This is a genomic window from Escherichia sp. MOD1-EC6098 (assembly GCF_002965865.1).
Classification (GTDB): domain Bacteria; phylum Pseudomonadota; class Gammaproteobacteria; order Enterobacterales; family Enterobacteriaceae; genus Escherichia; species Escherichia marmotae.
Genome location: NZ_PTSN01000004.1, coordinates 114,320 through 171,521, shown reverse-complemented (window position 1 = coordinate 171,521; position 57,202 = coordinate 114,320). Strand labels below are relative to the sequence as shown.

Genomic DNA, 57,202 nt, shown 5'->3' with positions numbered 1-57,202 from the left:
CGGCGGTAACGTCACCGGATTAACGCCGTAGTTGGTCTGCGTTTCGCGGGTAAATTCCACGCCGGTACTGACATCATGGGCGATTGAACCGGTATAGAACGCCGACGTCAGGTTAGTCTGGTTGGTGAGGATTTTATTACTCACATCTTTAGTATTCGCCGTACGTGACCACGTCCAGCTATCCACATTGCTGGTGGGCTGGGTAATATTCGATGCTCCGCCCATAATCGCCGTCATCAGATAATCCTGCTTCACGCGCGACCAGCGGGTGGTATTACGAATGGTGGTGTTATCGCTGATGTCATGTTCAAAACGCATAGTGGCGGTATCGGTGGTCGAATCGTCGTAATCGGAGTCCGTACCATAAAAGTTATGCGTATCCACTTTACCGGAATGGTTCAGTGCCGCCGTTCCTGCAGAAGGTGCGGAATAACCCGGCAAACCAATGGTCGGAATGCCGCCGTCCGGCGTGTTGTGCTGGGTAACGTGTAAATAGTTGAGATACAAACGCGTCGACGTACCGAGGCCTAATGCCACGGAAGGGGCGACGCCGTAACGTTCATTTTTAACCTTATCGCGCCCGGCATCGTGCGTTTTTTCGCCCATCACATTCAGGCGCACTGCGCTGGTGTCACCAATCACCTGATTGACGTCCAGTGTGCCGCGACGGAACCAGGCGCTACCAATACTGGCAGAGGCGTCAATACCAGAGTCATTACGTGGCTGTTTACTGATCATATTGATCGAACCCGTCGGCGCGCTGCGTCCGTAATCGGTGCCGGATGGGCCTTTAATGACTTCCACCTGTTCGGTATTGAAAGTGTCACGTGAGACACTACCAATATCGCGGATGCCATCAATATAAATGCTGTTAGAGGTATCCGCACCGCGCATATAAATGGCGTCGCCGGTAGTGGAATTACCATTCTCACCGGCAAAAAATGCGCCCACGCCAGGTACGTTTTTTAGCGCGTCAGTAAGGTTGGTTGCGCCCTGATCTTTTATCACCAGTTCAGAAATCACCGTCATTGTGCGGGTGGTATCGATGACCGGGCGGGAGAATTTTGGATCGGCAGATTTAAGTGGCGCATAAAGCGAAGGCGTCGATGCCTCGACAACCAGTGTATCATCAGCGTTTTGTTGCCCTTCTGCGGCGAGAGCCTGTGGCACAGGCGTGATGCCGATACAAAGGCCAGCAAAGAACGTGAGCGAATGAAAGGGTCTGGCAGGGAAATTGCGATTGTTTTCCATTTGGCAGGTGACTTTTTCTTATATGTTTAAATTTTCACTATCACGAGAAAGCATCTCTGCGGATGCGATGCCACTGTTAATCCCGTAATAGTAATCTTGAAGTGATAATAATTTTGATAAGCATTATCACCTGGCGCGATTTTCTATCACCCATTGCGTGAAAAATAAATACATTTATTTACATTGTGTTCATATTTGATGTTTTTTGCTTACAAAACAGGCGAAAACTGCATCCAGAGGCGAATGCAGTTGCGTTGGTGTGGTTATTTGTAGATGGTTGCAGTACCGAACATCTGATCATTTCCGCCTGCGGAATTAATGACATAACCTTTCGCGCCTTGTTCGCGCGCTTTTTCTGCCAGTTTTTCCTCCAGATCGCTTAGGTTAGATGCACCGGTTGCCGAAACGGTTCCGGCTGGCCGTAGTTGACCGCTGTCCTGGTTACTCAGAGGTTGCGCGGCATAAGCCGTGAAGGTGATTCCGCTCAGGACGGTGGCAAGCAGTAGTGCGAGGCACTTTTTCATAATGACATCCTCATAAATACAACGAGTAGTGCCTGATAAGTGTAGGTCTCCTGCGTGATGAGAATGACGCAAAAAATTGACAGAGATGTGCTTGTTTTTTGAACGATATATTTTTACAAAACCAGACAAATCAATGACATGCAGGGTACTGATTTTTATGGTGAATTGCTGAAAAATGCAGTCAGGTTAAGGTTTTGAGTCATGTTAAACGCAGCCAGATATTTACCCTGCCGCGTTATGCGGGTATCTTACGCCGCTGCTTAAAGGAGAATGCTATGTCCGCCCAGAAACCGGGGTTGCACCCGCGCAACCGTCATCACAGCCGCTACGATCTCGCCACGCTCTGTCAGGTGAATCCTGAACTGAAGCAATTTCTCACGCTTACCCCTGCCGGTGAGCAAAGCGTAGACTTCGCCAATCCGCTGGCGGTGAAGGCGCTCAACAAGGCGTTGCTGGCACATTTTTATGCCGTGGCGAACTGGGATATTCCTGACGGTTTTCTGTGTCCGCCAGTACCTGGCCGGGCGGATTATATTCATCATCTTGCCGATTTACTGGCTGAGGCGACCGGAACAATTCCGGCCAGTGCCAGCATTCTGGATATCGGCGTTGGCGCGAACTGTATTTATCCGCTGATTGGCGTACATGAATATGGCTGGCGTTTTACCGGTACTGAAACTAACAATCAGGCGTTAAGCAGCGCGCAGGCGATCATCAGCGCCAATCCGGGGCTTAACCGCGCCATCCGCCTGCGTCGGCAAAAAGAGAATAGTGCTATTTTTAACGGCATTATCCATAAAAATGAGCAATATGACGCAACCTTGTGTAACCCGCCGTTCCACGACTCTGCCGCGGCAGCGCGTGCTGGTAGCGAGCGCAAACGGCGTAATCTCGGATTAAACAGAGACGATGCGTTGAACTTTGGCGGTCAGCAGCAGGAGCTGTGGTGCGAAGGCGGTGAAGTGGCTTTCATCAAAAAGATGATTGAAGAGAGTAAAGGCTTTGCGAAGCAGGTAATGTGGTTCACCTCGCTGGTTTCTCGTGGCGAAAACTTACCGCCGTTGTATCGTGCTCTGACGGATGTTGGCGCGGTAAAAGTGGTCAAAAAAGAGATGGCCCAGGGGCAAAAGCAGAGCCGCTTCATTGCCTGGACCTTTATGAACGACGAACAGCGTCGTCGTTTTGCCAATCGTCAGCGTTGAAGTGTCGGTTCTCCCGGTAGTAATGGTTCTGCCGGGGTAACGCCCGGAGCAGGCAGCACTTGATAAGTCTGTACCGGTGCGCGAACACCCGCTTGGTCGAAATGTTTTTTTACCTGGCTGTCGAGGGCAAAACGTACTGTCCACTGTTTGAGTGGCAGCGTGGTAAACGAAACACGCAGTGTAAACGCGGTATTGCTTAAGCCAACAATTCCGGCAAAGTTAGGTTCACCGATAATCAGCCCGCGAACTTCTTCATTTTCCATCACTTCCGCCACGGCATCTTTTAGCGCCTGATTGGCTTTATCGGCATCTTCATGACGATCAACATCGTAATTCGCCACCACAGAGCCAATGCCGCGGACAAAGTTGGCAAAGGTGGTTATCGAGGACCACGGAATAATGTGATAAGCCCCGGTATCCTGGCGCACGCCCACGGATCGAATCGACATGCGTTCAACCGTGCCGGTCAGCGGCCCGATGGTGACTAAATCTCCGGTATTCATGCCGTTTTCAAACTGAATAAACACCCCGGTAATAATATCTTTCACCAGCGTTTGCGAACCGAAGGAAATCGCCAGCCCTAACGCTCCGGCTCCTGCCAGTAGCGGCGCAATATTGACGCCAATTTCCGACAACACAATCATAATGGTGATGGTACTGATTACCACCGCCAGCGCGTTGCGAAACAGTGTCAGCAGGGTACGCGTGCGGGCGCTGGGCAGCGGGCGACCATGAATATCCGAAGCCAGCCGATTTTCGATCAAACTGGCGAGTACCGTCCAGCCAACTGCCGAGAAGAAAAGGATGAGAGCGATGCGGATCAGGATATCCACCGTTTTCTGCCCCGCGCCGTTTTGCAGCCAGTTCCAGAAATCGAACAGTCCCCAGGCGCTGAATAGTAGCATCACCGCTACGCACACTGTCAGAATACGTGCCGTTTTTAGCGCCGCCGACAGCCAGCCGTTCAGCCGTTTTTGCAGTTCCGGATAGTTACGCTGAGTGTGTGGCGAAAGGGTAATGGTTTTTGCCAGCCAGCGAGAAAACATACCGGAAACAAACGCCGCGATCCCAATAATCGCCAGGCTACGCACCGTCGCGCCCATCATAAATTTCAGGCTGTTTCCTGGGTCAAATAACGAGAAGAAAAACAGCACGATAAAATAGGCGCTTGCCAGCCAGTGCCACACCAGCGCAAAAGCACGAATAAACAGACTGAAAAAGGCCAGTGAGTGTTCCGCGAAGTTGAGCAAATGCTGGGTAATCTCTTTTTTATTACGGAATATCAGATACAACGCCCACACCGTCATACACAGCATGATGATGACGTTCGCAAGTGCCCCGATTTGCACATTCACCTGGTTTGAGATAATCGGTACAGCCACAATCAGTCCATAACCAATCAGGCCGCTTAGCCAGCTAAGGCGGCGGCACCAGTAGCGGGCACTCTCATCCTGAATAGAGAATGGACGCAGTTCAGCAACGTTCGGGCAGAAAATCAGGCGTAAAACAGCTTTGAAAAATTCAATCAGGGCGAAAGCATTGAGAAACAGACTCTGTTGAAAAGCAATGGTGCGGCTGCCCGCATTCAGGTTGTTGCTTAAAACCTGACCGACAAATAATGTCAGTGCCAGTAACAGCAGGTCGATAATAAACGCACCGATAATCATCGCCGGAAGCTGTAACCAGTTACTGCGCTCACGATTTTTCTGCCGCGCCCACAGACCCATTTTGCGATATAACGGCAGTGCGCACAGGCGAACCAGCCAGTAAAAACTAAACACTAAAACGGCCAGCATGGAAAAATGGGTAAGGGCGTTGCTGAAGGTTTGCGGATTAAACGGTTTATGTGGGGAGCCAGTAATATTGCGATAAAGTTGCCCGAAGCGTGCGGAGAGAGCTTCACCATAATGGCGACTGACTTCGGTCACCTTTTGTAGCACGGTTTGCTCTTCAACCAGCGTTGGCGGCACGATCTTCGGTACGGGTTCCGCGGGGGGCGTGGCGGCGACGGTGCGTAACTGATCGACCAGCTCTTTGCGCGAGGTGTCATTATCCAGCACATCCGCCAGTGCACCATAGGCCGCTTTTTTTTGTTCAATATCCGGTTCCGGAGCCGGTTCAGTCGTTGGGGCCGTTGTCGTTGTGGTTGTAACGCCGGGTATGGATACCGCGTGGGCAGGTGCGCCCAGCAGGCAGAAGAGGATGAACAGGATCCACCGCATGACTCCTCCAGTGAGAAAATAGAGCAAAAAGATAAGTATAGATGCTGGGGGAGGGGGAATTTTAAATGAGAGGAATCTGGTGTTCCTCCCTTTCGGGTGAAAGGGAGGAAGGGATATTAAGCAGGTTGCTGATAACGTGCGGGCTTTTTTGCCGAATACGGCGTGAACGCTCCTACAAATTTATGCAATTTCAATAAGTTGCTATATATTCTGTAGGACTGATAAGCGTAGCACATCAGGCAATGTGTCTTATTAAGAGACGTGCTGTAAAAATTCCTGCAAACGCTGGCTTGGCGGATTCTTGATCAACACCTGTGGATTGCCATCTTCCGCAATCCGGCCTTTGTCGATAAAGATAAGACGTGAAGCCACTTTTTCGGCAAAACCGATTTCGTGGGTTACGATCACCATCGTCATACCTTCCTCTGCCAGATCCTGCATGACCTTCAGCACTTCATGGCGCAGTTCCGGATCAAGAGCCGATGTCGGTTCATCGAACAACATCATTTTCGGCTTCACCGCCAGCGCACGGGCAATCGCCACACGCTGTTGCTGACCACCAGAAAGCTCGGAAGGGTAGTGATGCGCGCGTTCCGCGAGGCCAACTTTTGCCAGCAGTTCACGCGCCAGTTTTTCTGCGTCTTCTTTGTTTGCACCACGCACGCGCAGCGGGCCAAACATTACGTTTTCAAGCGCAGTCAGGTGCGGGAAGAGGTAAAACTGCTGGAACACCATGCCTGCTTCCTGGCGAATCAGACGCTCGTCAACTTTCGGATCGTTAACCTTCAGGCCATCGACAATCAGATCGCCGGAGGTGATTTCTTCCAGTTTGTTGATGCAGCGCAGCAGGGTCGATTTACCCGAACCGGATGGTCCGATAATCACCACCACTTCGCCCTGGCTAATGTTCAAATCGATATTGTGCAGCACTTGGGTTGGCCCAAAGTGCTTGGAGACGTTTTTAAATTCAATCACAGGATTTTCATCCTTCTTTCCAGACGACGCAGAACAAAGCTCAGCACCAGGGTAATAATCAGATAGAACACCGCTACGGCGCTCCAGATCTCAAGGGCGCGGAAGTTACCGGCAATAATTTCTTGTCCCTGACGGGTCAGTTCCGCCACGCCGATAACAATAAACAGCGAGGTGTCTTTAATGCTGATGATCCACTGGTTGCCCAGTGGCGGCAGCATACGGCGCAGTGCCAGCGGTAAAATCACGTAGCGAATGGTTTCCCAGCGTGAAAGACCGAGCGCCAGCCCGGCTTCACGAAAACCTTTGTGGATTGACAATACCGCTCCACGGGTAATTTCCGCGATGTACGCGCCGGAGTTGATCATGATGGTGACCACCGCCGCAGTAAACGGATCGATACGTAAGTCGTTAAACGCCATCGGCAGGGCGAAGTAGATAAACATTACCTGGACGACGATAGGTGTCCCGCGGATCACTTCAATAAAGACCAGCGCGACGTGGTTGGCTATCCAACCACCGAAGGTGCGTGCAAAACCAGCCGCCAGGCCGATCACCAGGCCGCCAGCCAGACCGAGGACAGAAATCCACAGAGTCATTTTAGCGCCTTCGATCAGAAGCGGAATGGCCGGCCAGATGGCACTCCAGTCAAACTGCATATGTTGTTCCTGTTACCGTGGTGTAAATACCCTGAGCCAGAAGACTGGCTGGGCGAAACGCAGGCCCGGTATGCAAAAGGCCACCGGGCCATAAATTAAAGGCAATAATTATTTCGGCTCAGTACCGAACCATTTTTTGTAGATTTCGTTGTAAGTTCCGTTCTCGCGCAGGGTTTTCAACGCGCCGTTGACCTTGTCACGCAGTTCGTCGCTACCTTTCGGGAACGCAATACCGTATTGCTGAGCTTCCAGGGAGTCACCTACCGCTTTGAACTGGCCGTTACCGGCGGTTTTGATGAAGTACAGAATGTTTGGTGTATCGTGCAAAACAGCGTCTGCGCGGTTGGTGCCCAGTTCCATATAGGCGTTATCAATATTCGGGAACTGACGTAGATCTTTGGTTTTGATGTTAGTTTTTGCGTAATCAACGGAACCCGTGCCGCTCTTCACTGCAACGACTTTACCGTCGAGATCTTTCACGCTTTTCACATCGTTATTGTTGGCTTTTACCATCACCAACAGGCCGCTTTTGTAGTAGCCGTCAGAGAAATCGATCGCTTTTTTACGCTCGTCGGTAATAGTGATGCCCGCCAGTGCCAGATCGATGTTTTTGGTTTGTAATGCCGGAATAATGCCGCTGAAATCCATCGGTTTCAGTTCGTAATCCAACTTCAGTTCTTTAGCAATTGCCGCCCACAGATCGACATCAAAGCCCACGTATTTGTCGCCCTGTTTAAATTCAAACGGAACGAAAGCGGTATCTGTCGCGACAACTAATTTTTTATCCGCGGCATGAGAAGAAACCGCAAAAGCCAGGGTCAGTGCAGCCAGTGAAACTTTTAATACAGACTTCATAGCATTTCCTTTTTTCTATCCACGGGACGATCCCCTGCGTGACATTCATATATATGAAAAAATCGTGCCAGTTTTGCAACCCGTTGATTTTTCGAGATGCGACGAAATCTTACTGCACGATCTATGGGGCAATGCCCCCAGATTGCACCATTCTGGGGCACCAAAGTGGTGCGCTAAAATTGTGCAGTCAGCACAATGATCATTTAGCGTAAATCCTGATGAAAAAACAATCTTTATGTAACGATTGTGTGATGTTGTGGATACAAAAAATTTACTTATTCAGCCGGGAACGGTAGATGAATGCACTAAAAAAGTGCATTAAGAAGGGCAGCAAAGCAAAACGGCCTCCTGTCAGGAAGCCGTTTCATTGCGTACTAAAGTTTTGAACCATCAGCGATGGATTTATTCGATGTTAGATTCGATAAACCACAGGAATTTATCCAGGTCGCGGGAAGCGGCGGTCAGAATATCCGCAGTGTCATCATCTTTTGCTTCCCCGATTGCTTTACGTACGTCATTGGCGACAATCGCGTAACGGTCTGCCAGTTCTTTCAGGTGATCCTGAACGTTGTGGATGTCCAGCGGGTAGCTTTTCAGCGGTGTTTTGCTATTGATAACTTGAGTGGTGCCAAGGGCAACGCCGCCCAGTTGTACCGCACGTTCCGCCATGGTATCCAGGTGATCAATCAGGGCTGTACGGAAGCCATCCAGCATTTCATGTACGGCAATGAAGTTAGCGCCGCGCATATTCCAGTGCGCTTGTTTAGTAATCAAAGAAAGATCAATAAACTGGATAACCTGACGATTTAGCAACTCTACTGTTGCTTTCTTCTCGCTGTCAGAGACATCGTTGCGGGTATAAAGCAGATTGGTCGCTTTTGATTTAACTAATTTAGCGGTACTCATAATTTCATATCCTCTTGATGTTATGTCCCAGCAATTAACGGGATTAAGTATAGCACCGGCTATGTATTTCGCTATTGTGGCTGTTCCTATCGCACTAATAGCGGTAATAAACGTGAAAAATAAAATCTGATATAAATTCAGTAAGTTATATGTAATGATAAGAACGATTCTTATTTATTTGTTCATCAGAAGCTTTCGGAATAAATATGCTTTTGTATAACCGGATATATAAGGCCGTAGCAGGTGAAAAAAAGCGGAATATTCTGCATGGTTATGCATAACCATGCAGAATTGTAAATTTAAGTAATATCTAATTCTTCTATTTTGTTCTCTTTGCGTGCTGTCAGCGTGGAGCCCATTGAAGCGGCAATGATAGCGCCGAGTGCCAGAAGCTGTATCGGCGTCAGCATCTCACCGAGGAAAATCATCCCGGAAATGGCGGCCAGCGCCGGTTCCATGCTCATCAGAGTGCCAAATGTTCGCGTCGGCAAACGGGTGAGGGCAATCATCTCCAGCGAGTAGGGCAGAGCGGTCGAGAGGATTGCGACAGCCAAACCCAATGGAACCACTGCCCAGAGCCAGAGAGCCTCTCCTGCCTGTAACGCGCCAATTGGCACGAAAATTAACGCCGCAATCAGCGAGCCAACTGCCACCGTTGCAGGGCCGTGTTCAGCACCCGCACGTTGCCCACTTAATATGTAGATAGCCCAACAAGCACCGGCACCGAGAGCCAGCGCACAGCCGGTTAAATCGACATGGGAAACATCTTGCCCCAGCGGCAGCAGGAACCACAGACCGAGCACTGCCAGCAAAACCCAAACGAAATCTACCGGACGACGCGAGGAGAACAGCGCCACCGCCAGTGGTCCGGTGAACTCCAGCGCAACCGCAATTCCCAGTGGTACGGTCTGAATAGAAAGATAAAAAAGATAGTTCATTCCACCCAGCGATACACCGTAAAACAACAGTGGCAACCGTTGTTCTTTGGCAAAACGCAGCCGCCACGGCTTAAAGAAAGCGATAAGAATCAGTGTCCCCAGAGCAAGACGCAGTGCAGTAACCCCGGGCGCGCCAACCAGTGGAAAAAGAGATTTTGCTAATGAGGCTCCACCTTGAATAGATGCCATGGCAACGAGCAATATTAATATCGGTAACCACACCGGCATTTTACGTAATGACCCTGGCATCATTTCTCCCATAAGTTTGTATAGTAAGGTAAAGCGTGGAGTGTACTGGATATACCGCAGGCTGGTTGAGCATTTGTTGAAAAATTTTTCCCCGTTTTGACTAAAATGCGCCAGGATTGATTGACTCATTAGTCTGATGATTAGGAATAATCTGGATGAGTGAGAGTGAAAATATGCGTAATACTTACGCAATTCACTGAAAAAATGATTTAAATTTAGATGGATAGCGGCATGTGGAAACGTTCTGTTACATGAAATGGCCCGTTAGACATCACAAATCGCGAAGAGTTTCCCATTAATTTTTGATATATTTAAAGCTTAGGACTTATTTGAATCACATTTGAGGTGGTTATGAAAAAAATTGCATGTCTTTCAGCACTGGCCGCAGTTCTGGCTTTCACCGCAGGTACTTCCGTAGCTGCTACTTCTACCGTTACTGGTGGTTATGCTCAGAGCGACGCTCAGGGCAAAATGAACAAAATGGGCGGTTTCAACCTGAAATACCGCTATGAAGAAGACAACAGCCCGCTGGGTGTGATCGGTTCTTTCACTTACACTGAAAAAAGTCGTACTAACAGTGCAGGCGATTACAACAAAACCCAGTACTACGGCATCACCGCAGGTCCGGCATACCGTATCAATGACTGGGCGAGCATCTATGGTGTAGTCGGTGTTGGTTACGGTAAATTCCAGGATACTAACTACCCGACCTTCAAACACGACACCAGCGACTACGGCTTCTCCTACGGTGCGGGTCTGCAGTTCAACCCAATCGAAAACGTTGCTCTGGACTTCTCTTACGAGCAGAGCCGTATTCGTAACGTTGACGTAGGCACCTGGATTGCCGGTGTTGGTTACCGCTTCTAATCACTTCGGTGATATAAAAAATCCGCCTCTCGGGGCGGATTTTTTTTGTCTCAAGATTTGGGATCGAATATATCGGTTCCGAGATGGTTGTAATCCACCTTCTGTAACTGGAAGTTTGTGATGTATATCGGCCCGGCTTTCTTTTCAGAAATAAACGGGTATTTGATGTTAATTTCCTTCGCTTTTATCCCCGTCCACTGTGAGAAAAAGCCTAAGAAGTCATTGGCTGAACGGCGTGCTTTAATTACCCGATGCGCTTTATCGTCGCTTGAAATGACCATAAAAGGCACCTGGAAATTTTGCTGATATTTATCGTCGTGAGCCAGATACTGGACTTCTTTACCGCGTTCCTTAAAGGCCAGACCGTGGTCAGAAAAGTAAACCATAGAGAAACTGTTACCGCTGTTGCGTAACTGGTCATAAAGTTTGCGCAGTAAGTCGTCCGTTTGCGTCATGGTGTAGAGATAGCATGACGTTTCTTTCGATTGTACGAAGGTTTCGTATTTGCCTTGTGTCCGGTCGCAGGCCTGCGGATGTGAGCCCATCAGATGTAAAACAATCAGTTGCGGTTGCGAGTGTTCTTCCGCCAACACCTGAGCGGTCATTTGCAGCAACGCTTCGTCTTTGGTGTTCTTATCGGCTTCAAAATTCCCTTCTTTCAGGAAGTACACTTCATCCGCACGTTTGGCGATGCTGGCGATGGCGGTATCGTATTCACCAATTTGTCCCTGATTGGAAAACCACCATGTCTGAAAACCCGCGCGGTTGGCAAGGGTGACAAAGTTATCCTGAAACTGTGGCTTGCCATCGACCACGCGGTTAAGCGTTAAGCCGAGCGATTTTTGCGTGGAACCACTGGCGGCAATGTAATCAGCAAAAATCAGGCCGTTAACGCTGCTGGCAAACGGGGTGTTGTTCCAGTGGCCGCCAAAGGCACCAAGCGCGTCGCGCCGCGCACTTTCACCGATCACCACCACATAAGTGTGGTATTTCGGCTTAACTGCCGTAATCGTCCAGGTGTCTTTCATCCCGGAAAGTTTCGCCATCCGTTCTTGCTCTTCAATTACCTCGTTATTGTTAACGATGACATCCTTAGCAAAACGAAATACCGGATAGCCAGTATCTTTCAGTTTAAATACGCCGCCCCAGGCCAGGTTTTGAACCGGAGCGACAAAAAATGTCGCCACGCTGAATACCAGGCACAGGCTGTCGAATTTATTCCAGCGCGTTTTTTCACTCTCTTTTTTTCGCCGGACAGCAATCACGCCGAGCGCAAAAATAAATAAGCCGACCAGATAGCTGTACCACGGAAAAATCGTCAGGATTTCAGTCGACTCTTCCATATTTGTGGAGTGCAATGCCAGCAATGTATTGAAGTTAGGCGCGCCGTAGGCCTGAGCAAAGGGGAAATAACAAGCTGCCACTAACGAACTGACGCCGATCAGGACTTTTTGCACGCGAGGCAATGTCCGCCATAGCAAAAGCAAAATAGCCGTAAACGCGGCGGTGTAGAGCAAACTGAAGGGATAGCCTAAGCCGAGATTAATTAATAGCGACTGTAAAAAGTAGAACGCAGTCCACGGGCTAAATACCCGGCTACGGGTAACAAGCGATTCTTTGAGGGTTAAATTCATATGCCACTATCGTAACAAACGCCATGTGCTCACCCTGGCGTCAAGGGTCAATACCTGCAAGAGTGCGAGAAGAGAGTGGAGTGGTCTGCATCCGCGAGCCGCAATATACGCAGGGCTGCAAGAAGATAGAACGAGCCGCCGCTCAGGTCAACTACTGACGAAAAAATCTTTTGCGAAGAGGATAGCAAATCCGACAAAAAGTGGGGTTTTTCAAGCCAAAACAATGTTTCTGCTAAAAGCTGGAGTGAAGCGGCGTACCGCGACGCCGCTATTTATTGGAGGGTTTATCTTGCTGCGGTTTGTTGTTGACCATATCGCACAACATCGAGAGCAGCATTAACCGCACTTTAAAGGGGGAGTAACTAAACACGCGTATACACCTCTTGAACTCATTCATAAGACCTCCTGACTTGCTAATCCCGTCGATCCATGAGGGATGATTGCATTACATACAGATATAGCACAGGCTATATTATATAGCTATTGCTAAAACGTTAAATTTTTGTGCCTTCACAACTCTGGTTTACAATGTGCGCACGAAATGAGAGCGCTATATATGTGTCACCATAATGAGGAAGCACAATGAGTCGTCGCGCAGGTACGCCAACAGTAAAAAAAGTGACGCAGTTAGTGAACGTGGAAGAGCACGTTGAAGGGTTTCGCCAGGTCAGAGAGGCACATCGTCGCGAGCTTATCGACGATTACGTTGAGCTGATTTCTGATTTGATTAGAGAAGTGGGAGAAGCACGTCAGGTTGATATGGCCGCCCGTCTGGGCGTCTCTCAACCGACGGTGGCTAAAATGCTCAAGCGGCTGGCAACAATGGGGCTAATTGAAATGATCCCCTGGCGAGGCGTGTTTTTGACTGCGGAAGGGGAAAAGCTGGCGCAGGAAAGCCGTGAGCGGCATCAGATTGTCGAAAATTTCTTGCTGGTGTTGGGCGTCAGCCCGGAAATCGCCCGTCGTGACGCGGAGGGTATGGAACACCATGTCAGTGAAGAGACGCTGGACGCCTTTCGTTTGTTTACCCAGAAACACGGTGCCAAATGAGCCTGCCTTTTTTACGCACACTACAAGGCGATCGCTTTTTTCAGTTATTAATTCTTGTTGGCATCGGATTAAGTTTTTTCGTTCCTTTCGCACCAAAGTCCTGGCCTGGCGCTATCGACTGGCACACCATCATCACCTTAAGTGGCCTGATGCTGCTGACCAAAGGTGTGGAGTTAAGCGGTTATTTTGATGTGCTGGGGCGTAAAATGGTGCGCCGTTTTGCCACTGAACGTCGACTGGCAATGTTTATGGTGCTGGCGGCGGCGCTACTTTCTACGTTTCTGACCAACGATGTTGCGCTGTTCATTGTTGTTCCGCTGACCATTACGCTAAAGAGACTGTGTGAGATCCCGGTTAATCGGTTGATTATATTCGAGGCGCTGGCGGTGAATGCCGGATCGCTGCTGACGCCGATAGGCAACCCGCAAAATATTCTTATCTGGGGACGCTCTGGCCTTTCGTTCGCCGGTTTTATTGCACAAATGGCACCGCTGGCTGGCGTGATGATGCTGACACTATTGCTGCTGTGCTGGTGTTGTTTCCCTGGAAGGGCGTTGCAGTATCATACTGGTACGCAAACGCCGGAGTGGAAGCCGCGACTGGTGTGGAGTTGTCTGGGACTGTATATCGTTTTTCTTACGGCGCTTGAGTTGAAACAAGAGCTATGGGGGCTGGTGATTGTAGCAGCGGGATTTGCGCTGCTGGCACGTCGCGTGGTGTTGAGTGTGGACTGGACGCTGCTGCTGGTGTTTATGGCGATGTTTATCGACGTCCATTTGCTGACCCAACTTCCAGCTTTACAGGGCGTGTTGAGTCACGTGAGTCATTTATCCGAACCCGGATTATGGCTAACGGCAATTGGTTTATCGCAGGTGATCAGTAATGTGCCGGGCACAATTTTGCTGCTGAACTATGTGCCGCCGTCGTTGTTACTGGCCTGGGCGGTAAATGTCGGGGGTTTTGGTTTGTTACCGGGATCGCTGGCAAATTTGATTGCACTGCGTATGGCGAACGATCGTCGTATCTGGTGGCGTTTCCATCTCTATTCGATACCAATGCTGTTGTGGGCGGCGCTGGTAGGGTACGTTTTGTTAGTTATGCTCCCGGTTGGATAAGCGCTGGAAAATAAAAAAGGCGGATTATCAGTCCGCCTTTTGCTTAAGTTTTGAAGATTAATTCAGACGAACTGGCATCCCGGAACGGTTTTGAATAGCCTGGTCCAGAACCGCCTGATCAACATCTGGCTGACCGGTCACGGTCTGTACGCTCTTCGTCAGGGTAATTGGTACAATTTCCTGACCTTCAAACTGAGCTTCGGTCGTAGACAGCGGGTTATGGACTTCAATATAACGGCTGCCGTCTGGCTCGGTGGTCGCTTTCACTGGTTCATCAATAAACTGTACGCGCGTACCAACAGGCACTTTCTCGAACAGGAATTTGATATCTTCGTTACGCAGACGCACACAACCGTGGCTTACACGCAGGCCGATACCAAAGTTGGCGTTGGTGCCGTGGATAGCGTACAGGCGACCGATGTACAGAGCGTACAGCCCCATTGGGTTATCCGGACCAGCCGGAACAACAGCCGGAAGCGGTTCGCCTGCAGCACGGTATTCCGCATGCATTTTGGCGGTCGGTGTCCAGGTCGGGCCGGCTTTCTTACGTTCTACTTTGGTGGTCCAGTTGATAGGCGTGTCTTTACCTAACTGACCAATCCCGATCGGCAGCACGATAACGGTGTTAGTCCCTTTCGGATAGTAATACAGACGCATCTCTGCGCTGTTAATTACAATACCTTCATGAACCGTGTCTGGCAGGATCAGTTGCTGCGGAATGTTCAAGACGGTGCCGCCTTTCGGCAGGAAGGTATCCACACCAGGGTTCGCTTCCATCATATTGGAAAGCCCCATCTGATACTCGGCCGCAAAATACTCCAGCGGCTGGGTATTGCCTTCTGGAATGGTGATCACCTGATTCTGACCAACCAGGCGACTCCCGTCGGTTGGCAGAGGATAAGTTACCGCTGACGCGGTACTGCAAAAGCCGACAACAGCGAAGGCCGCTGCGAATAACGTTTTCAATTTCATATTCATGTTAAGCGAGATTTCGTGCCTGGCAGGCCATTAGGTTGAGAATATTAGAGTATTGGAAGCGCATTATATGTTCATTCCTGCTAACAGTGAAATCAGATGTGTACGAAATCACATTTTTTGCCTTTGGGAAGAGTGTAGACCTTAAGCGGCGAGCGGGATCTTCTTTCAGACTTATGGCATAATACGCGGTTTGTCATATCTCTTTTCAGGATACGCCTGTGTTAGTTTCCAGTAACGTCACCATGCAGTTCGGCAGTAAGCCGTTGTTTGAAAACATTTCCGTCAAATTTGGCGGCGGCAACCGTTACGGCCTGATTGGCGCGAACGGTAGTGGTAAATCCACCTTTATGAAGATCCTCGGCGGCGACTTAGAGCCGACGCTGGGCAACGTTTCCCTCGATCCCAACGAGCGCATTGGTAAACTGCGCCAGGATCAATTTGCCTTTGAAGAGTTCACCGTGCTGGATACGGTGATCATGGGGCATAAAGAGCTGTGGGAAGTGAAACAGGAGCGCGACCGCATCTATGCTTTGCCGGAAATGAGCGAAGAAGATGGCTACAAAGTTGCCGATCTGGAAGTGAAATACGGCGAAATGGACGGTTACTCTGCGGAAGCACGCGCCGGTGAGCTGCTGCTTGGCGTGGGTATTCCAGTGGAGCAACACTACGGTCCAATGAGCGAAGTGGCTCCAGGCTGGAAACTGCGTGTGTTGCTGGCGCAGGCGCTGTTTGCCGATCCTGATATTCTCCTGCTCGACGAACCAACCAACAACCTGGACATCGATACCATTCGTTGGCTGGAGCAGGTGCTGAACGAGCGTGACAGCACCATGATCATCATTTCGCACGACCGTCACTTCCTCAATATGGTCTGTACGCACATGGCGGATTTGGATTACGGTGAGCTGCGCGTTTATCCGGGTAACTACGATGAGTACATGACGGCGGCGACCCAGGCACGCGAACGCCTGCTGGCTGATAACGCCAAGAAGAAAGCGCAGATTGCCGAGTTGCAGTCCTTTGTAAGCCGCTTTAGCGCCAACGCATCGAAATCTCGTCAGGCGACTTCACGTGCGCGTCAGATTGATAAAATCAAACTGGAAGAGGTGAAAGCCTCCAGCCGTCAGAACCCGTTCATTCGTTTTGAGCAGGATAAGAAGCTGTTCCGTAATGCGCTGGAAGTAGAAGGCCTGACTAAAGGGTTTGATAACGGTCCGCTGTTTAAAAATATCAACCTGCTGCTGGAAGTGGGTGAAAAGCTGGCAGTACTCGGCACCAATGGCGTCGGTAAATCGACCCTGCTGAAAACGCTGGTAGGGGATCTGGAACCGGACAATGGTACTGTAAAATGGTCAGAAAATGCGCGTATTGGTTACTACGCACAGGATCATGAATATGAGTTCGATAATGATCTGACCGTGTTTGAATGGATGAGCCAGTGGAAGCAGGAAGGCGATGACGAGCAGGCGGTACGCAGCATTCTCGGTCGTTTGTTGTTCAGCCAGGACGACATCAAAAAGCCTGCTAAAGTACTTTCCGGTGGTGAAAAAGGCCGTATGTTGTTTGGTAAGTTAATGATGCAGAAACCGAATATTCTGATCATGGACGAACCGACCAACCACCTGGATATGGAATCCATCGAGTCACTGAACATGGCACTGGAACTGTATCAGGGCACGCTGATCTTTGTTTCTCACGACCGTGAGTTCGTAAGCTCCCTGGCGACCCGTATTCTGGAAATCACTCCGGAACGCGTGATCGACTTTAGCGGCAACTACGAAGATTATCTGCGTAGCAGAGGGATCGAGTAAGTTATTGCCCGTCACCCCGATACAGTCGGGGTGACGGCGGCTGAGGACAAACGCAAGATTGCCTGATGTGCTACGCTTATCAGGCCTACGCAGTCCCTGCAATATATTGAATCTGCAAGATTTTGTAGGTCGCATCCGGCATTAACAAAGCGCACGTTGTCAGCTCTCTGAGTAACATCGAACCGACTTCCTTAACCTCACTTCCACTAATCTATCAACTTTCACACGTCCATGCCCAGCGCGCGTTTACCGTGAACGTTCAGATCCTCCAGCGTAAAGCGGCCTTCCCAGTTTGCTTCATAATCTTCACGTGGGAAGTCACCCGGCGAGACGCCTTTTTCCAGTGCCTTTCTGACCTTGTGCGCATAAGCCCGGTTTTTCTCGCACATCGGCGCGGCGGGAATATACATCACGTTCCCCCAGCCTTGTTGATTGTCTACCGGCGCGACGGAGTGAATCACATCGCAGTGCCACCAGACGGAATCCCCTGCTGTTATTGCCGGAATTGACGTGAGTGCTTTTATCAACAATGGGTGCCATTTCTCTGAAATTGGCAGAACCTTACCAGGCGCGACACCGCACAGTTCGTCGTCCGGTACGTCATCCAGTAACGGACGCAGTAAAACGTATGCCATCGCTTCCGGGATTGGCACCACATGTAATAATCCCTGGCCAGGCAACATATCGGAGAGCGCCGTCCAGCCCTGAAACGTGCGGAACACCGAACATTTGGTGGTGTTATCTACGGTGTATTCTTCTACATCGGTACGATGCGCAGCATCCCACGGATCATAATCATCAAAATTACCGTTGAAAACATTGGCAAAAACGCGCTGATAAGCGGGTAATAGCCAGCGTTCCAGAGCACCAGAATCGGTGTGTGCGCCCAGACCTTTGGACGTCGTGCCTGGTGGGCGACGGCGAATTCTGTCCGGATAAATCACGCTGACATCGGGATCAAACCATTGTTTGCCGTTGCTTTCAGATTTCCACAGGCGGTTAAGGAAAGATTGAACCGCAGACATATTGTCGCTCTGCCGCGCTTGCATCTGCGCCTGTGACCAGTAAATGGGATAGATTTCGGGGCGAGAAGCCTCCAGCGAACCGAAAAAACTGTCGCCAGGACCTCTATACACATCATCAAAGTGATTGGCATCAAGGTAGTTGAGCATTGCGCGATCCCACGCCAGCGCCTGCTCACGAGGGAAATGGCCTTTTATTACCGCACAACCGCGGCGCTTAATTTCATTGCGAGTGACATTGTTTACTGTACCGGCTGCAATATCCCTATAAGAGATCTCCGGCCAAACCGGCAATCCTTGTGCTTTCAGGGCATCTATTTCTGCTACACGCGCTTCGATTTTTGCTGAGAGTTTATCGAAGACATGTTGCACATCACCGATCTGCTGTCGCAGCTCCGCTTTCATCTTACGGATAGCCGCTTTCGTATCTGTTGGCAGTGTCTCACAGGTAAAAGTCATATCAACCTCGCATCTTTCATTCGAAAGTAAAAATGATTACGATTGATACTTTAAGTTAAAAATAAGTTAACGCAAGATAAAAATCTTGAGTCACTGCACAAAGCGAGAAAAAAGAGAGAGGCCGGAGGGGGCGCTCCGGCCAGGGGAAGATTACTTATTGAAAGGAGCTGTGTTATCCAGCACCGCCTGAATCACATTCAGCGCGCCGTCATGATTATTATCATCGGTAGTGTAACGGGCGATGTGTTTAATGTTTTCCGCTGCATTGCCCATCGCAAAAGAATAACGCGCCATTTTCAGCATCTCTGCGTCGTTACCGCTGTCGCCAATTGCCACCACATTTTGCGGCGACAGATCCCAGCGTTTCAGTAACCGTGAAATGCCGTTCGCTTTATGCAGGCCGGGAATAATCAGGTCGATAAACCCAAAGCCACTGGTAACGGGTTTCATTATGCCGTCGAGCGCAACGTGCAGTTTGTCAACTACCAGCGGGATCTGCTCATCCGGCAGGTTAAGTGAAAACTTGAACAGAACATCATCAATGTCCTGATAATCTTTTACCGGTTTCAGGCGATGGTAGTGTTTTGCCATCAATGCAACGAATGATTCAGGGGCATTTTCACTGATGTATGCACTTTGCAGACCGCAGGCAACAAAATTGAGCTGTTTATCTTTCAGCAGTTCACCAATGACAATTCGAGATTCATGCGGGGTCAGTTCGCCGTGGAACAACTGCTTGCCATGTTCGTAGACCAGCGCGCCATTTTCCGCGACAAAAGAGATCTCATTCTTTAGCTCAGGAAAGAAGGAAATGAGCTGGTAATACTGGTTACCGCTGGCGACAACGAACTCGATGCCGCGCTTTTTCAGCTCCTGATATTGCGCCATAAAACGTGCCCGATTGTACGTTTTGGCATCGTTAAGAAAAGTACCGTCCATGTCTGTGACGATAACTTTTACGCTCATATGTGTGCTCCTGGCTCAAAAATGAAACCGTAACAGTGTAATAACAATGTGACGTGGAGCACAAATTATATTTCGAATGAAAGTAAGGGAGAATTGATTATGTGAATGATTTAGCCCGGTAACGACGGCTACCGGGCGGAGAGGACTACAGCATATGTTCGGTACGGGCGATGATATCGTCCTGAGCGTCAGGAGAGAGCGCGGTGAAGAAGGCGGAATAGCCTGCTACACGTACCACCAGATCGCGATACTGATCAGGATGTTTTTTTGCTTCCAGCAGTGTTTCGCGGGAAACGATGTTGTACTGAATATGCCAGCCTTTATGCACTTCGAAGAAGGTACGCAGCAGAACCATCAGCTTCTGCTTGTCGGACTCGTTCTCCAGTGTCGCCGGATTCAGTTTCTGGTTGAGCAGTACACCACCGAGAATCGACGCCGTAGGCAGTTTACCTACCGAACCAATCACCGCCGTTGGGCCGAGGTGGTCGGTGCCGGAGGCCGGGCTTGCACCTTCCGCCAGAGGCGTATGTGCTTTACGCCCATCCGGTGTCGCCATCGTCTGTGCACCAAACGGTACGTTCGCGGAGATAGACGACGTACCTGCGTAATAGTTACCGCCAACCGGGCCACGACCGTAGCGCGGATTATGGTACTGCTTCAGTTCATCGATATAGGTCTGATAAGCGCGAGCCAGCAGTGTATCGACGGTATCATCGTCGTTGCCGTACTTCGGCGCGCCATTAATCAGACGCTGACGCAGTTGCTCGTGAGTCAGCCCTTCAAAGTCATCCGCCAGCGCGGCAGCAAGCTGTTGCTGACCAATCGCGCCTTGTTCAAACACCAGTTTTTTCACAGCGGCCAGGCTGTTACCCAGGTTGGCAATACCGACCTGTAAGCCAGAAACCCAGTCATATTTCGCGCCGCCTTGCTTAATACTTTTCGCTCGCTCAATGCAGTCATCCACCAGCGCCGAGCAGAGAATATCGTGTACGTTCTCTTCCAGCATGGTGTCGACGACATATTCGATTTCGATCGATTTGCGCGTGTAGTAACGGATTTGTGTATCCCACGCGTCCATGACTTCATCGAAGTTGTTGAAGTTACCCGCTGACAACGCTTTTTCTTGTGGCAGGAACACTTTGCCGCTGGTGGCATCACGACCACCTTCCAGCGCCGCCAGCATTACGCGGGCGAAGTTGATAAAGCTCATGCCGGTGCAGCGATAGCCCCATTTGCCGCCGACGGCTGTTTCGATACAGCCAATTGCCGCGTAATCGTAAGCGTCCTTCGGTTCAATACCGAGTTTAATAAATTCCGGGATCACGATTTCATCGTTGTTAAATGCCGGCATCCCGAAGCCACAGCGGATCACTTGCACGCAGGCATCGAGGAAATCGTTACTCATTCCCGCGTGGTAACGCACGCTGAGGTTAGGCTGAGTTGAACGCAGGCGACCACAGGATTCGAGGATTGCGTAGGAGAGCGGATTCACTGCATCCATCGGCTGACCATCAACCAGGTTTTGCCCACCGATGGTGACGTTCTGATACAGCGGGCTACCGGCAGAGGCTTTGGAGTGCGAACCGGAGCGGATTTTGTTCACTTCCAGCAACTTCAGCCAGCAGCTATGCAGCATCTCAATGGCGTGTTCACGATCCAGCGTCTGGTTGAGTTCAACGTCGCGACGATAGTACGGATAGAGATACTGATCCATACGACCAAACGATACCGAGTGACCGTTGGATTCGATCTGCAAAATCAACTGGATGAAATAGCATAATTGCAGCGCCTGCCAGAAAGTCTGCGGTGGCTGGTGGGCGATGAGATCGCAGTTTTCGGCCATTGCCAGCAGCTCATCGCGACGGCTTTCGCGGGTTTCGGTGGCTGCCATTTCACGCGCCAGGGCGGCGAAACGTTCAATGTGTTCACTGACTGCCACCAGCACGATATCAATGGCTTTCAGGAATTGCTCGCCGTGCAAATCTTCCAGTACCGTCAGGTTAATACGCGAGCGGCGCTCCGCCACTTTTTCGCGCAGACCATCAAGCCCTTTTTCCAGCAGCAGCGGGAAATTGACCGCCAGGTGCGCATCGCCGGAGGTCATATTGCCTTCCGCTTTAATGATGCCGGTTGCCAGCAGGCCTTTTTGCTCATCGGTAAACATGCCATAGCAGCGATCCTGTACGGTTTGACCGCGCCACCACGGGCAGACTTCATGTAGAACACGTTTGTTCTCTTCGCTCACCGCAAAACCAGCGCCGGGACGATCCGCCAGATCATCAATCTCTTTTTCGATCCACGACACGGTATATTCCGGGAAGATCGGCGCGGCGCGGACTTCGCTTGCCTGGTTGCCGATGATCAACTCATCGTGTTTGATCCAGATGGTGCGATTAGCCAGGTGATGCGCCAGCGCCAGCGCGCGACGAACCGGGATTGGCTTATCGAGATGTTGTTGATACATCTCGGTATAGTGCTGTGCGCGCTCGGTACAAACCGGTGGTTTCACAATATGTACCAGCGCATTTTTGTGCGCTTTAATGCGGTCGCTGAGCGTATCCAGTTTCAGTGTTGTCATGATTGTTATCCTCGTAAGGTCGCGGTTAACCCTTTCTGGCAGGCATACTGCTGGGCAAAGTCGAGCAGTTCTGGCGCATCAAGCGGTTTTTCCGGGGCGTCATAGGGCAGATTAAGTAAGTGATATTTGTTGATGCCCAGCGTGTGGTAGGGCAGGAAATGAATTTCACCAACCTGTAGTTCATCGGCGGCAAAATCGGTAATGGCTTTCACTGCGGTTTCATCGGCATTAAAGCCCTGAATCAGCGGTACGCGGATGATGATTTTTTTCCCCGCCGCCGCAAGTTTTTTCAGGTTATCCAACACTCTGGCGGCGTTACCGTCGGTCCATTGTTTAAACGGTGCGTCGGCAACGTGTTTTAAATCGGCAAGAAACAGATCGATATAAGGCAGGGAAGGCGCGATATATTTCCACGGCACATGCAGACAGGTTTCCACTGCGGTATGAATACCGGCTTCGTGGCTGGCTTGCAGTAACGCCGCCGCCATTTCCGGCTGCATAAACGGCTCCCCGCCAGAAAGCGTTAAACCGCCGCCGCTGCGATCGTAAAACGGTTTGTCGCGCAGGACGGTCGCCATGATCTCCTCAACGTTTTTTGTTTCACCGCATACGGTCAGTGCCTGAGTTGGGCAGCAGTCGGTCAGCGCGCTCAGATGCTCAGGCGTTAACTTTTCACGATGGATAAGTAAACCATTCAGCGCTCGCTCAATCACTTCCGGGGCCGCCTTAGCGCACAGCTCGCAGCCTTCCAGGCACAGACGTGCGTCATACAGCAGATCCTGCGTGCGGGCGCGGCTTTCCGGGTTCTGACACCAGCGGCAGCCCAATGAGCAGCCTTTAAGAAAAACTACGGTGCGGATACCGGGACCGTCGTGGGTCGAGTAGCGTTGAATATTGAAGATCATAGATGCCCCTCTGTTTCGTTCAAACATTAAATAGCTTTCGAATGAAAGTTAAATTGATGTGCATCAACTGTTCAGAGGGTTTTTTCGTGATAGTCTGATTTCATACAAAAGTACATTTGAGGATGGCTATGGAACTGTATCTGGATACTTCAGACGTTGCTGCAGTGAAGGCGCTGGCGCGAGTTTTCCCGTTGGCGGGTGTGACCACTAACCCAAGCATTATCGCTGCAGGCAAAAAGCCGCTGGAGGTTGTGCTTCCGGAACTTCACGAAGCGATGGGGGGGCAGGGGCGTTTGTTTGCCCAGGTAATGGCTACCACCGCTGAAGGCATGTTGAACGATGCACGCAAACTGCGTTCTATTATTGCGGATATCGTGGTTAAAGTACCGGTGACCGCCGAGGGGCTGGCAGCCATCAAGATGTTAAAGGCGGAAGGGATCCCAACGTTGGGCACGGCGGTGTATGGTGCGGCGCAAGGTCTGCTGTCAGCGCTGGCGGGTGCGGAATATGTTGCGCCTTACGTGAACCGTATTGATGCCCAGGGCGGAAGTGGTATTCAGACCGTGACCGATTTGCATCAGTTGCTGAAAATGCATGCACCACAGGCGAAAGTGCTGGCGGCGAGTTTCAAAACCCCGCGTCAGGCGCTGGACTGCTTACTGGCAGGATGTGAGTCAATCACGCTGCCGCTGGATGTTGCGCAGCAGATGATTAGCTATCCGGCGGTCGATGCCGCCGTGGCGAAGTTTGAGCAGGACTGGCAGGGGGCGTTTGGCCGGACGTCGATTTAACAGGACGTTCACCATCCTCAAAAATTGATTATGACGTGGCGGAGTGCACCGACGCCTGCCGCGTCTTATCAGGACTACAGGCGACAATTACTGTCCGCACACCTCACATCCAGGATTGCGCATCAGCTTCATTTCGCGAAACTGACAGGTCATCGCATCGTACATCACGATTTTCCCATTGGCAGGTTTGCCATAACCTGCCAGCAGTTTGATCGCTTCCATTGCCTGCAACGAACCAATTACGCCGATCAACGGAGCCATTACGCCTGCTTCCACGCAGGTTAACGCGTTTTCGCCAAACAGACGACTCAGGCAACGGTAGCACGGTTCACCATCCTGCCAGGTAAAGACGGTGATTTGACCTTCCATACGAATCGCCGCGCCAGAAACCAGCGGCACCTTTGCGGCAAAACAGCCCGCGTTAAGTTGATTACGCACCGTGACATTATCTGTACAGTCGAGCACCAGATTGTGTTTTGCAATCAACGCAGCAAGTTCAGCGTCGTCAAGCAGCGCATTCACCGGTGTAATCGCGATGTGAGGATTGATTCGCGCCAGTGCCTCACGGGCGGATTCAACCTTCGGTTGCCCGACCGTGGCATCACTGTGTAGTGTCTGACGTTGCAGATTCGAGAGCGAAACGGTGTCAAAGTCGAGCAACGTCAGGTTGCCGATGCCCGCACTTGCCAGATATTGCGATGCTGCACACCCCAGCCCGCCCAGGCCAACGACCAACACGCGAGAATCTTTCAGCGCTTCCTGACCGTCAAAATCAAAACCACGCAGGATGATTTGCCGGTTATAGCGCAGCATCTCCTGATCGCTGAGTTCCGCCATTACAAGCCCCCGAACAACGCGTTAAATGGCTCGACTTCTACCCATTCGCCCGCTTCTACATTTCCGCGATCGCGTTCCAGCACGATAAAACAGTTACCGAGACTAAAAGAACTAAAAATATGCGAACCCTGATGTCCGGTGGTCGACACTTCCAGTTCGCCGTTGGCGTTGCGTTGTAGCACGCCACGCTGGAAATCAAGACGTCCGGGGGATTTCTTCAGTCGAGATACTGTGCGTACGCGCTGACGCGCTGGCAGGCCGCTGGCGGTGTTGCCGCTTAATTTTGCCAGTAACGGTTGTACCAGTTGATAGAAAGTCAGCGTCGCAGAAACCGGGTTGCCCGGCAGGCCACAGAACCAGCTATTAGAGAGTTTGCCGAACGCAAACGGTTTGCCTGGTTTAATCGCCAGTTTCCAGAATGCGATTTCGCCCAGCTCTTCGAGAATGTTTTTGGTGTAATCCGCTTCACCAACCGAAACGCCGCCGGAACTGATCACCACATCCGCCTGACTGTCAGCTTCAATAAATGCCGCACGTAATGCGTTCGGGTCGTCACGGATAATCCCTAAGTTAATTACCTCGCAACCTAACTGTTCCAGCATCAGGTGCACGGCGAGACGGTTGGTATCGTAGATTTGACCATCACCCAGCGGCTGACCGGGTAACTGTAACTCATCACCCGTGGAAAATAGCGCCACACGCACTTTGCGAATCACCGGAACTTCGGCAATCCCCAACGAAGCAATCACGGGCAGTTCGGCAGTAGTCAGGCGAGTACCTGTCGGGAAAACAACTGCTCCCGCAGAGATATCCTCACCGCGTCGACGAATATTTTGCCCGCGACTTACTTCAGCGGTAAAACGTACGCCATTGTCCGTTTGTTCAGTCTGTTCCTGCATTACCACAGCTTCACAGCCTTCCGGCACCGGCGCGCCGGTCATAATACGAATACAGGTGCCAGCAGGCCACTCGCCATGATACGGCTGACCCGCAAACGACTTACCGGCGACGGGCAGTGGTTGACCGGAAGCGACATCGGCTAAACGAACCGCGTAGCCGTCCATTGCGGAGTTATCAAACCCAGGGACATCCAGCGGCGAAGTGACATCGCTTGCCAGAATGCGACCAAAACACTGTACCAGTGGCAGCGTTTCCTGGGGAGTCAGAGGGGTAACGCGAGAAAGCATCTCATTAAGCGCGGTGTCGAGCGGCATCAAACCGGTGGTAAATTCCATGAAAACACTCCTGCGGAGGCAAAATCGAATTTGCTTATTATGTCAGAAAAACGCCCCGGACTGTATGCCACCTCGGGCGTAGCGTGGGTTCCTGCCTTTACATGCCATATACATCTTTCTATATTCAAAAATTGAATGAGTAATTCATAAAAATTCTGATATTTATAGCAAAAGTGGCGAGCCACCCTTTAATGGACGAAAACTATGGGCAAAGCAGTCATTGCAATTCACGGTGGCGCAGGCGCAATTAGCCGCGCGCAGATGAGTCTGCAACAGGAATTACGCTACATTGAGGCGCTGTCTGCCATTGTTGAAACCGGGCAGAAAATGCTTGAAGCGGGCGAAAGTGCGCTGGATGTGGTAACAGAAGCTGTGCGCTTGCTGGAAGAGTGCCCACTATTTAACGCCGGTATTGGTGCTGTCTTCACCCGTGATGAAACTCATGAGCTGGATGCCTGTGTGATGGATGGTAACACCCTGAAAGCCGGTGCGGTCGCGGGCGTCAGTCATCTGCGCAATCCGATTCTTGCTGCCCGTCTGGTGATGGAGCAAAGCCCGCATGTGATGATGATTGGCGAAGGAGCGGAAAATTTTGCTTTTGCTCATGACATGGAACGCGTCTCGCCGGAGATCTTTTCCACGCCTTTGCGTTATGAACAACTGATGGCGGCGCGTGAGGAAGGGGAAATGATCCTCGACCATAGCGACGCACCGCTGGATGAAAAACAGAAAATGGGCACTGTGGGCGCTGTGGCGTTGGATCAATACGGCAACCTGGCGGCAGCCACGTCCACGGGGGGAATGACTAACAAATTACCCGGTCGGGTCGGTGACAGCCCGCTTGTCGGTGCCGGGTGCTACGCCAATAACGCCAGCGTGGCGGTTTCTTGTACCGGTACGGGCGAAGTCTTCATTCGTACGCTGGCGGCATATGACATCGCTGCGTTAATGGATTACGGCGGTTTAAGTCTCGCGGAAGCCTGCGAGCGGGTAGTGATGGAAAAACTCCCTGCGCTTGATGGCAGTGGTGGTTTAATCGCTATCGATCATGAAGGTAACGTCGCGTTACCGTTTAACACCGAAGGAATGTATCGCGCCTGGGGCTATGCAGGCGATACGCCAACCACCGGTATCTACCGTGAAAAAGGGGACACCGTTGCCACACAGTGATGAGCTTGATGCCGGTGATGTGCTGGCGGTTGAGAACCTCAATATTGCCTTTATACAAGACCTGCAGAAAATGGCTGCGGTTCGCGGCCTCTCTTTTAGTCTGCAACGCGGCGAGACGCTGGCGATTGTTGGCGAATCCGGTTCCGGCAAGTCAGTTACAGCACTGGCGTTGATGCGTCTGCTGGAACAGGCGGGCGGTTTGGTACAGTGCGATAAAATGCTGTTGCGGCGGCGCAGCCATGAGGTGATTGAGCTTAGTACGCAGAGCTCCGGGCAAATGCAGCATATACGCGGCGCAGATATAGCGATGATTTTCCAGGAGCCGATGACGTCGCTAAACCCGGTATTTACTGTGGGTGAGCAGATTGCTGAGTCTATCCGTTTGCATCAAAATGCCAGTCGTGAAGAAGCGATGGTGGAGGCGAAGCGGATGCTGGATCAGGTTCGCATTCCGGAAGCTCAAACCATTCTTTCACGTTATCCCCATCAACTCTCCGGAGGGATGCGCCAGCGGGTCATGATCGCAATGGCACTGTCATGTCGCCCGGCGGTGCTGATTGCCGATGAGCCGACCACCGCGCTGGATGTCACCATCCAGGCGCAGATCCTGCAATTAATCAAAGTATTGCAAAAAGAGATGTCGATGGGCGTCATCTTTATCACTCACGATATGGGCGTGGTGGCAGAGATTGCCGATCGGGTGCTGGTGATGTATCAGGGCGAGGCGGTTGAAACGGGCAGCGTCGAACAGATATTTCATGCGCCGCAGCACCCCTATACCCGTGCACTGCTGGCTGCTGTTCCGCAGCTCGGCGCGATGAAAGGGCAAGATTATCCCCGTCGTTTTCCGCTGATATCACTTGAACATCCGGCTAAACAGGAAAGTCCTGTCGAACAGAAAACGGTGGTGGATGGCGAACCTGTTTTACAGGTGCGTAATCTGGTTACCCGTTTCCCTTTGCGTAGCGGGTTGTTGAATCGCGTAACGCGAGAAGTGCACGCCGTTGAGAAAGTCAGTTTTGATCTCAGGCCTGGTGAAACGCTGTCGCTGGTGGGCGAGTCTGGCAGCGGTAAATCCACTACCGGACGGGCGCTGTTGCGTCTGGTCGAATCGCAGAGCGGCGAAATTATCTTTAACGGTCAGCGAATCGATACTCTCTCGCCCGGTAAACTTCAGTCGTTGCGCCGCAATATCCAGTTTATTTTTCAGGATCCTTACGCCTCGCTGGATCCTCGCCAGACCATCGGTGATTCGATTATCGAACCGCTGCGCGTACACGGTTTATTGCAGGGTAAAGAAGCTGCTGCACGCGTTGCGTGGTTGCTGGAGCGCGTTGGCCTGTTACCTGAACACGCATGGCGTTACCCGCATGAGTTTTCTGGTGGTCAGCGTCAGCGCATCTGCATTGCCCGTGCGTTGGCGCTGAATCCGAAAGTGATTATTGCCGATGAAGCCGTGTCGGCGCTGGATGTTTCTATTCGCGGGCAAATTATCAACCTGTTGCTTGATCTTCAGCGTGATTTCGGTATCGCGTATCTATTTATCTCCCACGATATGGCAGTCGTGGAGCGGATCAGTCATCGCGTGGCGGTGATGTATCTCGGGCAAATCGTTGAGATTGGCCCACGGCGCGCGATATTTGAAAATCCGCAGCACCCTTATACGCGTAAATTACTGGCGGCAGTTCCGGTGGCGGAACCGTCCCGACTGCGACCACGGCGCGTACTGTTGTCGGACGATCTTCCCAGCAATATTCATCTGCGTGGCGAAGAGGTTGCCACCGTCTCGTTACAATGCGTCGGACCGGGGCATTACGTCGCACAACCACAATCAGAATACGCATTCATGCGTAGATAACGTTCAGGCGGAGAATAAAATGGCAAGAGCTGTACACCGTAGTGGGTTAGTGGCGCTGGGCATTGCCACAGCGTTGATGGCATCTTGTGCATTCGCTGCCAAAGATGTGGTTGTGGCGGTGGGGTCGAACTTCACCACGCTCGATCCGTATGACGCGAATGACACGTTATCGCAGGCTGTGGCGAAATCGTTTTATCAGGGGCTGTTCGGTCTGGATAAAGAGATGAAGCTGAAAAATGTGCTGGCAGAGAGTTATACCGTCTCTGATGACGGCCTCACTTACACCGTGAAATTGCGCGAAGGGATTAAGTTCCAGGACGGCACTGACTTCAACGCTGCGGCGGTAAAAGCGAATCTGGATCGAGCCAGCGATCCGGCGAATCATCTTAAACGCTATAACTTGTACAAAAATATTGCCAAAACTGAAGCGGTCGATCCGACAACGGTGAAGATTACGCTCAAACAGCCGTTTTCCGCGTTTATTAATATTCTCGCTCATCCGGCGACAGCAATGATTTCACCTGCGGCACTGGAAAAATATGGTAAAGAGATCGGCTTTCATCCGGTCGGAACCGGGCCGTATGCGTTGGATACCTGGAATCAGACCGATTTTGTGAAAGTGAAGAAATTTGCGGGTTACTGGCAGCCCGGTCTGCCCAAACTGGACAGCATTACCTGGCGTCCGGTGGCGGACAACAATACCCGGGCGGCAATGTTGCAAACCGGTGAAGCGCAGTTTGCTTTCCCTATTCCTTATGAACAAGCCGCGTTACTGGAGAAGAACAAAAATATCGAGCTGATGGCCAGTCCGTCGATTATGCAGCGTTATATCAGCATGAACGTGACGCAAAAGCCGTTCGATAATCCGAAAGTGCGTGAGGCGCTGAATTACGCCATCAACCGTCAGGCGCTGGTTAAGGTGGCATTTGCAGGATATGCAACGCCAGCTACCGGTGTTGTACCTCCGAGTATTGCCTACGCGCAAAGTTATCAACCGTGGCCTTACAATCCGGCTAAAGCACGTGAGTTACTGAAAGAGGCGGGGTATCCCAACGGTTTCAGTACCACGCTGTGGTCATCACATAACCACAGCACCGCGCAGAAAGTGCTGCAATTTACCCAGCAGCAGTTAGCGCAGGTAGGGATTAAAGCCCAGGTGACGGCGATGGATGCCGGACAACGGGCGGCGGAAGTGGAAGGAAAAGGGCAGAAAGAGAGCAATGTGCGGATGTTCTACACGGGGTGGTCGGCATCGACCGGCGAAGCTGACTGGGCGCTTTCGCCGCTGTTTGCTTCGCAGAACTGGCCACCGACGCTGTTTAATACCGCGTTTTACAGCAATAAGCAGGTGGATGAAGACCTTGCTCAGGCACTGAAAACCAACGATCCGGCGGAAAAGGCACGCTTGTATAAGGCGGCGCAGGATATCATCTGGCAAGAATCGCCGTGGATCCCGCTGGTGGTAGAAAAACTGGTGTCGGCACACAGTAAAAACCTGACCGGTTTTTGGATCATGCCAGATACAGGCTTTAGCTTTGAAGACGCGGATTTGCAATAAGCAACGCAGGGAGTGGAATGCTTAATTACGTTATCAAACGCTTACTGGGATTGATCCCAACGCTGTTTATCGTCTCGGTGCTGGTGTTTTTATTTGTCCATATGCTGCCCGGCGATCCGGCGCGATTGATTGCCGGCCCCGAAGCAGATGCTCAGGTTATCGAACTGGTGCGCCAGCAACTGGGGCTGGATCAGCCGCTGTATTACCAGTTCTGGCACTACATCAGCAACGCCGTACAGGGGGATTTTGGTCTGTCGATGGTGTCGCGTCGTCCGGTTGCCGATGAGATTGCCAGCCGCTTCATGCCTACATTGTGGCTGACTATTACCAGTATGGTTTGGGCGGTGATATTTGGTATGGCGGCGGGGATTGTGGCCGCCGTCTGGCGTAACCGTTGGCCGGATCGATTGAGCATGACCATCGCGGTATCGGGGATTTCCTTCCCGGCATTTGCTCTGGGGATGCTTTTGATTCAGGTGTTCTCCGTTGAGTTGGGGTGGCTGCCGACTGTTGGTGCAGACAGTTGGCAGCACTACATTTTACCCTCCCTGACACTTGGCGCAGCGGTGGCGGCGGTGATGGCGCGTTTTACCCGTGCTTCATTTGTCGATGTCTTAAGTGAAGATTATATGCGTACCGCGAGGGCGAAAGGGGTGAGCGAAACCTGGGTCATCCTCAAACATGGGTTACGTAATGCGATGATCCCGGTGGTTACCATGATGGGCTTACAGTTTGGCTTCTTGCTCGGCGGCTCCATTGTCGTGGAGAAAGTCTTTAACTGGCCCGGACTTGGACGTTTACTGGTCGATTCGGTAGAAATGCGTGATTACCCGGTGATTCAGGCAGAAATTATGCTTTTCTCGCTGGAATTTATTCTTATCAACTTAGTGGTGGATGTGCTTTACGCTGCCATTAACCCGGCTATCAGGTACAAGTAAGGATGCGATTATTTAACTGGCGACGTCAGGCGGTGTTAAACGCTATGCCACTGGTAAAACCTGACCTGGTACGTACACCGTGGCATGAGTTCTGGCGGCGTTTTCGTCGTCAGCATATGGCGATGAGCGCCGCATTGTTCGTTATCTTATTGATTATAGTGGCTGTTTTGGCGCGCTGGATCGCTCCTTATGACGCCGAAAATTATTTTGACTATGACAACCTGAATAACGGCCCCTCTTTGCAGCACTGGTTTGGCGTCGATTCACTGGGGCGCGACATTTTCAGCCGTGTCCTGGTGGGGGCGCAAATCTCGCTGGCGGCTGGCGTATTTGCGGTGTTTATTGGTGCGGCGATTGGGACGTTGCTGGGCTTGCTGGCAGGATATTATGAAGGCTGGTGGGACCGACTGATCATGCGCATTTGCGATGTGCTGTTTGCGTTTCCCGGTATTTTGCTGGCTATCGCTGTTGTCGCGGTGTTGGGAAGTGGCATTGCTAACGTGATTATCGCCGTCGCTATCTTTTCCATTCCGGCGTTTGCCCGATTGGTGCGCGGCAACACACTAGTGTTGAAACAGCAAACCTTTATTGAATCAGCACGCAGTATTGGTGCCAGCGATGTGACTATTTTGTTGCGTCATATCTTACCGGGGACAGTCTCTTCCATCGTCGTGTTCTTCACCATGCGTATTGGCACCTCGATTATTTCCGCCGCCAGCCTGTCGTTTCTCGGCCTTGGCGCGCAGCCGCCGACGCCAGAGTGGGGGGCGATGCTCAATGAAGCGAGAGCGGATATGGTTATCGCGCCGCATGTGGCGGTTTTTCCGGCACTGGCCATTTTTCTGACCGTGCTGGCTTTCAACTTGCTGGGCGATGGTTTACGCGATGCGCTGGACCCCAAAATTAAAGGATAATCACGGTTGAATATTGCTTGAAAGGGTTATCACCTCGCAGGAAATTATTGCCTGAAGCAAGTGTTGTAACTTTTTGCTGATTTTGTAGAATCTGGTCATTTAGTTAAAAAGTCGCTGTGGGGAACTATTTATGCAGCGGCACAGCGTACTGGCAGTTATTTTGTTAAATGTATTAACATTCTGAGTTTATACGAAAAGATAAAGATAAGGCTGATAATTTTATTTTTATTGGCTGCGCTGTCATTTATTGGTCTTTTTTTCATCATTAACTATCAGTTGGTATCGGAACGTGCGGTAAAACGTGCCGATAGCCGCTTTGAACTTATTCAAAAAAACGTTGGCTATTTCTTTAAAGATATTGAACGTTCGGCCCTGACGTTAAAAGACTCACTCTATTTGTTGAAAAACAGTGAGGAGATTAAACGTGCTGTTATTCTGAAAATGGAAATGATGCCATTTTTAGATTCAGTGGGACTGGTGCTGGATAATAATAAATATTATCTCTTTTCGCGGCGGGCGAACGATAAAATCGTTGTTTATCATCAGGAAAAGGTTAATGGGCCGCTTATCGATGAGGCGGGGCGCGTTATTTTTTCCGATTTTAACCCGTCGCAACGTCCGTGGTCTGTATCCTCGGATGGCTCTGACAGTAGCTGGAATCCGGCATACAATTGCTTTGATCGCCCGGGTAAAAAATGTATTTCTTTTACGCTACGAATTAACGGCAAAGATCGTGATTTGCTGGCTGTTGATAAAATTCACGTCGATTTAAATTGGCGATATCTGAACGAATACCTTGATCAAATCAGCGCAACGGATGAAGTCCTGTTTCTGAAACAAGGTCATGAAATCATTGCCAAGAATCAACTCGCTCGCGAAAAATTGATTATTTATAATAGCGAAGATAGTTATAATATTATTGATTCTGTTGATATAGAATATATCGCAAGGAAATCGGCAGTTCCTAATAATCCATTGTTCGATATCTATTTTTATTATCCTACGGGGGATTTATTTAACGCATCAGACAAACTCTTTTATTTACCATTTGCTTTCATTATTATCGTATTGCTGGTGGTTTACTTAATGACCACCCGTGTGTTCCGTCGACAATTTTCCGAAATGACAACGCTGGTCAATACGCTGGAATTTTTACCCGACTCTGCGGATCAAATGCAGGCACTGAAAATTCGTGAAGGCGATGCAAAAGAGATTATCAGCATCAAAAATTCGATCGCGGAAATGAAAGATGCAGAAGTTGAGCGTTCAAATAAATTGCTCTCGCTGATCTCCTACGATCAGGAAAGCGGTTTTATCAAAAATATGGCGATTATTGAGTCAAACAATAATCAGTATCTGGCCGTTGGGATCATCAAACTGTGCGGACTGGAAGCTGTCGAAGCGGTGTTTGGCGTTGAGGAACGCAACAAAATCGTCAGGAAACTGTGTCAGCAAATTGCCGAGAAATACGCGCAATGTTGCGATATTGTGACATTCAATGCCGATCTCTATTTATTATTGTGTCGGGAAAATGTAGAGATTTTTACCCATAAGATCGCGATGATAAACGATTTCGACAGTAGCTTTGGCTACCGCAATCTGCGTATACATAAATCTGCCATTTGTGAACCTCTGAAAGGCGAAAATGCCTGGAGCTACGCAGAAAAACTAAAACTGGCGATTTCCAGTATCCGCGATCATATGTTCTCTGAATTTATTTTCTGTGATGATGAGAAACTCAGAGAAATTGAAGAAAATATCTGGATTGCGCGCAATATCCGTAATGCAATGGAAAAAGGCGAGCTATTTTTGGTCTATCAACCGATTGTTGATATTAATACCCGCGACATTCTGGGAGCTGAGGCGCTGTGCCGCTGGGTTTCAGCAGAGCGGGGGATAATCTCGCCGCTGAAGTTTATTGCTATCGCTGAAGATATCGGTTTTATCAATGAACTGGGTTATCAAATTATTAAAACGGCGATGGGGGAATTCAGACATTTTAGCCAGCGTGCGGAACTGCAGGAAGGTTTCTTACTGCATATTAATGTTTCGCCATGGCAGTTAAACGAGCCACACTTTCATGCGCGTTTTACAGCTATTATGGAAGAACATGAGCTGAAAGCGAATAGCATCTGTATTGAGATCACTGAAACAGTGATTGAACGTATTAATGAACATTTTTATCTCAATATTGAACAACTGCGTCAACAAGGAGTACGGATATCGATTGATGACTTTGGTACAGGTTTGTCAAACCTGAAGCGTTTTTATGAAATTAATCCTGACAGCATAAAAGTAGACTCGCAATTTACCGGCGATATTTTCGGTACTGCGGGAAAAATTGTACGCATTATCTTCGACCTGGCCCGCTATAACCGGATTCCGGTAATTGCAGAAGGTGTTGAGAGCGAAGAGGTTGCGCGTGAATTAATCAAATTAGGGTGTGTTCAGGCCCAGGGGTATCTATATCAGAAGCCGTTGCCATTCTCTGCCTGGGACAAAAGTGGAAAGTTAGTAAAAGAGTAGTTTAGGTATGTCCAGAATCAATAAATTCGTACTTACAGTCAGTCTGCTGATTTTTATCATGATTTCAGCAGTTGCCTGCGGGATCTATACCCAGATGGTAAAAGAACGGGTGTATGGCCTGAAACAGTCCGTTATTGATACTGCTTTTGCGGTGGCAAATATTGCCGAATATCGGCGCAGTGTGTCAATAGATCTCATTAACACGCTTAATCCGACTGAAGAACAACTGTTGGTTGGCTTGCGCACAGCTTACGCTGACTCGGTTTCACCTTCTTATTTGTATGATGTTGGTCCTTATCTGATTTCCAGCGACGAGTGTATTCAGGTTAAGGAGTATGAAAAAAATTATTGTGCAGATATTATGCAGGTTGTTAAGTATCGGCATGTCAAAAATACGGGGTTTATCTCTTTTGACGGTAAAACCTTCGTCTATTATCTCTATCCGGTTACTCACAACCGCAGTCTGATATTTTTGCTTGGGCTGGAACGATTTTCGTTACTCTCAAAGTCGCTGGCAATGGATAGCGAGAACCTGATGTTCTCTTTATTCAAAGGTGGCAAGCCAGTTGTTGGGGATGAATATAACGCGAAAAATGCCATCTTTACTGTTTCGGAAGCGATGGAACACTTCACTTATTTACCAACGGGGTTGTATGTCTTTGCTTATAAGAAGGATGTCTATTTTCAGGTTTGTACTTTAATTATTTTCTTTGCCGCATTAGTGGCAGCGATATCGGGGATAAGTTGCATGTATCTGGTACGCAGAGTCATTAATCGCGGCATCGTTGAGAAAGAAGCTATCATTAATAACCATTTTGACCGCGTGCTGGATGGTGGGCTTTTCTTCTCGGCGGCGGATGTCAAAAAACTCTACAGCATGTATAACTCAGCGTTTCTTGATGACCTGACGAAAGCAATGGGCAGAAAATCTTTTGATGAAGATTTAAAAGCCCTGCCGGAAAAAGGTGGCTATTTGTGCCTGTTTGACGTCGATAAATTCAAAAACATTAACGATACCTTCGGGCATTTGCTGGGCGATGAAGTGTTGATGAAGGTAGTGAAAATTCTCAAATCACAGATTCCGGTAGATAAAGGCAAAGTCTACCGCTTTGGCGGCGACGAATTTGCGGTGATTTATACTGGTGGTACTCTGGAAGAGTTGCTATCAATACTAAAAGAAATCGTCCATTTCCAGGTGGGGAGCATTAACTTAAGCACCAGTATCGGCGTGGCGCATTCAAATGAATGTACTACCGTTGAACGGCTGAAAATGCTGGCAGATGAGCGGCTGTATAAAAGTAAGAAAAACGGCAGGGCGCAGATTAGCTGGCAATAATGCTTATTAGCAGGCCGGGCGGGTAATTTGCCCGGCCTGACATTAATTAAACCCGACTACCCCACAAATCGTACTCATCGGCGTGTTCGACTTTCACACGCACAATATCACCCGGCTTAACGTTGGTTTCACCATTGAGATAAACTGCGCCGTCGATTTCCGGTGCATCTGCCATACTGCGGCCAATCGCGCCTTCTTCGTCCACTTCGTCGATGATCACCAGAATTTCACGACCCACCTTCTCCTGCAGACGCTCGGCGGAAATCTGCTGTTGCAGTTGCATGAAGCGGTTCCAGCGTTCTTCTTTCACTTCTTCCGGAACCTGGTCAGGCAGGGCATTGGCATCAGCACCTTCAACCGGGCTGTATTTAAAGCAACCAACGCGATCCAGACGAGCTTCTTTCAGGAAATCGAGCAGCATCTGGAAATCTTCTTCCGTCTCGCCAGGGAAGCCGACAATAAAGGTTGAGCGCAGTGTCAGTTCCGGGCAAATTTCGCGCCACTGTTTAATGCGCGCCAGTTGGCGATCTACAGAACCCGGACGCTTCATCAGTTTGAGAATGCGCGGGCTGGCGTGCTGTAACGGAATATCCAGATATGGCAGAATTTTGCCTTCTGCCATCAACGGGATGACGTCATCCACATGCGGGTAAGGGTAAACGTAGTGCAGGCGCGTCCAGATCCCCAGTTTTGATAGCTGTTCGCACAGGCTGACCATGCTGGTTTTTACCGGTTCGCCGTTGTGGAAGCCAGTGCGGTGTTTTACATCAACACCATACGCGGAAGTATCCTGGGAGATCACCAGAATCTCTTTAACACCCGCATCAACCAGACGTTTCGCTTCACTTAACACTTCGCCAATCGGGCGGCTCACCAGATCGCCGCGCATAGACGGAATAATGCAGAAGGTGCAACGATGGTTACAGCCTTCGGAAATCTTCAGATAAGCATAATGACGCGGTGTCAGCTTAACACCTTGCTCCGGCACCAGGCTCAGGAATGGGTTGTGTTTCGGTTTTGGCACGTAGTGATGAACGTGTTCCAGAACCTGCTCGTAGCTATGAGGGCCGGTGATTTCCAGCACTTTTGGATGGACTTCGCGGATTTGATCTTCTTTCGCCCCCAGACAACCGGTCACAATTACCTTGCCGTTTTCATTCAACGCTTCGCCAATGGCTTCCAGTGATTCTTGCACCGCACTGTCAATAAAGCCGCAGGTGTTGACGATCACCATATCTGCGTCGTCATAGCTCGGTACTACATCATAACCTTCAGTGCGCAGTTCAGTCAGAATGCGCTCTGAATCGACGAGGTTTTTCGGACAGCCGAGGGAAACAAAGCCGATTTTCGGCTGGGGAGTTACTTTGCTCATAGCTTAAAAAATATTCAGTTACAGGAAAGGTCAGGGCAGGGATTCTACAGAGTTCTGGATAAAATTTGTATCGCAATCTGGTCAACCGGTGAGGAAAGCGCCCCAAATAAAGGGGCGCAAATGAGGATCATGCTACAGAATTTTCAGTTAGCGTCTCCGTAGGCTGGCTGCTGGATTTGTCCCGCAGCGTAAAGACCGAAATAAGTGTGAAGCAACCGGCAATAGCCCCCAGGATTAGATAGGTTTCAGCAAAGCCAATGGTGTCATACAGATAGCCTGCAATGGGTGAATAGATTGCTGTGGCGATGGATGCCACAAAAAGCACTAGCAGGTAGACCGTTGAAGAGAGTTTATGATCAAAGTTAGCCGCGATAAATTTAAACACAGACACCAGGATCAGTGGTTTTTCGATGGCGTGCATCATTTTAACGGCTGCAATCCACACCGGTCCCAGTTGGATTGCAGAACCGGCAATGCGTAACGACATAATGGTTCCGGCAATCACTAACGCCCATTTTGCACCAGTGCGGTTAACAAACCACGGCATCAGGCAGAGAAATAAGGTTTCTCCGCAGACCTGAACAGAAGCCAGAATTCCGTACCAGCGATTGCCTTCTTCTGGTGTCGGAAATTGCAGCGAAAAATACTGTGCGAACTGTTGATCGTAGGTGTCATAAATTTGTGTTACGAACAGAGTGAACATCAATAAAAACCAGAACTGACTATTTTTTGCCAGCTCAAGGGCATGGATGGCTTTCAGCGAATTGGTTTTTTCAATTTCGGCCTCGGTAAGTTCGATTTTGGTAAACATAAAGCAGATTGCGGCGATCACAATGGCGCAGCTTGCCAGCCAGAAAGAGAGATTAGGGTTGGTATCAATATATTTACCAACAATCCACGCGGCGGCGGCCCATCCCAGAGAGCCCCACATCCTTACGCGACCATATTCAAAATGATAACGACGCGAAACTTTATCTATCCAGGAATCCAGAACGCCACAGCCAGAATTAAAAATGATCCCCAGGTAAACGCCACCCAAAACAGCGCCCAGCCAGAAGTTATGAACCAGAAGCGGGGCATACACATAAATAAAGAATGGGCCTACGGGAAGTAATAATGCGACGAGGAGCCAGATAAGTTGTTTCTTAAGACCAAATTTATCGGAGATGAAACCGAAGAACGGCTGCATCAATAACGCAATGAAAGCATTAACGGAATAAAGTAATCCTGTGCGTGTGGCGGTAATTTCCAGATGCTGTGTCGTCCATATGACAAAAAATGCCATCGTTGCCGACCAGGCGAAGAGGTACAGAAAATCGAAAATACTGAGCAAAATATAATTACGTTTACCGGGCAATAACATAGCCATATCCTCAATCACTGGCGTTGGGTCATTTACCGTTGGCACAGGCATTAGCTGTGCTTACTGGTTATTGTTTTGGTATGCATCTCCGGAAATGTCATACGTTAACAATTTCATTTTTACTCTGGCCCTGACATTGATGATTAGGCAATGTGTTAAACGAATGTTTGAGATTTACATCACATTTATTGCTGATAATAAAAAAGATTTAGCGAAATGGATCACTAAATCTTCTTTATGAGAACGTATTACTTTTATGCCTTGCGTGTTAGCTCATCTGCCAGCGTGCGAAGGTGTTCGGCAATATTCATCAGATCAGCCTGTGGTGAGTGCAGAGGGCCAGCAGAATTACGCACGACCAGACGGCTGGGAAGGATGGTTGAAGAGCGGAGCATAGCTTGTGCATCGTCCGGCTGTAAAATTTGTTGAACGGCAATTTTCCCTTGCAAATCAAAGTCGATTGCGACGGTCGTCAGTGAAGGTTCAAAAAACGCACTCTCATAGGTGTCGTCATAGCCAATGACAGAAATATCCTGCGGGATTTTACGTTTTTGTTGATGTAAGGCGCTTAACGCACCCAACGCCATCTGATCGTTCGCGATCAGAAGAGCGGTCGCCTGTGGCGTTTCACGTAGCATCTGTAATGTCGCCAGATAGCCGCTTTGAGCGTCCCAGCTACCGTAATGTATGGCCAGCGGTGTCAGTTGGAGTGAGGCGAGGGTATCGCGCCAGGTATTGAGTCGTAACCGCGCCGGTACTGAATTTTCAGGGCCAGAGATCAAGCAAAATTGACGATGCCCCAAGTCGTAAAGATATTTTACGCTGGCGCGTGCACCTTCTGCGGGATTAAAGGTGACGTTAAACACCGGGCTATAAGGGTCCACGTCGAGAAACAGACACAATACATCACTGTTTTCAGCAACCAGAGTTTCAGCCAATGCCGTTTCCAGGGGGGCGTTGATAATAATCTTTGTTACCCGTTGTGCTTTTAAGTCATTAACTGCAGCCTGAATACCTTTAATATCAACATCATCAATCATCGATATCAGCACCTGATATCCCTGCTCCCCGGCATATTTTTTTACCGCCGCCGCAATTTGTGAAGGGGCATGTAGGGCGAGTGAGGTGGTGACCAGCCCCACCGTTTTGCTCTCTTTCCCTACCAACTGTTGAGCTACGCGATTTGGAACGTACTTCAGTTCGGCAATGGCTTGTTCAATTTTTTGACGTGTTTTGGCAGACACGTTCGCTGAATTGTTAAGCACCCGCGACACTGTCTGATAAGAAACATTGGCATGACGAGCAACATCGGCAAGGGTTGCAGCTTTGGTTTTCATATTCGCCCCGGCTAAAAGATTTGTCACAGTATACCGCAGTGAATGTCATACGTATCACGCTCACGTATTTCAGCGCATGTCTGCCAAACCGTGGAGCCTGTTTGAATGGAAAAACGCGTAGTTGCTCACATTTCTACCGGACACTTCTTGCATAACGAAGCAATTAATTACTAGATGACAGTATTGTGAACGAATAACATTTTTTGTCTGTTTAAAACAATTCAGGAGTCAGCATGGACAAGCATCCACCGATCATCCCCACAGCCCCGTGGTTACTTCATGGTGCCGATTACAATCCGGAACAATGGTTACATGTCCCTGGGATCCTGGAGAAAGATATTGCCATGATGCAACAGGCTGGTTGTAACACCATGTCGGTGGGCATCTTTAGCTGGTCAATGCTGGAACCCACAGAGGGGGAATATCGCTTTGACTGGCTGGATGAGGTGTTGGATAAACTTCATGCTGGCGGGATCTCTGTCTTCCTGGCAACCCCGAGCGGAGCCAAACCCGCCTGGCTTGCAGCACGTTATCCAGAGGTTCTGAGAGTTAGCGCGTCACGCGAGAAAATGCTTCACGGCGGTCGCCATAATCACTGCCTTTCTTCGCCAGTGTATAAAGAAAAAGTGACGCAAATTAACCGTAAGCTGGCGCAGCGATACGCGAATCATCCGGCGGTTCTGGGATGGCATATCAGTAATGAGTATGGCGGTGAGTGTCATTGTAACGGATGCCAACAGGCGTTTCGCCATTGGTTGCAGACTCGTTACACCACTCTTGAGGCACTTAATCAGGCATGGTGGACAGGCTTCTGGAGCCATACATACAGTGACTGGTCACAAATTGAGTCACCTTCTCCATTAGGTGAGATGTCTAACCACGGCCTGAATCTTGACTGGCGACGCTTTGTCACATCGCAGGTAAAAGAATTCTATCAAATGGAAGTCGCGCCGCTAAAAGCAGAACGGCCTGAGTTACCCGCGACGACCAATTTTATGTGGTATTTCAATGATTACAACTACTGGTCATTAGCTGAGGTTGTCGATTTTGTAAGTTGGGATAGCTATCCCATGTGGCACAAACAGGAAGATGAACGCGCCGTAGCTTGTAAAACAGCGATGTATCACGATCTGATGCGTACCTTGAAAAATAAACCGTTCATTCTGATGGAATCCACCCCCAGCCAGACAAGTTGGCAGCCAACCAGCAAATTGAAAAAGCCGGGAATGAACATTCTTTCTTCTTTACAGGCCGTCGCTCATGGCGCAGATGGCGTGCACTATTTTCAGTGGCGTAAGAGTCGCGGAGCCGTGGAGAAGTTTCATGGTGCGGTGGTTGATCACGTCGGTCATCTGGAGACGCGTACCGGGCGCGAAGTTATACAGCTAGGGCAACGACTGGCACATCTTAAGCAATTGGTCGGGACGAAAACTCAGGCTAAAGTTGCCATTATTTTCGACTGGGAAAACCGCTGGGCGATTAATGATGCTGCCGGGCCGCGCAATTGCGGTATCCATTACGAACAAACGGTAGTGGATCATTACCGACCTTTCTGGGAGCAGGGGGTGGCGGTCGATATTATCAACGCTGATTGTGATCTTACGGGTTATCAATTAGTTATCGCTCCAATGCTCTATATGGTTCGCGATGGATTTGCTGATCGTGCCCGTGCCTATGTCGAAGCTGGTGGCAATTTTGTCACCACTTACTGGTCCGGGATTGTCAATGAAACTGATTTATGTCACCTGGGCGGTTTTCCTGGCCCGTTGCGTGACCTGATGGGCGTGTGGGCTGAAGAGATCGATAGCCTTAATGATTATCAGCATAACGAAGTTATCTGCGAGCCGAATGCCTATGGATTGCAAGGTAAATGGCAGGCAAGGGAATTATGTGCGGTTATTCACGCCGAAGGCGCACAGGTTCTGGCGCGCTATGGTGAGGATTTTTATGCAGGTACACCTGCGTTAACGGTAAATCACGTCGGACAGGGACGTGCTTTCTATGTGGCTTCGCGTAATGATGCGTCATTTCATCAAGCGTTTGCTGCGATGTTGATCAACTCACTTAATCTTCCAAAAGCCCTTGCGACTGAACTTCCTGTTGGCGTTATTGCAACGCGTCGGACAGACGGCAATCAGGAATGGGTTTTTGTACAAAATTACACTGCTCATGTACAAAATGTGGTGCTTCCTGGTGCATGGCGAGTGGCGGAAACAGGCAAGGCTTGTTCACAAGAATTAGAACTGGCACCCTGGGGATGCGAGGTACTGGAAAGAGAAATAATGTAAATTATTATTAATAAGATGTGAAGTATTGATCCTTGACAGCACTTTGTTCAAAAAGTAGCCATACTATTTAATTGCACTAAGGCTGCAAAGAGGAGGATCGAAGTATGTTCGTTGACAGACAGCGAAGCGATCTGCTTAATCGGTTGAACGATGCTCGAGTTGACCTCGCCGCATATGTGCGACTGAGGAAGGCCAAAGGATACATGTCCGTCAACGAAAGCAATCATCTACGAGATAACTTTTTTAAACTGAATCGCGAACTGCACGATAAATCGCTGCGGTTGAATCTTCACCTGGATCAGGAAGAGTGGAATGCTCTTCATCATGCTGAAGAAGCATTAGCGACAGCCGCAGTATGTTTGATGAGTGGGTATCATGATTGCCCAACTTTTATTACCGTCAACGCCGATAAGCTTGAAAATTGTCTGATGAGCTTAACGCTGAGTATCCAGAGCCTGGAGAAGCACGCCATGCTTGAGCAGGCCTGAAAGCTAAGGGGGAGAAGGCGTCTCCCCCTTCATATTTAAGTTTATGTAAAAATAAATTTGTCACGCCCCTGACTGACTACGCTTTAAGCCAGAGTCAATCCGGAGGTGTTATGTATCGACAATCCTTTTACTTTGTGCCCCTTCTCTGTATTCCTTCCGCTCTTTGGGCGGCACCCGAAACGGTAAATGTCGAAGTACTGCAGGATAAACTCGACCATCCGTGGGCGCTGGCCTTCTTACCGGATAATCACGGCATGTTAATCACCCTGCGCGGCGGCGAGTTACGCCACTGGCAAGCAGGAAAAGGATTATCTGCGCCGCTTGCCGGTGTGCCGGAAGTCTGGGCGCACGGGCAGGGCGGTTTGCTGGATGTGGCATTAGCGCCTGATTTTGCCCAGTCGCGCCGTATCTGGTTAAGTTTTTCTGAAGTCGGTGATGATGGTAAAGCCGGAACTGCCGTAGGTTATGGCCGCTTAACTGATGACCTCGCAAAAGTGACGGACTTCCGCACCGTTTTTCGCCAGACGCCAAAACTTTCTACCGGTAATCATTTTGGCGGGCGGCTGGTATTCGATGGTAAAGGCTATCTGTATATTGGTCTGGGTGAAAACAATCAGCGCCCGACGGCGCAGGATCTGGATAAATTGCAGGGTAAATTAGTGCGCCTGACCGACCAGGGCGAGATCCCGGATGATAATCCCTTTGTGGAGGGGTCTGGTGTGCGAGCCGGGATCTGGTCTTATGGCATTCGTAACCCGCAAGGGATGGCGATGAATCCGTGGAGTAATACGCTGTGGTTGAATGAACACGGTCCGCGCGGCGGCGATGAAATTAATATCCCGGAAAAAGGTAAAAACTACGGTTGGCCGCTGGCAACCTGGGGGATGAATTACTCAGGTTTTAAAATACCGGAAGCGAAAGGGGAAATTGTCGCCGGGACTGAACAACCCATTTTTTACTGGAAGGATTCACCGGCGGTGAGCGGCATGGCCTTCTATAACAGCGACAAATTCCCCCAGTGGCGGCAAAAATTATTTATTGGCGCGCTGAAAGATAAAAATGTCATCGTGATGAGCGTTAAAGGCAACAAGGTGGCAGAAGATGGTCGCATATTAACGGACAGGAGGCAGCGAATTCGTGATGTTCGCAGCGGACCCGACGGTTATTTATACGTTCTGACCGACGAGTCCAATGGAGAATTACTCAAAGTTAGCCCACGCAATAATTAGCTAACAGGGATCATCACAACTTTACGCACCGCGGGGCGTTCGGTGAGTTGCTGATACCAGCGTTGCAGATTCGGACGTGGTGTCCAGGTCAGGCCAACGTTAAACAAATTGTAGATAAACGGCGCGATGGCAATGTCGCCCACACCAAATGCATCGCCGGAGAACCATTTCACTTTCGCCAACTCTGCATCGAGAAGGGCAAACAGGGCGTCGCATTCCTTGCAACTGGCGTCAATGGCGGCCTGATCGCGCTCTTCCGGTGGCGTTCTGACCAATCCCATCAGGATCCCTCGATGGGCATTACTGAGCGTCTGGTTTGCCCAGTCCATCCACTTTTCGGCTTCTGCGCGGCGTGCCGGTGAGTCGATCCATAAACGGTTTTGCCCGTACTGTGCTGCAAGGTAGCGGACAATGGCGTTTGATTCCCAAAGAATTAAATTACTTTCGTCGTCACGCAACAGCGGCACCAGCCCGTTAGGATTCATCGCCAGAAAATCGGCGTCATGGTTTACCCCAAACTCACGACCCGCCAAAATTTGCTCATAAGGTAGTTCCAGTTCTTCGAGCGTCAGCAACACTTTTTTAACGTTGGTTGAATTATTCCGACCCCACAGCGTAATCATAGTCACCCCTTTTATACAGGCAGCCACAGGCTGAACAGGATTCCGATGGTGAAGTAAAGTTAACTTTTAAGCAACAGTGAGTAAAAAAATGACACCAGAAGCAGCGAAGCGGCAGGATATTGCATAAACTTTAAAAACTTTACCAACTTACGGTTTCTTTAAGCTTGTGTGTGCGTTATTAATCACCGAACTTATCATACGGCGATATAACGTATTTTTTTTGAATGGATACTCGGGTGGCATTTATGACGCAATACTCCTCTTTCCTTCGTGGTCTTGCAGCGGGTTCTGCATTTTTATTCCTTTTTGCCCCAACGGCATTTGCGGCGGAACAGACCGTTGAAGCGCCGAGCGTGGATGCGCGTGCATGGATTTTAATGGATTATGCCAGCGGCAAAGTGCTGGCAGAAGGCAATGCGGATGAGAAACTGGACCCCGCAAGCCTGACTAAAATCATGACCAGCTATGTGGTTGGACAGGCGCTTAAGGCCGATAAGATCAAACTCACCGATATGGTGACGGTCGGTAAAGATGCCTGGGCAACGGGCAATCCAGCGCTGCGCGGTTCATCGGTCATGTTTCTTAAACCGGGCGATCAGGTCTCTGTGGCGGATTTGAATAAAGGTGTGATCATTCAGTCCGGTAATGATGCCTGTATTGCACTGGCAGATTATGTTGCGGGCAGCCAGGAATCATTTATTGGTTTGATGAATGGTTATGCGAAGAAACTGGGCCTGACCAACACCACCTTCCAGACGGTACACGGCCTGGATGCACCGGGGCAGTTTAGTACCGCGCGCGATATGGCATTGCTGGGTAAAGCGTTAATTCACGATGTACCGGAAGAGTATGCCATTCATAAAGAGAAAGAGTTTACCTTTAACAAAATTCGCCAACCTAACCGTAATCGCCTGTTGTGGAGCAGTAACGTTAATGTTGATGGTATGAAGACCGGAACCACGGCAGGTGCGGGATACAATCTGGTCGCTTCGGCTACCCAGGGTGATATGCGTTTGATCTCTGTGGTGCTGGGGGCGAAAACTGACCGTATCCGTTTTAATGAGTCTGAGAAATTACTGACCTGGGGTTTCCGCTTCTTTGAAACCGTGACACCAATTAAACCTGATGCCACCTTTGTGACTCAGCGGGTTTGGTTTGGTGATAAGAGCGAAGTGAATCTCGGTGCCGGTGAAGGGGGATCGGTGACCATCCCTCGTGGGCAACTGAAAAACCTGAAAGCCAGTTACACGTTAACGGAACCGCAGCTTACCGCACCGCTGAAAAAAGGTCAGGTCGTCGGCACTATTGATTTCCAGCTTAACGGCAAGTCGATTGAACAGCGTCCGCTGATCGTGATGGAAAATGTGGAAGAGGGCGGATTCTTTGGTCGGATGTGGGACTTCGTAATGATGAAATTCCATCAGTGGTTCGGCGGCTGGTTCTCTTAATCTTCTGATGACCGGATGACGCGTTAACGTCATCCGGTTATGCATCATCAATACATCAACTTAATATGCTGCGTCTGTGCGTACTTCACATACTCATCTTCCGGGCAACGATCGCTTACCACAATATCAAATCGTTTCAGGTCACTCATGCGTGCCGGGCGTACCTTGCCAAACTTACTGTGGTCGACAACCAGCACATGCTTTTGCGCCATCGACATGGCCCAGTGTTTTACCGGCAACTCTTCAAGATTAAAACAGGTAGCACCTTTACTGATATGCACTCCGGCTGCGGAATAAAAAGCGATATCTGGACAGAAATTATTCAACGTCAACTGAAAATCGACGGGTTTAAAAATGGCGTTACTGGCATGAAATTCACCGCCGCAAAGAAACACCCGGCAATGGGGTTTCTCTTTCAGTGCCAGAAAGGTATTTAGTGAATAACAAACGGCGGTGAAAGGGATTTCATTATCTATCGCTTCAATAATCCACGGCGTGGTAGTGCCACAGTCAAAAAAGAGGGTCTGATCGGGTTCTACCAGCGTCGCAGCCAGTTTTGCCGCCCGGCGTTTTTCTTCCACCAGACGGGATTTTTGATCGCTTAACAGGTAATGGCTGGCACTGCGCGGTTCCAGAACGATATAACCGCCGAGTAATACGACGGGGGCGCTGTTGTTATTCAAATCGCGGCGAATCGTCATCTCTGAAACCCCGAGCAGGGTGGCGGCGTCCTTCAGATGTAACTTATCGCTGCGTTTTAATTCTTGCAGTAATTGCCCGATACGCTCTTCGCGACGTGTTTCCATAATCCCTCTGAATTGTTATTGAAGCGAGCCGCCTGATATTACACTTTTTATCAGAAATCAGCCACGCACCCAGCCTTTACGTATTGGTAAGGCGAAACAGATGCGATACCACAATTGCAGCCGCTGGTAGAGCCTGGATCCCACAGCTTGCCAGATAATCTGGGCGCTAAGGCAACCAATCATTCCCGCCAACAATCCACCAAGCATGTCCAGCGGCCAGTGAACACCGAGATAAACGCGCGACCAGGCAATAACTACCGCCAGTACCATGAGGATTGCTCCTGACCACAAACGATGCCAGCATAAAAATGCCAGCGCAAAGGTAAATATCACCGTGCCATGATCGCTCGGGAAAGAGTCATCTGCTGCATGATGCAGGAAGTTATAGCCGACATTCTCGACAAATGGACGGTCATGCGGAAACAGATGGCCCATCGTCCAGGAAACAAACAGACTGACCGCTAGCGCGATGGCGATTTTTATCACCAGTTGTCGTTGCGCCGTAAATCCCCATAGCCAAAGCACCGTAGCCAACAATGGCACCACGGTAATTAAATCTTTGGCAATAAAAATTGCTAACGAAATCATCCATGCGGATGAGTCTGGCGTCGCATTAATAAGAGAGAATAATGAATAATTCAGATTTTCCAGCATAACTTTCAGACTCAAAAGGTGATTAGTGGGCAGCCATCAGGCAAGTCGATGAGAATAAATCGCTTGTTAAACAGGGTAAAGCGGCATCGTCTTATTTACCTCAACCGGATTGGCTTACAGCAGAGAATGGTAACGCGAAGAAATTAAATAAAGCTTAAAGAAAGGGGGGCTATACTCGGAATAACGTAAGAATGTGCTTAACCGTGGTTTCAGCTACAAAATTTGCTTTCTCGTTTGCCACGCTTTTATTAAAATTTGCGCGATTATTATTGGCGAAGAAATTGCATGCAAAATAAATTAGCAACAGGTGCCAGACTTGGGCGTCAGGCATTACTTTTCCCCCTCTGTCTGGTGCTCTACGAATTCTCGACCTATATCGGCAACGATATGATTCAACCCGGTATGCTCGCCGTGGTGGAGCAGTATCAGGCGGGTATTGACTGGGTTCCTACTTCGATGACCGCTTACCTGGCGGGAGGGATGTTTTTACAGTGGCTGTTAGGACCACTGTCGGATCGTATTGGTCGCCGTCCGGTAATGTTAGCTGGCGTGGTGTGGTTCATAATCACCTGCCTGGCGATATTACTGGCGCAAAACATTGAACAATTCACGCTGTTGCGCTTTCTACAGGGGATAAGCCTCTGTTTCATTGGCGCTGTGGGTTACGCCGCGATTCAGGAATCTTTTGAAGAGGCGGTTTGTATCAAGATCACCGCGCTGATGGCGAATGTGGCGCTGATTGCTCCGTTACTCGGGCCATTGGTGGGTGCCGCGTGGATTCATGTGTTGCCCTGGGAAGGGATGTTTGTGTTGTTTGCTGCATTGGCGGCGATCTCCTTCTTCGGTCTGCAACGTGCGATGCCAGAAACGGCTACGCGCATTGGCGAGAAACTGTCGCTGAAAGAGCTTGGTCGAGACTATAAGCTGGTACTGAAGAACAGCCGCTTTGTTGCAGGAGCGCTGGCGCTGGGATTTGTCAGTCTGCCGTTACTGGCGTGGATTGCCCAGTCACCGATTATCATCATCACCGGTGAACAGTTGAGTAGCTATGAATATGGTTTGCTGCAAGTGCCCATTTTCGGCGCGTTAATTGCGGGTAATTTGCTGCTGGCACGTCTGACCTCGCGCCATACCGTACGTTCGCTGATTATTATGGGGGGCTGGCCGATTATGATTGGTCTGCTGGTCGCCGCAGCGGCCACGGTCATCTCATCGCACGCGTATTTATGGATGACCGCCGGGTTAAGTATTTATGCTTTTGGTATTGGTCTGGCGAATGCAGGGCTGGTGCGTTTAACGTTGTTCGCCAGTGATATGAGTAAAGGGACGGTATCGGCGGCGATGGGGATGTTGCAAATGCTGATCTTTACCGTAGGTATTGAGATCAGTAAACATGCCTGGCTGAATGGCGGTAATGGATTGTTTAATCTGTTTAATCTTGCCAACGGAGTTTTGTGGCTGCTGCTGATGTTTATCTTTTTAAAAGATAAACAAACAGGAAATTCTAACGACGGATAAGAAAATGCCTGGTTGTTTTATACAATCAGGCATTCAGGGATTAGTGGTGATGGTCGTCGATCTGATGTTCGATTACCATCCCTTCGCCTACGCTGGCAAGGTGACGGACATATGGATGTGCACGGTAAGCCGGAGCTGGCGTAGGGGCTACGTATACGGTTTGCGGCACGCTGGCAACGCTGACGGCTTGCGGAACGCTGACTGAATCAGGGACCACCACCACTTTGTATCCACTCGGCACATCAACGGTGACACTTTGCGCCATTGCCACACCAGTAAAACTCAACAGAAACGCGCCCAGCAGTACACATTTTTTCATCATCATTTCGCCTGAAATAATCCAGAAGGGTAATTTCCGCGGATTATGCATCCTTCATTCAGGCATTGTGTTGCCGGGCGTGCTGCCGTTTTATTGATTAAATGGCGCTTCGTGTTTAAGAACTTTATCGATAATGTCCAGTACGCCTTCATGGTTATTGGAGCCTGCACGGTATTTCGCCGCCGCTACGACTGCGTTGCCAGCATTTTCCATTGCAAAGCTAAAGCCCGCCTGACGCAGCATCTCAATATCATTACCGCCATCGCCAAAAACCACCACTTCGCTGTCGTCTATGCCCCATAATTTCTGGAGTTGACGCAGGCCATTGGCTTTATGTACGCCGGGGATAATCAAATCGATACTACCGTTGCCGGTATGGACTGGCACCATAATATCGCCAATAGAATCATGTAACTCTTTTTGCACTTGCGGAATCAGTTCGTCAGAGAGATTTAACCCAAACTTGAAGAAGATATCGTCGATATTGTCAAAGTTATCGACATATTCCAGGCGATGATAGTACATCTCCGCCACGGCCTTCATTTCGGCGTCATACTTTTTCAGGGTATAGGCGCTATTTTTTCCACAGGCAATAATTTCCACCTCCGGGCGCGTCAGTAAATGCTCCACAATAGTGGAAAATGCGTCCTTCGACAGTTCGCCATTAAAAACATCTTTGCCTTCGTTCACCACCCAGCCGCCGTTTTCCGCCACAAAGGCAATTTCATTGGCAATTTCGGGAAAGAACGAAATTAACTGATAATATTGATTTCCACTGGCGACCACAAAGCGAATACCTTGTGCTTTCATCTGCTGATACTGGGCCATAAACCGCTCACGGTTATAGGTTTTTTGATCGCTTAAGAAAGTACCGTCCATATCTACCGCAATTAATTTAATGCCCATCAACTATTCTCCATCGCAGTTTGCGTTTTTGTATCGGGTTTGGCGACGGCTTTAGCGACAATAGCCGCAAGAATAACCAGCGCCAGCACAACCAGCATTGCACTACGTAATCCATAATGTTCTCCGAGATAGCCCAGCAGTGGCGGCCCGACGAGGAATGCCAGATAACCCGTCGTTGCCACTACGCTGACGCGGGTCGGCGCATCGGGGCCGGTATCGCTGGCGGCAGAAATGGTTAGTGGGAAGCCCAGAGAAGCGCCCAATCCCCAAAGCACAACAGACACCCCAGCGACCCATGCGCTATCGACAAAAATAATCAGTCCGATACCCAACGCACCCATCAAGGCACTGGCACGTACTACGGCAACGCGGCTGTAACGGTCGATGAACCAGCCACCGGTGAAGCGTCCAACGGTCATCCCCAATGTGAAACCGGCATAAATCAGTGAGCCTGACGTTGGACTAAAACCGTGGCCATCAACCATTAATAAGGGTAACCAATCGTTGGCAGAGCCTTCTGCAAAAGCCATTGCCAGTACTACGACACCAATCAACAGCAACTGGATGTCACGGTAAAAAGGCACACCTTTTTCGTCATGCTGTGAGCCATCGGCAGCGTTTTTGCCCGTACCGCCAGGGATTGCCTTAATAGCAATATAAATAGGTGCGATGCCCGCCAGTGCCGCCAACAAAATATGTACAGTTGCCGGAACACCAAAGGCTGTCAACGCCATCCCGACACCAGCGCCTGCCAGCGTGCCCAGGCTATAAAAGCCGTGCATCATAGGCAAAACCGTTTTATTCATTTCTCGCTCAACGGCTGCGCCTTCAACGTTTATCGCCACTTCAGCGGAACCAAAACTGGCTCCAAAGACACCAAGACCAACGGCAAAGAGGACGGGGGATGTCAGCCAGAGCGCCAGACTTAATATCATCATCCCGATCAAAGCGCAGGACATAGTGACCAGAATGACATTACGCGTCCCAAAGCGTTTCACTAACCACGCCGAGCAGAGGATACCGCTCATCGAACCTATCGACAGGCCAAAGAGTACACCGCCCATTTCAGCGATAGAGACAGAGAGAATATCCCGAATTGCTGGCGTGCGGGTGGCCCAGGAAGCCATTAGCAGTCCTGGCAAAAAGAAGAACATAAACAACGCCCAGGTACGGCGTTTCAAGGCATTACGTGAAGAATTTACTGTCATAGATCACGTCAAAAAAAGAAGAGGGAAGACAACCTTAGCAAGGTTGTGTACATTTGTACACAATTGCAGAGAGAGGGTAAAAATATGCGCCGCGCTAATGATCCCCAACGGCGAGAAAAAATCATTCAGGCCACGCTGGAGGCAGTGAAACTTTACGGGATACATGCCGTTACGCACCGTAAAATCGCTACCCTCGCCGGAGTGCCGTTAGGATCAATGACCTACTATTTTTCAGGAATTGATGAGTTGTTGCTGGAAGCGTTTAGCCGTTTTACGCAGACGATGTCGCGGCAATATCAGGCTTTTTTTGATGATGTCAATGACGCCCCCAGCGCCTGCCAGGCCATAACAGACATGATCTACAGCTCGCAGGTCGCAACGCCGGATAACATGGAACTGATGTACCAGCTCTACGCATTGGCCAGCCGAAAACCGCTATTAAAAACGGTGATGCAAAACAGGATGCAGCGTAGTCAGCAAACGCTTGAACAATGGTTTGAACCGGAAACTGCCCGGGCGCTGGATGCTTTTATTGAAGGGATGAGTCTGCATTTTGTCACCGACCGTAAGCCGCTATCGCATGAGGAGATTTTGAGGATGGTGGAGCGAGTGGCAGGGCTGGAGATAAATTTCAGGCAACAAAAAACCCATTTATGTAAACGGGTTAATGAAAACAATAAGTTAGATTAAAAACAATAAGTTAGGTTGGTGGTCAGTGGTGGTTATTACGGGGTAATGCCAACCGCTGCCGCCACTTTGTCGCCACTTGGCAGCGTTGCCAGAGGATTGAAACGGAGCGCCGTTTCCAGATGATCCGGTGCCAGATGAGCGTAACGCATAGTCATTTTTATATCGTGATGTCCGAGGATTTTTTGCAAAGCAAGGATATTTCCACCCGACATCATGAAATGCGCCGCAAACGTATGGCGCAGAACGTGTGTCAGTTGACCGCGAGGGAGCACGATTGACGTTTTTTCCATCACGGATAAAAATTGAAAATAGCAGTCTGTGAAGAAATTGAACCCATCAAGCGCCATGATCTCTTCATAAAGCTCTTTACTGATAGGGATGCTTCTGTTTTTCTTCCCCTTCGTTCTTACAAAGGTAATTCGGTATTTAGTCACCTGTGATCGGGTAAGGTTTATTGCTTCTCGCCAGCGTGCGCCTGTGCTTAAGCATATCTTGACTACCAGTGCCAGAATTGGGTCCTGACGTTTGCAATCAGCCAGCAGTTCAACAATCTGCTCATGGGTAAGCCATGCCATCTCTTTTTCTGCGATGGTGAATTTTCGCATGTTCTCCAGTGGGTTTGGATACGACCATTCGCCCAGGCGGGATAGTTCGCTAAAAACACTACTTAGATAGCTTTGCTCCAGGTTAATGGTGACCGGGCTTGCTCCTTTCTTCCATTTCTCGCTGAAGTAGATCTCACCTGTCAGGCGTTTATCTCGATAGTGGGCAAACATTTTAGAGGTGAGATCGGTTGCAAGGGGATTGCCCAGAGCGTCAACCATCAACAGCAATTTGTCATAGACATGCTGCCCAGCGGTTAGAGATTTACCATGTAGTTTGAACCATAGCTCAACCACGTCTTTCAGTGTTCGACGATCCACTGATTCTCCCAGCCAGGGCTTTGCTTCGGTTTCTTCCATCGTATGGCGCTCAAAAGCCAGAGCTTCGCCTTTGGTGGCGAATTGTTTACGCACACGACGCCCACTACGTCCGGCGGGGTAACATTCGCAAAGCCATTTTCCTGTGGTGAGTTTTCGTACTGCCATAAAAAATGCCCTCCAATAGAGAGCATTTTTACTGTATGTATAACCAGTGTCAATGTATGAAATCCTGCGACCATACATCTCACTGAAGCCATAATGAAGTTGGCTATTTTTTGCTATGTGAGTATGTGACTTTTGCGGTTAGCCTGCGGCTCATTGTTATATTAGGCGCAGATATAAAAGCAAAATTTATCGCGAGTTTTTAGTACAGATTTTTTTTGATTTACTAATAGTTCCATCATTGCAAACGAACTTTCCATCGGAGGTACAGTGAGAGACACCTCCCTTTTTCCCAGAACAAGGATAATTTTTAGCATAGGTAGTTAGTGGGTTTAATAACAAAGAGCATGATAAAACCACAAAAAATACCTTACCAAGCATAGTTTCCTCCCGGTATTACTTAACGTACTTAATTGTTAAACTTATAATTTTCCCAATTATTTCAACATCTTCTATCTTGCACTCGAAGGCTCTGTTTCCACCTTCAACGAAGATTCTTCCACCGGGTAAACGAGTAATGTCGCGGATTGTTATTTCGCCATCAATACTTATTACCCATTTACCGTCACGTATATCATCAAATTCTTTATCACAAATAAATTTAGAATTGTTATCTGTGATGACAAAAGGTTTTTTAAACGTAGAGGGTAGAAATCCCTTATCAAAAATATAAAAACCGTCTTCACGCAAGGCACCATCAGATAATACATATTTAGCAACTTCCATAGTATTTGTATTACCTGAAGTTTGCTTTGAACCATGTCCGGTTGTGAGCCAATTAAGCGAGGTGCCCGTTTCAAGGGCGCACTGGATTACCCATTCTGCTGGGAATGAGTCACGCATGTAGCGTGTGGCGAGTGTACTTTTAGAGATTCCTAAATGATCGCACAACGCCTGTCGAGTTTTGAATCCATAAGCTTCTACCATGCGCTCTATAGCGCCTCGTCCGCCTTTCTCCAAATTCATGGTCACTCCAAGTGAACTTTTATCTTGACGATTTCATTGTGCGATCGTATGTTTATGGTGTTCACAAAATACAAACGATCCGTATTCGTCCTGATTAATCATCATTAAACGAGGAATGTTGCATCATGAGACCTAACATTTCAATCACTCTTACCACGCCTCATGTGACTATTGAACGCTATAGCGAGCTGACAGGGCTGTCCATCGATACCATCAATGACATGTTGGCTGACGGACGCCTTATCCGTCACCGTCTGCGCAAAGATAAAAAACGTGAAAAAGTGATGATCAACATAGCAGCCATGACCGTTGATGCGCTTTCAGAATGCAATCTAAACCTTAATTAGTTCGATTCTGAAATACATCAGAGGCATTGACCATGTTTGATTACCAAGTTTCCAAACATCCACATTTTGATGAAGCCTGTCGTGCATTCGCATTGCGCCACAACCTAGTGCAACTGGCAGAACGTGCAGGCATGAATGTGCAGATTCTGCGGAACAAGCTGAACCCAGCTCAACCTCATTTATTAACCGCACCAGAAATCTGGTTGCTTACCGATCTGACTGAAGATTCAACGCTGGTAGATGGCTTTCTGGCACAGATTCACTGCCTGCCATGTGTACCGATTAATGAGGTGGCAAAAGAGAAACTGCCGCATTACGTCATGAGTGCAACTGCAGAGATAGGGCGTGTCGCGGCAGGTGCGGTTTCTGGCGATGTAAAAACCAGTGCAGGCCGTCGTGATGCGATCAGCAGCATTAACTCTGTTACACGACTGATGGCGCTGGCTGCTGTTTCATTGCAGGCCCGTTTACAGGCTAATCCTGCGATGGCGAGTGCAGTTGATACCGTGACTGGCCTCGGTGCTTCATTCGGTTTGCTGTGAGGTGCTTATGCTGACGAAAGAACCATCATTTGCATCGCTGCTGGTAAAACAAAGTCCGGCAATGCACTACGGTCACGGCTGGATCATGGGTGAGGATGGTAAACGCTGGCATCCGTGCCGTTCACAAGATGAATTGCTGGCAGAACTATCAACGAAAAAACGGGGGAACCAATGGCTATTGAAGGCGCTGCGGCGACTGTTCCATTAAGCCCCGGTGAACGCCTGAATGGACTTAATCACATTGCGGAGTTAAGGGCGAAAGTTTTTGGCCTGAATATTGAGTCAGAGCTTGAGCGGTTTATTAAAGATATGCGTGATCCACGGGATATCAATAATGAACAAAATAAACGGGCACTGGCTGCCATATTCTTTATGGCAAAAATTCCAGCTGAACGTCATAGCATCAGCATTAATGAGCTGACCACTGACGAAAAGCGGGAGCTGATTAAAGCAATGAATCATTTTCGTGCAGTGGTGAGCTTATTTCCCAGACGGCTAACCATGCCGAATTAACCAACTAATGAAATTAATGGCGTAAACCCGCCGGGCATCCCTTTATCTAAATTCAGGAGAATTGATTATGCGTAATATTGATACCCTCACGACTAAAACCGGACCGGATGACGCAGGGCTTAATATTTTACTGACAGAGGCTCGTCTGGAAGAACGCCGGGCAAGGGCTGAAGCAATGGCAGCTCGCCTTGATCGCCTGGCGTGTCATATCACATCCCGCCAGTTAAACCACGTCGAAGCGGCAGAACTGCTGCGTGTGACTGCTGAAGCAATCCAGAACGAAGCGCAGGAGATCCACTGATGGCTGATGCAATGGATCTCGTCCAGCAGCGAGTTGAAGAAGAACGCCAACGTCATATCCGTGCTGCCCGTGCCAAAACGCCGGGCGTGTCCCGCGTGCTTTGCGTTGAGTGTGAAGCGCCAATTCCGCCAGCACGCCGTCGTGCCATTCCGGGTGTGCAGCTTTGCATTACCTGTCAGGAAATCGCAGAGCTGAAAGGCAAACATTACAACGGAGGTGCTGTATGAGCACCATCCTGAAATGGGCGGGAAATAAAACCGCCATAATGTCCGAACTGAAAAAGCATCTTCCTGCTGGCCCGCGACTGGTTGAACCTTTCGCGGGTTCCTGTGCAGTGATGATGGAGACGGATTACCCCAGCTATCTTGTTGCGGATATTAATCCTGATTTAATCAACCTCTATAAAAAGGTTGCTGCTGATTGTGAGGCGTTTATATCTCGTGCCAGAGCTTTATTTGAGGAAGCAAACAGGGAGGTGGCTTATTACAACATAAGGCAGGAGTTTAATTACTCCACTGAAATTACTGATTTCATGAAAGCGGTATATTTTCTGTATCTCAATCGTCATGGTTACCGTGGGTTATGTCGCTATAACAAGAGCGGGTATTTCAACATTCCCTACGGTAATTATAAAAATCCGTATTTCCCTGAAAAAGAAATTCGCGCATTTGCAGAGAAAGCCCAGCAGGCAACGTTTATCTGCGCCAGCTTTGATGAAACGCTGGCGATGTTGAAGGTGGGGGATGTGGTGTATTGCGATCCGCCTTATGACGGTACGTTTTCCGGCTATCACACTGATGGCTTCACTGAAGATGACCAGTATCACCTGGCATCCGTTCTTGAACATCGATCATCTGAAGGTCATCCGGTCAT

Annotated in this window: 56 protein-coding genes (2 of these 56 cut by a window edge); 27 read left to right on the top strand and 29 right to left on the bottom strand. The window is 49.5% G+C overall.

The window, feature by feature from the left end:
- Both C0K55_RS06780 and mcbA read right to left on the bottom strand, forming a co-directional pair.
- Nucleotides 1–1,251 carry the 5' portion of a catecholate siderophore receptor Fiu gene (locus tag C0K55_RS06780; RefSeq protein WP_105266180.1) on the bottom strand. It extends 1,032 nt beyond the left edge of the window, so 1,251 of the gene's 2,283 nt are visible here — the first part of the coding sequence; the start codon lies at nucleotides 1,249–1,251; its stop codon lies beyond the left edge, outside the window.
- A 263-nt stretch (nucleotides 1,252–1,514) separates the two neighbouring features.
- Complete coding sequence (gene mcbA / locus C0K55_RS25885; RefSeq protein ID WP_001516045.1) at nucleotides 1,515–1,775, bottom strand: DUF1471 family periplasmic protein McbA; 261 nt, start codon at nucleotides 1,773–1,775, stop codon at nucleotides 1,515–1,517.
- Nucleotides 1,776–2,050: 275 nt separating this feature from the next.
- Between mcbA and rlmF the strand changes: the two genes are divergently transcribed.
- Nucleotides 2,051–2,977: a 23S rRNA (adenine(1618)-N(6))-methyltransferase RlmF gene (gene rlmF / locus C0K55_RS06770; RefSeq protein WP_157942459.1), complete on the top strand. Its 927-nt coding sequence runs from the start codon at nucleotides 2,051–2,053 to the stop codon at nucleotides 2,975–2,977.
- Here the strand turns inward: rlmF and ybiO are convergent.
- The 6 genes from ybiO to rhtA form a co-directional block, all read right to left on the bottom strand.
- Entirely contained in the window at nucleotides 2,968–5,199 is a 2,232-nt protein-coding gene (gene ybiO, locus C0K55_RS06765; RefSeq protein WP_105266181.1) for a mechanosensitive channel protein, read from the bottom strand. The two genes, rlmF and ybiO, sit on opposite strands and share 10 nt — an antisense overlap.
- A gap of 252 nt (nucleotides 5,200–5,451) precedes the next feature.
- The gene (glnQ, locus tag C0K55_RS06760) at nucleotides 5,452–6,174 is read right to left on the bottom strand and encodes a glutamine ABC transporter ATP-binding protein GlnQ (RefSeq protein WP_000569100.1); all 723 of its coding nucleotides are present in this window, start codon (nucleotides 6,172–6,174) and stop codon (nucleotides 5,452–5,454) included.
- Entirely contained in the window at nucleotides 6,171–6,830 is a 660-nt protein-coding gene (gene glnP / locus C0K55_RS06755) for a glutamine ABC transporter permease GlnP (protein WP_001159054.1), read from the bottom strand. The genes glnQ and glnP overlap by 4 nt, the downstream gene beginning before the upstream one ends.
- A 108-nt stretch (nucleotides 6,831–6,938) precedes the next feature.
- Nucleotides 6,939–7,685 carry a glutamine ABC transporter substrate-binding protein GlnH gene (gene glnH, locus C0K55_RS06750; RefSeq protein WP_001516049.1) on the bottom strand — a complete coding sequence of 249 codons (747 nt, stop codon included), beginning with the start codon at nucleotides 7,683–7,685 and terminating at the stop codon, nucleotides 6,939–6,941.
- Nucleotides 7,686–8,087: 402 nt separating this feature from the next.
- The gene (gene dps / locus C0K55_RS06740; RefSeq protein ID WP_000100800.1) at nucleotides 8,088–8,591 is read right to left on the bottom strand and encodes a DNA starvation/stationary phase protection protein Dps; all 504 of its coding nucleotides are present in this window, start codon (nucleotides 8,589–8,591) and stop codon (nucleotides 8,088–8,090) included.
- 299 nt (nucleotides 8,592–8,890) lie between these two features.
- Nucleotides 8,891–9,778 (bottom strand): threonine/homoserine exporter RhtA, encoded by an 888-nt coding sequence (gene rhtA, locus C0K55_RS06735; protein ID WP_105266182.1) that lies wholly within the window; start codon nucleotides 9,776–9,778, stop codon nucleotides 8,891–8,893.
- Nucleotides 9,779–10,011: 233 nt separating this feature from the next.
- On the opposite strand from rhtA, the gene C0K55_RS25880 reads away from it, so the two are divergent.
- Nucleotides 10,012–10,077: a protein YliM gene (locus C0K55_RS25880; protein ID WP_120795379.1), complete on the top strand. Its 66-nt coding sequence runs from the start codon at nucleotides 10,012–10,014 to the stop codon at nucleotides 10,075–10,077.
- Nucleotides 10,078–10,129: 52 nt separating this feature from the next.
- Entirely contained in the window at nucleotides 10,130–10,645 is a 516-nt protein-coding gene (gene ompX / locus C0K55_RS06730) for an outer membrane protein OmpX (protein ID WP_001516050.1), read from the top strand.
- Nucleotides 10,646–10,695: 50 nt separating this feature from the next.
- On the opposite strand, the gene opgE is transcribed toward ompX, so the two are convergent.
- Entirely contained in the window at nucleotides 10,696–12,279 is a 1,584-nt protein-coding gene (gene opgE / locus C0K55_RS06725) for a phosphoethanolamine transferase (RefSeq protein ID WP_105266183.1), read from the bottom strand.
- A 268-nt stretch (nucleotides 12,280–12,547) separates the two neighbouring features.
- Entirely contained in the window at nucleotides 12,548–12,676 is a 129-nt protein-coding gene (gene mntS, locus C0K55_RS06720) for a manganase accumulation protein MntS (RefSeq protein WP_001001759.1), read from the bottom strand.
- A gap of 185 nt (nucleotides 12,677–12,861) precedes the next feature.
- On the opposite strand from mntS, the gene mntR reads away from it, so the two are divergent.
- Nucleotides 12,862–13,329 carry a manganese-binding transcriptional regulator MntR gene (gene mntR, locus C0K55_RS06715; protein WP_000091026.1) on the top strand — a complete coding sequence of 156 codons (468 nt, stop codon included), beginning with the start codon at nucleotides 12,862–12,864 and terminating at the stop codon, nucleotides 13,327–13,329.
- A complete protein-coding gene (locus C0K55_RS06710; protein ID WP_016248511.1) occupies nucleotides 13,326–14,444 on the top strand; it encodes an anion transporter in 1,119 nt (372 codons plus the stop codon). Before mntR ends, C0K55_RS06710 begins: the two co-directional genes overlap by 4 nt.
- Before the next feature lie 57 nt (nucleotides 14,445–14,501).
- Here C0K55_RS06710 and ldtB read toward each other — a convergent pair whose 3' ends face one another.
- Entirely contained in the window at nucleotides 14,502–15,422 is a 921-nt protein-coding gene (gene ldtB, locus C0K55_RS06705) for a L,D-transpeptidase (RefSeq protein WP_001056379.1), read from the bottom strand.
- Between the two features lie 218 nt (nucleotides 15,423–15,640).
- Here ldtB and C0K55_RS06700 point away from each other — a divergent pair, with 218 nt between their 5' ends.
- Entirely contained in the window at nucleotides 15,641–17,233 is a 1,593-nt protein-coding gene (locus C0K55_RS06700) for an ABC-F family ATPase (protein WP_000961451.1), read from the top strand.
- Nucleotides 17,234–17,454: 221 nt separating this feature from the next.
- On the opposite strand, the gene C0K55_RS06695 is transcribed toward C0K55_RS06700, so the two are convergent.
- The 4 genes from C0K55_RS06695 to C0K55_RS06680 form a co-directional block, all read right to left on the bottom strand.
- Nucleotides 17,455–18,714 (bottom strand): DUF1479 domain-containing protein, encoded by a 1,260-nt coding sequence (locus C0K55_RS06695; protein ID WP_016248512.1) that lies wholly within the window; start codon nucleotides 18,712–18,714, stop codon nucleotides 17,455–17,457.
- Nucleotides 18,715–18,864: 150 nt separating this feature from the next.
- On the bottom strand, nucleotides 18,865–19,680 hold the full coding sequence (ybiV, locus tag C0K55_RS06690; protein ID WP_105266184.1) for a sugar-phosphatase YbiV: 816 nt from the start codon (nucleotides 19,678–19,680) through the stop codon (nucleotides 18,865–18,867).
- A 145-nt stretch (nucleotides 19,681–19,825) separates the two neighbouring features.
- Nucleotides 19,826–22,258 (bottom strand): glycyl radical protein, encoded by a 2,433-nt coding sequence (locus C0K55_RS06685; protein ID WP_000209339.1) that lies wholly within the window; start codon nucleotides 22,256–22,258, stop codon nucleotides 19,826–19,828.
- Nucleotides 22,259–22,263: 5 nt separating this feature from the next.
- A complete protein-coding gene (locus C0K55_RS06680) occupies nucleotides 22,264–23,163 on the bottom strand; it encodes a glycyl-radical enzyme activating protein (RefSeq protein ID WP_001516054.1) in 900 nt (299 codons plus the stop codon).
- Nucleotides 23,164–23,291: 128 nt separating this feature from the next.
- Here C0K55_RS06680 and fsa point away from each other — a divergent pair, with 128 nt between their 5' ends.
- Nucleotides 23,292–23,954, top strand: a complete 663-nt coding sequence (gene fsa, locus C0K55_RS06675; RefSeq protein ID WP_001516055.1) for a fructose-6-phosphate aldolase — start codon at nucleotides 23,292–23,294, stop codon at nucleotides 23,952–23,954.
- An 87-nt stretch (nucleotides 23,955–24,041) separates the two neighbouring features.
- Here fsa and moeB read toward each other — a convergent pair whose 3' ends face one another.
- A complete protein-coding gene (gene moeB / locus C0K55_RS06670; RefSeq protein ID WP_016248514.1) occupies nucleotides 24,042–24,791 on the bottom strand; it encodes a molybdopterin-synthase adenylyltransferase MoeB in 750 nt (249 codons plus the stop codon).
- Entirely contained in the window at nucleotides 24,791–26,026 is a 1,236-nt protein-coding gene (gene moeA / locus C0K55_RS06665) for a molybdopterin molybdotransferase MoeA (protein ID WP_016248515.1), read from the bottom strand. The genes moeB and moeA overlap by 1 nt, the downstream gene beginning before the upstream one ends.
- A gap of 204 nt (nucleotides 26,027–26,230) precedes the next feature.
- On the opposite strand from moeA, the gene iaaA reads away from it, so the two are divergent.
- The 7 genes from iaaA to C0K55_RS06630 all read left to right on the top strand — a co-directional run bounded on the left by iaaA (nucleotide 26,231) and on the right by C0K55_RS06630 (nucleotide 36,326).
- Nucleotides 26,231–27,196 (top strand): beta-aspartyl-peptidase, encoded by a 966-nt coding sequence (gene iaaA / locus C0K55_RS06660; protein WP_000513756.1) that lies wholly within the window; start codon nucleotides 26,231–26,233, stop codon nucleotides 27,194–27,196.
- Nucleotides 27,183–29,054, top strand: coding sequence for a glutathione ABC transporter ATP-binding protein GsiA (gsiA, locus tag C0K55_RS06655; RefSeq protein WP_010379674.1), 1,872 nt, complete (start codon nucleotides 27,183–27,185; stop codon nucleotides 29,052–29,054). The genes iaaA and gsiA overlap by 14 nt, the downstream gene beginning before the upstream one ends.
- 19 nt (nucleotides 29,055–29,073) lie before the next feature.
- Complete coding sequence (gsiB, locus tag C0K55_RS06650) at nucleotides 29,074–30,612, top strand: glutathione ABC transporter substrate-binding protein GsiB (RefSeq protein WP_001516057.1); 1,539 nt, start codon at nucleotides 29,074–29,076, stop codon at nucleotides 30,610–30,612.
- 17 nt (nucleotides 30,613–30,629) lie between these two features.
- Entirely contained in the window at nucleotides 30,630–31,550 is a 921-nt protein-coding gene (gene gsiC, locus C0K55_RS06645) for a glutathione ABC transporter permease GsiC (protein ID WP_000936055.1), read from the top strand.
- 2 nt (nucleotides 31,551–31,552) lie between these two features.
- The gene (gene gsiD, locus C0K55_RS06640) at nucleotides 31,553–32,464 is read left to right on the top strand and encodes a glutathione ABC transporter permease GsiD (RefSeq protein ID WP_016248520.1); all 912 of its coding nucleotides are present in this window, start codon (nucleotides 31,553–31,555) and stop codon (nucleotides 32,462–32,464) included.
- Between the two features lie 177 nt (nucleotides 32,465–32,641).
- On the top strand, nucleotides 32,642–34,990 hold the full coding sequence (locus C0K55_RS06635) for a sensor domain-containing phosphodiesterase (RefSeq protein WP_061090919.1): 2,349 nt from the start codon (nucleotides 32,642–32,644) through the stop codon (nucleotides 34,988–34,990).
- 7 nt (nucleotides 34,991–34,997) lie between these two features.
- A complete protein-coding gene (locus tag C0K55_RS06630) occupies nucleotides 34,998–36,326 on the top strand; it encodes a GGDEF domain-containing protein (RefSeq protein ID WP_001516061.1) in 1,329 nt (442 codons plus the stop codon).
- A gap of 46 nt (nucleotides 36,327–36,372) precedes the next feature.
- Here the strand turns inward: C0K55_RS06630 and rimO are convergent, their stop codons facing one another.
- From rimO to C0K55_RS06615, 3 genes are all read right to left on the bottom strand, one after another.
- Nucleotides 36,373–37,698, bottom strand: a complete 1,326-nt coding sequence (gene rimO, locus C0K55_RS06625; RefSeq protein WP_000049369.1) for a 30S ribosomal protein S12 methylthiotransferase RimO — start codon at nucleotides 37,696–37,698, stop codon at nucleotides 36,373–36,375.
- Between the two features lie 127 nt (nucleotides 37,699–37,825).
- The gene (locus C0K55_RS06620) at nucleotides 37,826–39,061 is read right to left on the bottom strand and encodes an oligosaccharide MFS transporter (protein ID WP_016248522.1); all 1,236 of its coding nucleotides are present in this window, start codon (nucleotides 39,059–39,061) and stop codon (nucleotides 37,826–37,828) included.
- 254 nt (nucleotides 39,062–39,315) lie between these two features.
- A complete protein-coding gene (locus C0K55_RS06615) occupies nucleotides 39,316–40,398 on the bottom strand; it encodes a LacI family DNA-binding transcriptional regulator (RefSeq protein ID WP_000849774.1) in 1,083 nt (360 codons plus the stop codon).
- Nucleotides 40,399–40,631: 233 nt separating this feature from the next.
- Between C0K55_RS06615 and C0K55_RS06610 the strand changes: the two genes are divergently transcribed.
- From C0K55_RS06610 to C0K55_RS06600, 3 genes are all read left to right on the top strand, one after another.
- Nucleotides 40,632–42,686 carry a beta-galactosidase gene (locus C0K55_RS06610; RefSeq protein WP_061090916.1) on the top strand — a complete coding sequence of 685 codons (2,055 nt, stop codon included), beginning with the start codon at nucleotides 40,632–40,634 and terminating at the stop codon, nucleotides 42,684–42,686.
- A gap of 104 nt (nucleotides 42,687–42,790) precedes the next feature.
- Complete coding sequence (gene bssR / locus C0K55_RS06605; protein ID WP_105266186.1) at nucleotides 42,791–43,174, top strand: biofilm formation regulator BssR; 384 nt, start codon at nucleotides 42,791–42,793, stop codon at nucleotides 43,172–43,174.
- 110 nt (nucleotides 43,175–43,284) lie between these two features.
- Nucleotides 43,285–44,403, top strand: coding sequence for a PQQ-dependent sugar dehydrogenase (locus C0K55_RS06600; protein WP_061090915.1), 1,119 nt, complete (start codon nucleotides 43,285–43,287; stop codon nucleotides 44,401–44,403).
- Here C0K55_RS06600 and gstB read toward each other — a convergent pair.
- On the bottom strand, nucleotides 44,400–45,026 hold the full coding sequence (gstB, locus tag C0K55_RS06595; RefSeq protein ID WP_010379678.1) for a glutathione S-transferase GstB: 627 nt from the start codon (nucleotides 45,024–45,026) through the stop codon (nucleotides 44,400–44,402). The two genes, C0K55_RS06600 and gstB, sit on opposite strands and share 4 nt — an antisense overlap.
- A gap of 245 nt (nucleotides 45,027–45,271) precedes the next feature.
- Here gstB and dacC point away from each other — a divergent pair, with 245 nt between their 5' ends.
- Nucleotides 45,272–46,474, top strand: a complete 1,203-nt coding sequence (dacC, locus tag C0K55_RS06590; RefSeq protein ID WP_001516066.1) for a serine-type D-Ala-D-Ala carboxypeptidase — start codon at nucleotides 45,272–45,274, stop codon at nucleotides 46,472–46,474.
- A gap of 47 nt (nucleotides 46,475–46,521) precedes the next feature.
- Here dacC and deoR read toward each other — a convergent pair whose 3' ends face one another.
- Both deoR and ybjG read right to left on the bottom strand, forming a co-directional pair.
- Complete coding sequence (deoR, locus tag C0K55_RS06585; RefSeq protein ID WP_000450142.1) at nucleotides 46,522–47,280, bottom strand: DNA-binding transcriptional repressor DeoR; 759 nt, start codon at nucleotides 47,278–47,280, stop codon at nucleotides 46,522–46,524.
- A gap of 57 nt (nucleotides 47,281–47,337) precedes the next feature.
- Nucleotides 47,338–47,934 carry an undecaprenyl-diphosphate phosphatase gene (gene ybjG / locus C0K55_RS06580; protein WP_000892326.1) on the bottom strand — a complete coding sequence of 199 codons (597 nt, stop codon included), beginning with the start codon at nucleotides 47,932–47,934 and terminating at the stop codon, nucleotides 47,338–47,340.
- 285 nt (nucleotides 47,935–48,219) lie between these two features.
- Between ybjG and mdfA the strand changes: the two genes are divergently transcribed.
- Nucleotides 48,220–49,452 (top strand): multidrug efflux MFS transporter MdfA, encoded by a 1,233-nt coding sequence (gene mdfA, locus C0K55_RS06575; RefSeq protein ID WP_105266187.1) that lies wholly within the window; start codon nucleotides 48,220–48,222, stop codon nucleotides 49,450–49,452.
- A gap of 40 nt (nucleotides 49,453–49,492) precedes the next feature.
- Here mdfA and ybjH read toward each other — a convergent pair whose 3' ends face one another.
- The 3 genes from ybjH to C0K55_RS06560 all read right to left on the bottom strand — a co-directional run bounded on the left by ybjH (nucleotide 49,493) and on the right by C0K55_RS06560 (nucleotide 51,885).
- The gene (gene ybjH / locus C0K55_RS06570) at nucleotides 49,493–49,777 is read right to left on the bottom strand and encodes a protein YbjH (protein ID WP_010379680.1); all 285 of its coding nucleotides are present in this window, start codon (nucleotides 49,775–49,777) and stop codon (nucleotides 49,493–49,495) included.
- An 84-nt stretch (nucleotides 49,778–49,861) separates the two neighbouring features.
- Nucleotides 49,862–50,677, bottom strand: a complete 816-nt coding sequence (locus C0K55_RS06565; RefSeq protein WP_001516070.1) for a Cof-type HAD-IIB family hydrolase — start codon at nucleotides 50,675–50,677, stop codon at nucleotides 49,862–49,864.
- Complete coding sequence (locus C0K55_RS06560; RefSeq protein ID WP_010379705.1) at nucleotides 50,677–51,885, bottom strand: MFS transporter; 1,209 nt, start codon at nucleotides 51,883–51,885, stop codon at nucleotides 50,677–50,679. Before C0K55_RS06560 ends, C0K55_RS06565 begins: the two co-directional genes overlap by 1 nt.
- 84 nt (nucleotides 51,886–51,969) lie before the next feature.
- Between C0K55_RS06560 and C0K55_RS06555 the strand changes: the two genes are divergently transcribed.
- Nucleotides 51,970–52,575 (top strand): TetR/AcrR family transcriptional regulator, encoded by a 606-nt coding sequence (locus C0K55_RS06555; protein WP_105266188.1) that lies wholly within the window; start codon nucleotides 51,970–51,972, stop codon nucleotides 52,573–52,575.
- 35 nt (nucleotides 52,576–52,610) lie between these two features.
- Here the strand turns inward: C0K55_RS06555 and C0K55_RS06550 are convergent, their stop codons facing one another.
- From C0K55_RS06550 to C0K55_RS06540, 3 genes are all read right to left on the bottom strand, one after another.
- Entirely contained in the window at nucleotides 52,611–53,663 is a 1,053-nt protein-coding gene (locus C0K55_RS06550) for a phage integrase (RefSeq protein WP_000290933.1), read from the bottom strand.
- A 186-nt stretch (nucleotides 53,664–53,849) separates the two neighbouring features.
- Nucleotides 53,850–54,041 (bottom strand): hypothetical protein, encoded by a 192-nt coding sequence (locus tag C0K55_RS06545; protein WP_001321204.1) that lies wholly within the window; start codon nucleotides 54,039–54,041, stop codon nucleotides 53,850–53,852.
- A 15-nt stretch (nucleotides 54,042–54,056) separates the two neighbouring features.
- Nucleotides 54,057–54,626 carry a phage repressor protein CI gene (locus C0K55_RS06540; protein WP_105266189.1) on the bottom strand — a complete coding sequence of 190 codons (570 nt, stop codon included), beginning with the start codon at nucleotides 54,624–54,626 and terminating at the stop codon, nucleotides 54,057–54,059.
- Between the two features lie 125 nt (nucleotides 54,627–54,751).
- On the opposite strand from C0K55_RS06540, the gene C0K55_RS06535 reads away from it, so the two are divergent.
- The 7 genes from C0K55_RS06535 to C0K55_RS06505 all read left to right on the top strand — a co-directional run.
- Nucleotides 54,752–54,973 (top strand): hypothetical protein, encoded by a 222-nt coding sequence (locus C0K55_RS06535; RefSeq protein ID WP_001247707.1) that lies wholly within the window; start codon nucleotides 54,752–54,754, stop codon nucleotides 54,971–54,973.
- A gap of 32 nt (nucleotides 54,974–55,005) precedes the next feature.
- Nucleotides 55,006–55,515, top strand: a complete 510-nt coding sequence (locus tag C0K55_RS06530; protein ID WP_000460893.1) for a phage regulatory CII family protein — start codon at nucleotides 55,006–55,008, stop codon at nucleotides 55,513–55,515.
- A gap of 7 nt (nucleotides 55,516–55,522) precedes the next feature.
- Nucleotides 55,523–55,723 carry a phage filamentation protein Fil family protein gene (locus C0K55_RS06525; protein WP_000956184.1) on the top strand — a complete coding sequence of 67 codons (201 nt, stop codon included), beginning with the start codon at nucleotides 55,523–55,525 and terminating at the stop codon, nucleotides 55,721–55,723.
- The gene (locus tag C0K55_RS06520) at nucleotides 55,687–56,028 is read left to right on the top strand and encodes a DUF5347 domain-containing protein (protein WP_000963473.1); all 342 of its coding nucleotides are present in this window, start codon (nucleotides 55,687–55,689) and stop codon (nucleotides 56,026–56,028) included. Before C0K55_RS06525 ends, C0K55_RS06520 begins: the two co-directional genes overlap by 37 nt.
- A gap of 67 nt (nucleotides 56,029–56,095) precedes the next feature.
- Nucleotides 56,096–56,329, top strand: a complete 234-nt coding sequence (locus C0K55_RS06515) for a DUF2732 family protein (protein WP_001703803.1) — start codon at nucleotides 56,096–56,098, stop codon at nucleotides 56,327–56,329.
- Nucleotides 56,329–56,556, top strand: a complete 228-nt coding sequence (locus C0K55_RS06510; RefSeq protein ID WP_000752619.1) for a TraR/DksA family transcriptional regulator — start codon at nucleotides 56,329–56,331, stop codon at nucleotides 56,554–56,556. The genes C0K55_RS06515 and C0K55_RS06510 overlap by 1 nt, the downstream gene beginning before the upstream one ends.
- Nucleotides 56,553–57,202 carry the 5' portion of a DNA adenine methylase gene (locus tag C0K55_RS06505; protein WP_072664519.1) on the top strand. The gene runs 199 nt beyond the window's last position, so only the first 650 of its 849 coding nucleotides appear in the window; the start codon lies at nucleotides 56,553–56,555; the stop codon falls past the right edge of the window. The genes C0K55_RS06510 and C0K55_RS06505 overlap by 4 nt, the downstream gene beginning before the upstream one ends.

Excerpts from the sequence above, each read along its gene's own strand:
- C0K55_RS06615 (WP_000849774.1), bottom strand. The coding sequence starts at position 40,398 with ATGAAAACCAAAGCTGCAACCCTTGCCGATGTTGCTCGTCATGCCAAT.
- dacC (WP_001516066.1), top strand. The coding sequence starts at position 45,272 with ATGACGCAATACTCCTCTTTCCTTCGTGGTCTTGCAGCGGGTTCTGCA.
- C0K55_RS06535 (WP_001247707.1), top strand. The coding sequence starts at position 54,752 with ATGAGACCTAACATTTCAATCACTCTTACCACGCCTCATGTGACTATT.
- C0K55_RS06610 (WP_061090916.1), top strand. The coding sequence starts at position 40,632 with ATGGACAAGCATCCACCGATCATCCCCACAGCCCCGTGGTTACTTCAT.
- bssR (WP_105266186.1), top strand. The coding sequence starts at position 42,791 with ATGTTCGTTGACAGACAGCGAAGCGATCTGCTTAATCGGTTGAACGAT.
- mdfA (WP_105266187.1), top strand. The coding sequence starts at position 48,220 with ATGCAAAATAAATTAGCAACAGGTGCCAGACTTGGGCGTCAGGCATTA.
- C0K55_RS06710 (WP_016248511.1), top strand. The coding sequence starts at position 13,326 with ATGAGCCTGCCTTTTTTACGCACACTACAAGGCGATCGCTTTTTTCAG.
- C0K55_RS06520 (WP_000963473.1), top strand. The coding sequence starts at position 55,687 with ATGGCTATTGAAGGCGCTGCGGCGACTGTTCCATTAAGCCCCGGTGAA.
- gstB (WP_010379678.1), bottom strand. The coding sequence starts at position 45,026 with ATGATTACGCTGTGGGGTCGGAATAATTCAACCAACGTTAAAAAAGTG.
- C0K55_RS06685 (WP_000209339.1), bottom strand. The coding sequence starts at position 22,258 with ATGACAACACTGAAACTGGATACGCTCAGCGACCGCATTAAAGCGCAC.
- C0K55_RS06680 (WP_001516054.1), bottom strand. The coding sequence starts at position 23,163 with ATGATCTTCAATATTCAACGCTACTCGACCCACGACGGTCCCGGTATC.
- C0K55_RS06510 (WP_000752619.1), top strand. The coding sequence starts at position 56,329 with ATGGCTGATGCAATGGATCTCGTCCAGCAGCGAGTTGAAGAAGAACGC.
- C0K55_RS06530 (WP_000460893.1), top strand. The coding sequence starts at position 55,006 with ATGTTTGATTACCAAGTTTCCAAACATCCACATTTTGATGAAGCCTGT.
- iaaA (WP_000513756.1), top strand. The coding sequence starts at position 26,231 with ATGGGCAAAGCAGTCATTGCAATTCACGGTGGCGCAGGCGCAATTAGC.
- ybiO (WP_105266181.1), bottom strand. The coding sequence starts at position 5,199 with ATGCGGTGGATCCTGTTCATCCTCTTCTGCCTGCTGGGCGCACCTGCC.
- C0K55_RS06560 (WP_010379705.1), bottom strand. The coding sequence starts at position 51,885 with ATGACAGTAAATTCTTCACGTAATGCCTTGAAACGCCGTACCTGGGCG.
- mntR (WP_000091026.1), top strand. The coding sequence starts at position 12,862 with ATGAGTCGTCGCGCAGGTACGCCAACAGTAAAAAAAGTGACGCAGTTA.
- ompX (WP_001516050.1), top strand. The coding sequence starts at position 10,130 with ATGAAAAAAATTGCATGTCTTTCAGCACTGGCCGCAGTTCTGGCTTTC.
- gsiD (WP_016248520.1), top strand. The coding sequence starts at position 31,553 with ATGCGATTATTTAACTGGCGACGTCAGGCGGTGTTAAACGCTATGCCA.
- dps (WP_000100800.1), bottom strand. The coding sequence starts at position 8,591 with ATGAGTACCGCTAAATTAGTTAAATCAAAAGCGACCAATCTGCTTTAT.
- rimO (WP_000049369.1), bottom strand. The coding sequence starts at position 37,698 with ATGAGCAAAGTAACTCCCCAGCCGAAAATCGGCTTTGTTTCCCTCGGC.
- opgE (WP_105266183.1), bottom strand. The coding sequence starts at position 12,279 with ATGAATTTAACCCTCAAAGAATCGCTTGTTACCCGTAGCCGGGTATTT.
- C0K55_RS06540 (WP_105266189.1), bottom strand. The coding sequence starts at position 54,626 with ATGAATTTGGAGAAAGGCGGACGAGGCGCTATAGAGCGCATGGTAGAA.
- rhtA (WP_105266182.1), bottom strand. The coding sequence starts at position 9,778 with ATGCCAGGGTCATTACGTAAAATGCCGGTGTGGTTACCGATATTAATA.
- C0K55_RS06620 (WP_016248522.1), bottom strand. The coding sequence starts at position 39,061 with ATGTTATTGCCCGGTAAACGTAATTATATTTTGCTCAGTATTTTCGAT.
- C0K55_RS06525 (WP_000956184.1), top strand. The coding sequence starts at position 55,523 with ATGCTGACGAAAGAACCATCATTTGCATCGCTGCTGGTAAAACAAAGT.
- rlmF (WP_157942459.1), top strand. The coding sequence starts at position 2,051 with ATGTCCGCCCAGAAACCGGGGTTGCACCCGCGCAACCGTCATCACAGC.
- C0K55_RS06630 (WP_001516061.1), top strand. The coding sequence starts at position 34,998 with ATGTCCAGAATCAATAAATTCGTACTTACAGTCAGTCTGCTGATTTTT.
- moeA (WP_016248515.1), bottom strand. The coding sequence starts at position 26,026 with ATGGAATTTACCACCGGTTTGATGCCGCTCGACACCGCGCTTAATGAG.
- ybjG (WP_000892326.1), bottom strand. The coding sequence starts at position 47,934 with ATGCTGGAAAATCTGAATTATTCATTATTCTCTCTTATTAATGCGACG.
- ldtB (WP_001056379.1), bottom strand. The coding sequence starts at position 15,422 with ATGAATATGAAATTGAAAACGTTATTCGCAGCGGCCTTCGCTGTTGTC.
- C0K55_RS06555 (WP_105266188.1), top strand. The coding sequence starts at position 51,970 with ATGCGCCGCGCTAATGATCCCCAACGGCGAGAAAAAATCATTCAGGCC.
- C0K55_RS06565 (WP_001516070.1), bottom strand. The coding sequence starts at position 50,677 with ATGGGCATTAAATTAATTGCGGTAGATATGGACGGTACTTTCTTAAGC.
- gsiB (WP_001516057.1), top strand. The coding sequence starts at position 29,074 with ATGGCAAGAGCTGTACACCGTAGTGGGTTAGTGGCGCTGGGCATTGCC.
- mcbA (WP_001516045.1), bottom strand. The coding sequence starts at position 1,775 with ATGAAAAAGTGCCTCGCACTACTGCTTGCCACCGTCCTGAGCGGAATC.
- C0K55_RS06550 (WP_000290933.1), bottom strand. The coding sequence starts at position 53,663 with ATGGCAGTACGAAAACTCACCACAGGAAAATGGCTTTGCGAATGTTAC.
- moeB (WP_016248514.1), bottom strand. The coding sequence starts at position 24,791 with ATGGCGGAACTCAGCGATCAGGAGATGCTGCGCTATAACCGGCAAATC.
- C0K55_RS06545 (WP_001321204.1), bottom strand. The coding sequence starts at position 54,041 with ATGCTTGGTAAGGTATTTTTTGTGGTTTTATCATGCTCTTTGTTATTA.
- C0K55_RS06600 (WP_061090915.1), top strand. The coding sequence starts at position 43,285 with ATGTATCGACAATCCTTTTACTTTGTGCCCCTTCTCTGTATTCCTTCC.
- mntS (WP_001001759.1), bottom strand. The coding sequence starts at position 12,676 with ATGAATGAGTTCAAGAGGTGTATACGCGTGTTTAGTTACTCCCCCTTT.
- ybiV (WP_105266184.1), bottom strand. The coding sequence starts at position 19,680 with ATGAGCGTAAAAGTTATCGTCACAGACATGGACGGTACTTTTCTTAAC.
- glnP (WP_001159054.1), bottom strand. The coding sequence starts at position 6,830 with ATGCAGTTTGACTGGAGTGCCATCTGGCCGGCCATTCCGCTTCTGATC.
- glnH (WP_001516049.1), bottom strand. The coding sequence starts at position 7,685 with ATGAAGTCTGTATTAAAAGTTTCACTGGCTGCACTGACCCTGGCTTTT.
- ybjH (WP_010379680.1), bottom strand. The coding sequence starts at position 49,777 with ATGATGATGAAAAAATGTGTACTGCTGGGCGCGTTTCTGTTGAGTTTT.
- C0K55_RS06695 (WP_016248512.1), bottom strand. The coding sequence starts at position 18,714 with ATGACTTTTACCTGTGAGACACTGCCAACAGATACGAAAGCGGCTATC.
- gsiC (WP_000936055.1), top strand. The coding sequence starts at position 30,630 with ATGCTTAATTACGTTATCAAACGCTTACTGGGATTGATCCCAACGCTG.
- deoR (WP_000450142.1), bottom strand. The coding sequence starts at position 47,280 with ATGGAAACACGTCGCGAAGAGCGTATCGGGCAATTACTGCAAGAATTA.
- fsa (WP_001516055.1), top strand. The coding sequence starts at position 23,292 with ATGGAACTGTATCTGGATACTTCAGACGTTGCTGCAGTGAAGGCGCTG.
- C0K55_RS06515 (WP_001703803.1), top strand. The coding sequence starts at position 56,096 with ATGCGTAATATTGATACCCTCACGACTAAAACCGGACCGGATGACGCA.